We start from the raw sequence: 55,848 nt of genomic DNA on the forward strand, positions 1-55,848 counted from the left end.
GCCGCCGCGGGCACGTAGGCCGTCCAGTGCTCGGCCTCGAGGACCACGCGCGTGCCCGCCCGCTTCTCCGCGGCGAGGACGTCGGCGAGGAGGTTGCCGCCCGTGCGCTCGCGGTGGGCGCGGGCCCGGCGCAGCAGCGCCTGCGTGCGGGGCGGCACGAACGGGTAGGCGTAGACCTGCCCGTGCGGGTGGCGCAGGGTGACGCCGATCTCCTCGCCCCGGTTCTCGAAGCAGAAGACCTGCGCCACGTCCGGCAGCGCGGACAGCTCCTCCGTGCGGTGCGCCAGCGCCCGCACGACCGTCCGGAGGCGGTCGACGCCCAGGTCGCCGAAGGACGCGTCGTGGTCGTCGGAGAAGCAGACGACCTCGGTGCGCCCGACGGCGCGGCCGACCGGCCACAGCTCCTCCCCGTCGAGGAGCGTGCCGTCGTCGGGGCCCGTGGCGACCTCGGCGAAGGAGGGGAACCGGTTGTCGAGGACGGCGACGTCGTAGGCCCGCGCGGGCACCTCCGACGGCTGCCCCGAGGAGCCCTCGCTGCCGCTGGGGCACAGGGGGCACTGCCCGGCCGGGGGCAGGAAGGTCCGCGTCATGCGGTGCGCGGCCACGGCGACCCAGTCGCCGGTCAGCGGGTCCTGCCGCACCTCGCCGGCGCGGCCGCGGTCGGCCTCCGTCATCGGCCGCTCGTCGGGGCGCGGGCGGTCGGCGCCGGAGCCGCCGTCGTCGTCGTAGTAGCGCAGGGTGCGGCCGTCGGCGAGGCGCTGCTCGGTGCCGGGGCCGCGCACGGCGGACGTCCGGGCGGTGGGTCGGTCGGGCGGGGTCACGAGGGGTCCTCCTGGCGGGGGCGGGGTCCGGTGGGGGCGAGGACGAGCCGGCCCGCGCGGGCGGCGGCCTCCTCGCGGGCGGCGGGCGGGAGGCCGTCGTCGGTGACGAGGACGTCGACGTCCTCGAGCGGCAGCGCGGCGGCCAGGCCGACGACGCGCCACTTCGAGGAGTCGGCGAGGACGACGACGCGGCGCGCGGCGCGGGCCAGCGCCCGGTCGGTCTCGGCCTCCTCCAGCGTCGGCGTCGTCAGCCCGCGGGCGGGGTCGACGCCGTGGGCGCCGAGCAGCAGGACGTCGACGTTGACCGCCTCGAGCGCGCGGACGGCGACCGGGCCGACGAGGGCGCGCGACGGCGTCGGCCGACCCCCGACGAGGAGCACCTCCGCCCCGCCGGGCGCGCCGGCGAGCAGGTCGGCCACGGGCAGCGAGTTCGTCACCACGGTGAGGCCGGGCACCTCGCGGAGCAGTCCTGCGGCGAGGTGGGTCGTCGTCCCGGCCGAGAGCGCCACCGACGAACCGGGCGGCACGAGCGCGGCGGCCTCGCGGGCCACCGCCGTCTTCGCCGCGACGTGCAGCCCCGACTTGGCGGCGAAGCCGGGCTCCTCGGTGCTCGGCGCCCGCAGGGCCATGGCGCCGCCGTGCACGCGGTCGAGCAGGCCGCGCCCGGCGAGCTCCGCGACGTCGCGGCGCGCCGTCATCTCCGAGACGCCCAGCTCCTCGGCCAGCTCGGCGAGGCGGACGGCGCCGCGGGCGCGCACGAGGTCGGCGACGGCCTGGCGGCGCTCCTCGGCGAGCACGGCACCTCCCGGTCGGGCGGGGCGACGCCCGGAGATCGCCGGCCCGCGTGGTGTTCGACCGTGTCAGGTGCTGTTCGAGGCTGTCAAGCCCCGCCTGGGTCAGGCGGGGGAGGGCCCGAGGCGGAGGTGCGGACGGCGACATCGAGGTCGCGGTCATCACGGCGGCCGTCCGTGGCAGCGACCTCGATGTCATCGCCGAGATGGATCTGTCGTGTGGGGTGTGGCTGCGCGATCGACCGCGACCTCCGTGTCACGTCGTGGGGAGCGGCGCCGAGCTGCGTGGACGTCATCCGGTCACGGGCGGCGCGTGCTCGCCTCTCCTCGTCGTCGGGCGGCCGCGCCACTGATGTGAGCGACCGCGGCAGGACCCACCCCAGCGAGACGACGAGGCCGAGCACCACGAACTACGCCTCCGCGTCATCGCCGAGGCGGTCCGGCAGGAGGGCCGCGATCCAAGCCGCATCGACGGCGGAGCAGGAGACCGCGAAGGCCGCAGAGCGATCAGCTGTCGACGGTCGCTCCTGCCGCCACGGGAGGGCACGTCGCTGGTCGCTCGACCCGCCACCATCACGGACCCGACGCCATCGCAGGCAGGTCCATGTCGTGAGCGACCGTTGCGCAGTCGATCGGCGACTGGGAGGTCCGATGAGCGGCGGCACCAGCGAGTCATCGAGGGCCGGCCCAGATCGCCCTGTTCGTGTCATAGCGGCCGGTCCTGCACGGTGCAGGGGCGCCGTCCAGTCGTCGACCGCAAGGAAGTGGTCCCGTGTCGCCCGTCGAAGCCGTCCGCACCGTCTTCAGCAAGTACGCCGTCTTCTCCGGACGGGCCCGCCGCTCCGAGTACTGGTGGTTCTGGCTCTTCGCCATCATCGCGACCACCATCACCGCGTCGCTGGATGCATGGATCTTCGACGTCGAGTGGGGGCAGTACCGGCTCTTCAGCATCGTCCTCATCCTGGCCATCGCCCTGCCGAGCATCGCCGTGGCCGTCCGCCGCCTGCACGACACCGACCGCAGCGGCTGGTGGTACCTCATCGGCCTGGTGCCCCTCATCGGGGGCATCGTGCTCCTGGTCTTCTACGTGCAGGACTCCCGCGAGCCGAACCGCTTCGGGGCACCTCCGAAGGAGGCCGTCACGGCACCCTGACCGGACCCCGTCCCTCACGACGCGAGACGCTGGCCGTTCCGCGAGCGGTCGCTGGCCGGACAGCGTCCCGCTGTCGATCGCCTCGCGGTGACGGACTCCTCGTCCGTTCCCGCCAAGCCGGACGCGATCGCAGGAGCACTTGACAGACACGGACGGGTGAGAGACGAGGAGCGCCGACAAGGACGTCGCGGGCACCCGTGGTGGCAACACCGCCTGTCGACTCCCCGGCGGTCGCTGCTGGCTGCTGTGTGGTTCTGCCTGCTCGGCGTGCTGTGGATCGCTCTCTGGCCGGCGCGGCTGCTCGCCGACGACCCAGCCGGCTGGGTGGTTGCGTCGGTCGTCGCAGCAGCGGTCGGTTGGGTCGTCCTGGCAGGCGCACAGGTGGCAGGAGCCATCGCGCACCGTCGTGATGAGGTCAGCGCACGTGGTTGACCGGAGAGCGATCGCTGGCCGGACAGCGTCCCGCTGTCGATCCTCGACCGGACAGGCCGTGCTGAGGGGTGGCGCCGGGGACGGCTCGCCGCCGCTCCTCCACTCCCGCGCTCAGCGCGAGATGGAGGTCGCGGTCACTCGTCGAGCGGATCCGTGACCACGACCTCCATCTCGGCGACGACGTCGAGGTCGCAGTCACGGAGGGCCGCCGCGGTGGCTGCAGCCTCGATGTCGCGACCGGCCGGGACACGGTCTGGCCGCCGTCCCAGCAGGCGACCCTCGACCGGGGACGACGCAGGCCACGCCGCCGCAGGCGCAGTGGTCAGCGGGCTGCGTCCCGCTGAACCGCCCGGAGACCGGTCCCGGCCAACGTCCGGCATGTGGAGCAGTGCGAGCCTGGCCTGCGGGAGACGAGAGGTGAGGAGCCCGCTCGCCAGCCTGGTGGTGGCTCGAGCGTGCAGGCCCTGCCGCCGGCTCCGTCCCTGACGCCGCGCACCCATGGCGCCGGTCGATCCGGGGTGCGGAGCCGTCACCGTCTGGTGACGCACGCGCGGTACCGGCGCCACCGTCAGGACCGCGCAGAGAAGAGGCACGCGGGCGTCCGGTCTGCGCCGTATCGTCCGATCGGCGCCGTCCGGTGCCCTCGTGGTCGACACCCCGCCGAGGTCCCCGTGCACCCCTCTCCTGCCGCCTCCCGACCGACCGTCGTCGTGCGCCGGCGCCGCACGGCCCTCGCGGCGACCGCCGCCCTGGCCGCGAGCGTGCTCGCCGCCGAAGTCGTCGGCGCAGGCCCCGCTGCGGCCGCCGCGCCTCCCTGCGCCGACGTCGAGGTCGTCGTCGCCCGTGGCACGGGGGAGGCCCCGGGGCTCGGCGGCGTCGGCCGCTCCTTCGCGCGGGAGCTCGCGGCCGCCCTGCCCGGCCGCACGACGACGACGCACGCCGTCGCCTACAGCGCGGAGCAGACCCGCGAGAGCGTCGAGCAGGGCGCCGCGGACCTCGCCGCCCACGTCGAGCGCCGGATCGACGAGTGCCCCGGCACGCAGGTCGTCGTCAGCGGCATGTCGCTCGGCGCCGCCGTCGTCAGCCTCGCCGCGGCGCGGGCGTCCGGCCGCGAGGGCGGCCGGGCCGTGCCCGCCGCGGACGCCGACCGCGTCGCCGCGGTGGTCGTCTTCGGCAACCCGCTGGGCAGCCTCGGCCTGTCGCTCGACGAGCTCGTGCCCGAGCTGAGCGGCCGCTCGCGCGACTACTGCGCCACCCTCGACGACGTCTGCGGCCGCTTCGAGCCCACCCTCGTCGGCGGGCACGCGTCGTACGTCTCCGGCGGCGCGACGCGCGAGGGGGCCGCCTTCGCGGCGGCCCTGGTGGGGGAGTCCGCGACGGCCGGGCGGGCGCCCGAGCGCTGACCGCCGGCCGCGCCGCTGCTGCGGACGGGTGGCGCCCGCCGCCCGGGAGCGCTGCGGCGCGAGTGCCGACCCGACCTGCGGAGCGGCTCAGGCCCGGCCGGGTACCGGCCGACAGGAAGGGCATGCCCGAGACCGCTCCCGACCACCGCGCCGGCGTGCTGGGCCTCCCGCGCGGGGGCGCCCTCGACGACAGCGCCTTCGCCGCCCGGCACGCGATGCTGTGGTGGCTGCTCGTCGCGCACGTGCCCGTCCTCGCCGTGCTGGCGGTGTGGCACCTGCGGTCGGCGCACGGGGGAGCCGGGCACCACGGCGGAGCGGCCGGCGGGATGACCGCGGGCGCGGTCGTCGTCGGCGTGCAGCTCGTCGCCGTCCTCGCGCTCGCCGCCCTGGCACGGGCCGACCGGCGCCAGCCCGTCCGCGCCGGCGCCGTCGGGCTCGGCCTCATGGTCTGCGCCGGCGTGCTCGTCCACGTCGGCGGCGGCCTCACCGACCTCCACATCTGGTTCTACGTGCTCCTGGCCGCCGTGGCGCTGTACCAGCAGTGGGTGCCGTTCGTGCTGGCCGTGGTCTTCGTCGCCGTCCACCACGCCGTCATGGGCGTCTGGATGCCCGCGGCCGTCTTCACCACCCCGGCGGCCCTCGAGCACCCCGTGCGCTTCGCGCTGCTCCACGCCGTCTTCGTCCTCGCCGAGGGCGTCTTCCTCGCCTACGGCTGGAAGTACACCGAGGCCGCCGAGGCGGCCCGCCGCGCCGAGGCCGAGCGCGCCGCGGAGCGCCACCGCTCCGAGGCGGCCGTGCACGCCCAGCTCGGTGAGGAGCGCCTGCGCGCGGCCGAGCAGGAGGCCGAGGCCCTGCGGGCCCGCCACGAGCGGGCGGACGCGCTGCGCGGCCGCCTCGTCGCGCTGCAGGAGGGCGGCACGCGCCTCAGCCAGGACGTCGCCGTCGCCGGGACCGTCATGGGCGGGCTCCAGCAGGCCATCGACGAGATCAGCCGGGCCGCGTCGAGCGCCACGACCACCGCGCGCCGCGCGGACGAGGAGGCCCGCGAGAGCGCGGCCGCGGTGGCCCGGCTCACCGCGACCATCGGCCAGATCGACCAGATGGCGACGGCGATCGGCGCCATCGCCGGCCAGACGAACCTGCTCGCCCTCAACGCGACCATCGAGGCCGCCCGCGCCGGGTCCGCCGGTCGCGGCTTCGCCGTCGTCGCCGGCGAGGTGAAGGAGCTGGCGCAGGAGACCTCGCGCGCCACCGAGCGCATCAGCGCGGTGGTGGACACCGTCCGCGGTGACGTGGCGGCGGCCGCCCGGACGCTCGAGGGCATCCAGGACGTCGTCGGCGGCGTGGTGGCCGCGCAGGCGACCATCGCGGCGGCCGTCGACGAGCAGTCCGCCGCGACCGCCCAGGCCCAGCAGGCCGTGGCGGGTGCCACGTCCGAGGCGGCCGCCATGGCCGAGCAGCTGGGGGCCGTCGCGCGTCTCGCCTGAGGCCGCTCCCGCCCGACGTCCGGCCCGCCCGACGTCCGGCCCGCCCGACGTCGGGCCGTGCCGGACGTCGAGCGGCCCGGCCTCAGCCCTTGACCGACCCCGCGTTGAGCCCGGCGATGAGGTAGCGCTGGGCGATGAACGCGAAGACGAACACGGGCAGCGTCAGCAGCAGCGAGGCCGCGCCGGCCTGCTGGAGCAGCGGCAGCGTCTGGCCGAGCTGGGTGGCGATGAAGACGGGCACCGTGGCGCTGTTGACGTCGGTCAGCACGACCGCCGTCAGGTACTCCTGGAAGGCGAAGAGGAACATGAAGAGCGCCGCCGTGATGATGCCCGGGCCCATGAGCGGGATGATCACCCGGCGCAGCAGCGACAGGCGCGTGCAGCCGTCGATCATGGCCGCCTCGTCGATCTCCCGCGGGATGGCCGCGAAGAAGTTGCGCAGCAGCCAGATGGAGAACGGCTGGTTGATGGCGACGAGCGCCAGCGCCAGGGCGATCCGCGTGTCGTAGATGCCGAGCGTCCGCGCGATCTCGTACATCGGCAGCACGACGGCGGTGCGCGGCAGCGCGCGGAAGACGAGCGCCGCCACGAGCAGGGCCACCGAGACCCAGCTCGGGGACCGGGAGAGGGCGTAGGCGGCCGGGAGCCCGATGACGAGGGCGATGGCCGTCGAGATGACGGCGACGAAGGCCGTGTTGATGAGGTACTGGTAGAAGTTCGTCGTCTGCCAGAGGTTGACGAAGGCGTCGAACGTCGGGGTGAAGGTGAACGTCGGCGGGTTGAGGAAGGCCACGCTCGTCGGCTTGATGACCGAGAAGGCCGTCCACAGCACCGGGCTCAGCATGACGACGCACACGACGGCGAGGACGACGCCCGCGACGACGCCGCCGATGCGCGAGGTGCGCGGCCCGCGGGGCCGGCGGTACAGCTCGCCCCGCCCGGCGTCCGCGCCGCGGGTCGTCGTGGGCCGCTCGGCGGCCTCCGGGTCGACGGTGCTCTGGTCGCTCACGCGTTGCGCCCCTCTCGTGCGGTGTCGCGGATGAAGGGCAGCAGCATGATGACGATGAGGACGATGAGGAGGACGTTCATCGCGCTGCCGAGCCCGAGGCGCTGGCCGCCGTCGAGGAAGGCCTGGTTGTAGATGTAGAGCACGAGCGACTCGTTGCCGATCTGCACGGCCTGCGGCGACAGCGGGATGAGCTGGTCGAAGAGGCGGAGCACGTCCATGATGCAGATGAGGGCGACGAAGCCGATGACCCCGCGGATGCTCGGGGCGATGACGCTCCAGTGGGTGCGGAGCGTGCCGGCGCCGTCCATGCGCGCCGACTCGAGCAGCTCCGTCGGCACCCCCTGCAGGCCCGCGAGCATGACGAGCATCGCGAAGGGCAGCAGGAACCAGACCACCGAGGCCCCGACGAGGCCGCGGTTGGCCCACGTCTCGGTGAACCACAGCACCTGCGGCAGGCCCAGAGCGCGGATCAGCTGGTTGACGACGCCGCCGAAGTTGTCGTTGAACAACCAGGAGAACATCGTGCCGCCGACGAGCCCGGGCACGACGTAGGGCACGAGCAGCAGGCCGAGCACGACGGGGCGGGTGCGGCGGCCCAGGCGGTTCACGAGGACGGCGAGCACGTAGCCGCCGAGCACGAGCACCGTCACCGTCGTCAGCGTGATGACGACGGTGAAGGACACGGCGGAGAGGAACCGCGGGTCCGAGAAGGCCTCGCGGTAGTTGTCCAGGCCGACGAAGGTGCCCGGCTGGCCGTAGCGCACCCGCTGGAAGCTCCACTCGACCGTCCGGTACAGCGGGACGACGAGCAGCGCGAACATCACGAGGACGCTCGGGCTCACGAGCAGGGCGTAGTCACGTCTGCGCACAGCGGCTCCTGGGCGACGGAAGGGGCTCGGGGCCGTGACGCCGGCCCGGGAGGGGAGCCCGGGAGGAGAGCCCGGAGGTGCGGCTCGGGAGGGAGGGCGCGGCGCCGGCGGGTGGTGCCGCGACGCGGAGGAGGCGGTGCGGGCACCGCCTCCGGGCTCACCGCGGGGGCCGGACCGGCCGCTGCCGGCCCGGCCCCCGCGGAGGGCTCAGGAGTACTGCGCCAGGACGTCCGTGGCGATCTGCTGCATGCGCGCCGTCGCGTCCTCGACGGAGGTCTGCCCGAGGACGACCTCGGCGATGACGGGCCGCGTCTCGTTGGAGATGGGCGCGGTCCACGGGAAGGGCTCGGCCGGCGGGGCGTTGTCGATGGCCTCGCTGGCCGCCGCGATGATCGGCGAGTCCGAGCTGTCGGCGACGCCGTCGCGGGCCGGGTAGGCCGCCGGCAGCGAGGCCTCGGAGGCGTCCTCGGACACCGACGTGGCGATGACCTGGAAGAGGACGTCGTCGTCGACCGCGGAGTTGGCCGGGATCGACCAGCCGTCGACCGACAGCGCGCTGAACTGCGGGCCGTCCGCCTCCACCGAGGGCGGCGGGGCGAAGCCGAAGTCGGCCGCGTACTGCGTGTTGTCCTCGTCGGCCAGGTCGCTCATGCGGCCCGAGAACATGATGGCGATGGCGGCGTCGCCGTTGTACATCTGCTGCTGCACGGCGGGCTGGTCGAACGTCGTCACCTGCGGGTCCATGAACGGCACCAGCGACTGCATCTCCTCGAGGGCCTGGGCGGCCTCGGGGGTGTCGAAGTTCGGCGTCATGGTCTCGGGGTCGACGTAGTCGACGCCGAGGGAGCCCAGGGCCGCGTCGTAGGCGGTGGTGATGTCGCCGCTGGCCAGCCACGGCAGGGCGAGCGGGTACTCGAAGTCGCCCGCGTCCTGGATGGCCTGCGAGACCTGGCGGAGCTCCTCGAAGGTCGTCGGCGGCTCGAGGCCGAGGTCGTCGAAGACGTCCTGCCGGTAGGCCATGAGGAACATCTGCGCCTGCATGGGGATGGCGTACAGCGAGCCGTCGTAGCTCATCGCCTCGCGCATGCCCTCGTTGAGGGCACCGAGGTCGTACTGCTCGCCGTAGGTGTCGACGAGGTCGTCGAGGGGGACGAGCGACTCGTCCGCGGCGAGCTGCGGGATGATGTAGCCGTAGGTCTCGAGGACGTCGTACGTGCCCTCCTCGCCCGCCAGGGTCGCCGTCGTGCGCTGCGTCTGGCCGGCGAAGTCGATGGGCTCGTGCGCCACGGTGAGGTCGCCCTCGGTGCAGCTGCGGACCATCGCGTTCGTGTACGGGTCGATGGCCGAGGAGTTGTAGGCCAGGACGTTCACGGTGGTCGGCGAGTCGACCTCGACCGGGCAGTCCACCTGGGCGGCGGTCTCGGCCCCGGTGCGCGAGCCGGCGCCGCAGGCGGTGAGGCCGGCGGCGACCACGAGGGCCGAGGCGGCGGCGAGGCCGACGCGGGCGCGTGGGCGGAGGGGGATGCGCATGGCAGCTCCTGTCGAAGGGGGGTGCGAACCCGGTCTTCCGCGGTGAGCGGTGCGGGACATCGGCAGGCGCAGCGGGGTCTTGGGAGCGCCGGATCGCGGCTCACGTTAGTGAGCGCGACCGACGCCGACAACACGGTCGGTGAGGGCTCGGGCGCACCGTGACGGGAGCCGCTGCGGCGCAGCGGCTCCCGTCACGGCGGGCCGGGTTCGGGGTGGCCGGCCGGGAGGTCACCCGCGGACCGCGGGTGACGGCGGGCTGTCCGGCCAGGACGGCGCTCGGGGCTCTCAGCGCCCGGGCGGGGCTGGCGCGGGGGTGGCGAGGGGCTCGGGTCGTGCCCGGCCGGGCGTGCGCGGCCGGGGGGCCGGGGCCGGTGGTGGTCCCAGGAGCGGCAGGGGCGTGTGCAGGGGGTGGGTGGCTTCGGCGTCGATGCGCCGGGCGAGGGACTCGAGCGGTCCCGGGCGGCCGAGGTGGTAGCCCTGCAGGAGGGGGCACCCCAGGGCGGCCAGGACGTGGGCCTGCTCGATGGTCTCGACGCCCTCGGCGACCAGCGTCATGTCCAGGGAGCGGGCCATCGCCGCGGCGGCGCGCACCAGCCGGGCCCTGCGGGGCGACGTGTGCACGGTGGCGGTGAGGCTGGCGTCGAGCTTGAGGTACTGGGCGCCGATGTCGTCCAGGCGGCCGAGCGCGGAGAACCCCGTCCCGAAGTCGTCGACGGCCAGCTCCACCCCCAGGCGGGTGAGCTCGTGCAGCGTGGTCAGGGCTGCCGCGGAGTCGGCCTCCACGGCCGACTCGGTGACCTCGAGGATCAGCAGCTCGGCGGGCCAGCCCGAGTCCTGCAGCACCTGGTGGACCAGGCCCGGGTAGGTGGGGTCCGCCAGCTCGAGCCCGGAGACGTTGACGCCGACGCGCAACCGGCGCGCGGCCGCGTCGGGGAGGGCGGCGAAGTCCTGGCACGCGCGGCGCAGGACGTGCTGGCCGAGCTGGCCGATGAGGCCTGCGCGCTCGGCCAGGGGGACGAAGACGTCCGGGCCGATCGTGCCGTGGACGGGGTGGGTCCAGCGGACGAGGGCCTCGGCGCCCACGAGCGGGACCTGCGCGGCGGTGAAGCCGGTCGTCGCCGGGGTGGCGCGGATGGGTTGGTAGACGACGTCCAGCCCGTCGCTGCGCAGCGCGGACGCCAGGTCCGCGACCAGAGCGGTGCTCCCGCGCGGGTCGGGCAGGTCGCGCCCGACGACCGCGCACCGGCCCCGGCCGGTGGCCTTGACGTGGTACATCGCGGTGTCGGCGCGGCGCAGCGCGTCGGTCCTGGACTCCTCGGGCGTCGTGTCGGCCACACCGGCGGAGGCGGGGCGCCGCGCGTCGGCGCACAGGTCACCGAGCAGGGCGGCGGCGTCGGCGGCGCTGCGGCCGGGCAGCAGGACCGCGAACTCGTCACCGCCCAGGCGGGCCAGAGTGACGTCGGCCGGCAGGGCGGCGCGCCACGCTCGAGCGGTCTCCCGCAGCAGCCGGTCCCCGGCCTCGTGGCCCAGCTCGTCGTTGACCGACCCGAAACCGTCGAGGTCCAGGAGCCCGACCGCCAGCGGGAGCCCGGCGCGCGCAGCAGCGGCCTCGGCGACCTCGAACGCCTCGTCGAGACCGCGTCGGTTGGGCAGCCCGGTCAGGTCGTCCACCCGCGCGTCGGAGGCCTCGCGGGCCAGGACGCCCACCACGGCGGCGGTGGCGAGCAGCGCGACCACCACCACGAGCACCTCACCGAGCGCGACGCCCTGCCGGCTGGACAGGCCGGCGGCGGCGGCCAGCACGCTGCCCAGCACCTGGGGCGTGGAGTAGCGGAGGGAGAAGACCGCGACGCTCTCGATCACGACGAACCCGTAGAGCGCGGCGAGCACCAGCGCTGACCCGGGGCTCGGGGCCGCGAGCACCGCGGTGGTGATGAGGCCTGTCCCGCCGGTGGCCAGCACGTGCGCCCACCGGTGGGTGAGCCGGTCACGCCACGCGGTGACGGCGCCACCCACGCAGACCGCGACGAGCGCCACCGCCAGCAGGAGCCAGCGGCCTGACCCGCTGTCCGCCGACCCCTCGCTCGTCGGCCCACCACCGAGGACGCCCCACGGGGCGCCCAGCAGTGCGACGGCCGCCACCGCCAGACCACCGGCCGAGTAGAAGATGCCCATCGACGCAGCGATCGCCCTGGGGATCGCGACCTCGTGCGTCCGAGCCCACGCCTGCGACCAGCTCCACCTCCGGGCGGCACCGGCGCCGCTCGACCGACCGGTGGCGGTCCGTCGTGCGGCTCGCTCACCCACGGCGGCCGACCCGCCCGCGACGACTCCCCGGTCGGGCCGTGCGACCGGCCCCCCAGGTGCCTGCGCCCGCGTCAGGACCGGTGAGCGCCTCCACCCCACACCTCACCCGGGCGCCATCGGCGTCCCTCGCCGCGTCCTTGAGCTCTGCTCCGTGCTGGGAGGACGGGCGCGCCGAGGTCCCCGCCGGGCGCGCACGCCCTCGCCGGCGTGGTCCGCCCGTCGGCGAGGGCGTAGGTGATCGCGACGACGTCGGTGGTCCCGCTGTCGTGGGCGGCGTGGATGACGGGCGACCTGCGCAGCAGGAGGTCCGCCGTGCTCGCCGCGTGGTGGGCGCTGACCTGGTGGGGGTGGCTCATGCCGTCGAGCCGGGCGCGGTCGACGGCCGGGACGAGCGCGGCGACGAGGTCGCCGAGGTGGCCGCCGGGGGCCGGTGCGCCCTCCAGGACGGCGGTGGCGGCGGCGAGGGCGCCGCAGCCGTGGTGGCCCATGACGACGAGCAGGGGCACGTGGAGCTGGCTGACGGCGTAGTCCAGGGACGCCAGGACGGTCGTGTCGAGCGCGTGCCCGGCGGTGCGGACGACGAAGAGGTCCCCGGGGCCCTGGTCGAGGACGAGCTCGACGGGCACCCGGGAGTCGGAGCAGGCGAGGACGGCGGCCACGGGGGACTGGGCGTGGACCAGCCGCGTCCAGCTGTGCGGCGACCGGGCGGGGCCGGCGTCGCTGCCACCTGCGGCCCAGCGGGCGTTCCCGGCGGCCAGGCGCGCCCAGGTCGCCGTTGCTGCGGCTGCCCGGTCGGAGGGGCCGCGGGGCGCGGGGACCGGTCGGGTCGGACGACCGGGCGTCGGGCCGGCGCCGCCGGCGCCGTCGTCCGAGCCGCTCACCCGAGGATCGCGCGGGTCACGGCGAGCTGCTCGGTCAGGACGCCGCCGATCATGGTCTGGACGTCGTTGATCTCGGCGACCGCGGCGCTGATCTGCGACAGCGAGATCGTGACGTCGTCGACGCGGGCCTGGATGGACTGGACGCGGGCGTCGACCTCGCGCGTGGCCTGCTCGGTCTCCCCGGACAGGCCCTTGACCTCGCCGGCGACGACGGCGAAGCCCCGGCCGGCCTGCCCGGCGCGGGCGGCCTCGATCGTGGCGTTGAGGGCCAGCAGCTTGGTCTGGGCGGCGATCGCGGCGATGGTCGCGACGACGTCGTGGATCTCGGCGCTGGCCCGGCCGAGGGCCTCGACCTGCTCGTTGGCGCTGTCGGTCAGCGCCCCGGAGCGGGAGGCGACGTCGGTCGCCGACAGGACGCCTCGCTCGACCTCGCTGATGGAGGTGAGCAGCTCCTCGCCCGCGGTCTGGAGGCGGTCCTCGGCGGCGAAGCGCTCGAGGGCCTGGCCGACGAGGAAGGCGGTGTTGCGCAGGGCGCTCATGCGGCTGTCGGCCATCAGCAGGGTGCGGGTGGCGAAGAAGTCCATCGTGCCGATGAGGCGCCCGCCGACGGTGATGGGCAGGCAGACCCCGGACTTCACGCCGGCGCGCTGGGCGGCGGGGGCGCGGACGCAGTCGGTGAGGTCGCCGAGGTCCTCGACGAAGACGAGGTCGCCGCGCTCCCAGGCGCGCCCGGACAGGCCGACGCCGCGGGCGAAGGAGGCCTCGAGGGTGACGCGGCGGAACTCGGCGCCGGCGTCGCCGGACTCGGTGGCGAAGCGCAGGACCTGCGCGCTCTCGTCGAGGCGCCAGAAGGAGCCGTACTGCCAGTCGAAGTCGCGGCGGATGGTGTCGAGCGCCACCCGCAGGGCCTGGTCCTCGCTGGTCGCCGTGGTGAGCTCGCGCAGGACGGTGGAGACGGCGTCGACGTCCTGGGCGGCCTTCTCCTGCCGGACGGCCTCGTGCAGGCGGGCCAGGGCTCCGGAGACCAGCAGGGCGACCGAGCGCAGGACGGCGAGGCGGCCCTCGCACGGGGTGAGGACGTGGGTGCTGAAGAAGTCCATCGTGCCGACCACCTCGCCGCCCTCGACGACGGGGAAGCAGATGCCGCTGCGGACCCCGGCCCGTCCGGCCGCGCCGGCGCGCACGCAGTCGCTGAGCTCGGCGAGGTCGGCGACGAACACGAGCTCGCGGCGGCGCCACGCCCTCCCGGACAGGCCCACGCCCTCGGCGAAGGTGGCGTCACGGGTGACCTGGCGGAACTCCGCGCCGGCGTCACCGGACTCCTGGGCGAAGCGCAGGACGCCGCCGGCCCGGTCGAGCGCCCAGTAGGAGGCGTAGGCCCAGCCGAAGCGCTCCCGCACCGCGTCCAGGGCGGCCTGCACGGCCTCGTGCGGGCTCCGGGCCTCGGTGACGGCGCGCACGACGTCGATCAGCGCGGCGACGTCGGCCTGGTAGGCCTCCACCTCCTCGCGGAGGCGGGGGGCGGGGGTGGCGGGCCTGCCGAACACGGGTGCTCCTGTCGTCGAGGATGTCTCGTGCTCCGTCGGCCGTCGGGACGCACCGCCTGACCACCCGCGGCACGCTCCACCCCGCCGGCGCGCCGGCGCCCCCCGAACGGCCTAGTTGAGCGTCGAAACATATCCCCGGGTGGGGACGAGCGCCGCGGCCCCCGTGACGGGACGGGGCCCGCCCGGCGCCCGGGTCGCTAGCGTCGCCGCCGTGAGCGGCGACCAGGTCGGGCGGCGCGCGGACGGGCTCGAGCTCCGCGACATGCACGAGGACGAGCACGAGCAGTGGGTGGCCCTGGGGCGCCGCGGCTTCCTCGAGGCGCGGCGGGCCACGCCCGCGGCGGTCGAGTCGCGACGGCGCGCCATGGCCGGCCACCGGCGCCGTGTGGCGGTGGACGCGGGCCGCGTCGTCGCCACCTTCCGCTCCTACGGCGTCGACCTGCCCGTCCCGGGAGGGGTCGCGCGGGCCGAGGCCGTCAGCTCCGTCGTCGTGGCGGCCACCCACCGGCGCCGGGGGCTCCTGAGCAGCCTCATGGCCACCGACCTGCGCGAGGCGCGCGAGCGGGGCGACGCGCTCGCCGTCCTCATCGCCGCCGAGGCGCCGATCTACGGCCGTTTCGGCTTCGGCGCGGCCACCGAGGCCTGCCGCTGGACCCTCGACGGGCGGGCGGCGCGCTTCCGCGACGACCCGGTGCGCGCGGGGCGGGTCTCGCTCGAGCTGGCGGAGGACGCCGACCTCGTCGACCTCGTCGTCCCGCTGCACGACCGGCTGGCCGCCCGCTCGCCGGGCGCCACGCCGCGCGACCCCCGCTGGTGGCGCCTGGCCCTCGGGCTGGAGGACGACGGCAGCGGCACGGAACCGCACCTGCAGCGCCCGGCCGTCGTCGCCCGCGACGACGCGGGACGCGTCGTGGGGGTGCTGCGCTACCGCGCCGTCGAGCGGGAGGAGGCGCGGCGCCCGGCCACGACCGCCGAGGTGCTGGACCTCCTCGCCGACTCGCCCGACGCGACGACGGCGCTGTGGCGCCACCTCGCGGACCTCGACCTCGTCGTGGGCGCGAGCGCGGCCTTCCGCTCGCCCCACGAGCCGCTGCCGCACCTGCTCGTCGACGAGCGGGTCGCCCGGCAGCACGAGCGCAGCGACTTCCACTGGGTCCGGGTCCTCGACGTCCCGGCGGCGCTCACCGCCCGCCGGTACGCCACCGCCGGCGCCTGCGTGCTCGAGGTCCACGACGACGCGGGCCTCGCCGGCGGCCGCTGGCGCCTCGAGGTGGGCGACGACGGCTCGGCCGCCGTCGAGGCGACGGCGGCCGAGCCCGACGTCGTCCTGCCCGTCGCGGTCTTGGGCTCGGTCGTCCTCGGGCAGGTGCCGCTCGCCGGCCACGTCGCGGCCGGGGACGTCGACGAGCGCACTCCAGGAGCGGCCCGGCGGCTCGGCGCGCTCCTGCACGACCCGTCCGCCGCCGTGCTCGGGCGCACCTGGTTCTGACGCCACCGCGCCGCCGGAGCGGCCCCGCGCCCGCTCAGCCCGCGGGTCGGGGCGGGGGGACGGCGCAGCCCTCGTCGTCCCCGGGCAGCCGCCCCGGGCGCCCGTAGAGGTACCCCTGGGCGTGGCCGACGCCGAGGGCGGCCAGCGCCGCGTGCTCGGACTCCGTCTCGACGCCCTCGGCGACGAGCGCGGCGCCCGCCTCGGCGGCGAAGCCGACCATCGAGCGGGTCATGGCCCGGTGGACGGGGTCGACATCGACGCCGCGCACGACCTCGAGGTCGAGCTTGATGACGTCGGGCCGCAGGCGCAGGACGTGGCGGAGGCTGGCGTACCCGGCTCCCGCGTCGTCGACGACGAGCAGCAGGCGGGCGGCGCGGAGCCGGTCGGTGACCGCGGTGAGCCGGTCGTAGTCCGGGACCTGCGTGTGCTCGGTCAGCTCGACGGCGACCCGCCGGTGCCCCAGGGGCAGCAGCAGCTCCAGCGCCCGCGGGTCGAGGAGCGCCTCGGCCGACAGGTTGACGCCGGTCCAGGCCCCGGGCGGCACCCGGTCGAGGTGGTCGAGCGCCCGGCGCGCCGCGAGCAGCTCCAGCTCGACCCCGACGCCGGCGGCGGTGGCCGCGGCGAAGGCGTGCGCCGGGCCGGGGAAGGCCGGGTCCTCGACCCGCGTGAGGGCCTCGTAGCCGACGGCGCTGCGGTCGGCGACCCGCACGACGGGGTGGAAGACGGTGCGCAGGGCGCCGCGCTCGAGCACGCCGGTGATGCGCGCGTCGCGCCGGGCGCGCTCGCGCCTCGCGACGGCCTCCGGCGAGGCGAGGACGTCGGCGACGAGGTCGGCCGCGAGCGCGGCGACCCGGGCGGCCGCGGCGTCGAGCGAGGGGTCGGGGTGCCGGCTGAGGCAGCACAGCATCCCGACGGGCGTGCCGTCGGCGCCGCGGACGGGCGCCCCGACGTAGGAGCCGATGCCGAGCTCCTCGGTGACGGCGAGGTCGCGCGCCACGGGGTGGCGCCGGGCGTCGGGCACCACGGGCGGCAGGGCGCCCGAGAGCACGCGCACGCAGAAGGAGCCCTCCAGGCTCGTGCCGCCGCCGACCGCGACCCGCATCGACGGCAGGTCGCCGCTGCCGGCGCGCAGCAGCTGGCGGGCGCCCCCCGCCGCGCCCCCGGGACCGCCCCGCGCCCCGTCGCCCTGGCCGCCCGTCGACCCGTCCGCCGAGGCCCCCGTGAACTCGGAGACCCACGCGATCTCGGTGCCGAGGTGGGCGCGCACGCGGTCGAGGACCCGCTGGACGCCCGCGCGCTCGGCAGCGGACCAGCCGTCGGCGTCGTCGTCGTCGCCGAGACCGGTCAGGGGGGCGGTCACAGGGCGGGCCCACGGGGGCGTGGTGGGCGGTCGGGAGGTGCGCTCGGTGGTCATGGCGTCCCCGGATGGTGGAACGGACCCGTCCGCGCGCAGGCGCGGGACGCCCGGGGCCGCTGCTGCTCAACGGGCCGGGACCGGTGCGGGGTGGTCGAGGACCGGGCACCGGCTGGCGGGTCCAGCATCGACCACGGGGGCCCGGGACTGGAGCCCTTCGCGGAGACCGGGCTCGCGCCGACGTCGCCCCGGACCGGCACCCGGAGCCCGCCGAGGGCGCAGCGTGCCGTCAGCGCGGCGGCGCGGTCGCGGCCGCGCAGCCCAGGCACAGGCCGTGCCCGTCGCGCAGCACGGCCGCGCGGCTCACCGACCAGACGCCGGGGCGCACCTCGGCGACGTCGCCCGGCCCGGTGGCCTCGAAGTGCACCTGGTCGGGCCGGTCGCCGTCGCGCTCCGGCGCGGAGGCGTCGCGGACGGCGACGTCGGCGCACCGCACGCAGTAGAGGGTCTGCGGGGGGAGGGTCATGCGCCCCACCGTGCCCGTCCTGTCCATCGATGTCGTGAACGAGCGACTGGTCGTGACCGGATCGTGCTGTCGGTCCCCCGCCCGACCGCGCGGGGAACACGCGCGCCGGGGAGCTGGTTGACCGCACCATGACGACGCGCGAGCTGACGCTGGACCAGCACGACGAGACCGTCAAGGACGGCATCGTCCTCATCGACTTCTGGGCGGAGTGGTGCGGCCCGTGCCGCAGCTTCGCGCCGGTGTACGAGAAGGCCTCCGAGGCCAACGAGGACATCACCTTCGCGAAGGTGGACACCGAGGCCGAGCAGGAGCTGGCGGCGCGGTACGGCATCACGTCGATCCCGACGCTGGTGGCCTACCGCGACGGCATCCCCGTGTTCAGCCAGCCCGGCGCCCTGCCGCAGCCGGCGCTGGAGGACCTCATCGGCCAGCTGCGCGGCCTCGACATGGACGAGGTCAAGCAGCGCTACGCCGAGGCCCTGGCGCAGCACGAGGCCGAGCAGGCCGCGGCGGCCCAGGCCCGCTGACGCGGAGCAGCGCGGCCTGACGGTCGCAGGCACGCACGACCGACGGCGTCGTCCCCCGAGGGGGGCGGGCGCCGTCGTGCATCTCGGTCGAGGACCCCCGGCGGCCGTCGTCAGTGGACGACGGCGACCTCCTCGACGTCGCCGAGCACGACGAGCACCTCGAGGTGCCCCGCCGGCGGCGCCCCCTCGGGGAGCGCGACGACGTGGGTGGTCGGCACGAGGTCGCGGGTGCACGGCTGCCCGGGGTGGGCGTCGTCGAGGACGACGCGCACCCGGTCGCGCCCCCGCACGCCCGCCCCCCTCTGCAGCTCGACGCCGACGGGGTAGGCCGGGCAGGTGCCGCTGCCGAGGGCGGTGACGGCGAGGCCGTCGGCGGTGCGCCGGGCGCCGAGCCCCGACGGCGGCAGGGGCCGGTCCGGCAGGCCGACGCCCCGCGGCAGGCGGGCGGCCAGCCCCACCGACCGCTCCGGTCCGGGCGGACGGCCGCTCACAGCCGCGCCGCCTCGAGGAGCCGGGCCGTCGCGCCGCCGTCGTCGGAGGGGCACCAGCGCTCCACGAAGGCGGCGCGGCGCTGCGCCCAGGCGTCGGTGACGGCCGGCAGCGCGGACAGCGCCTCCTCCAGCGCGTCCTGCGTGCGCAGGACGGGCCCCGGCGACTCCTCGTCCAGGTCGAGGTAGAAGCCGCGCAGCCGGTCGCGGTAGTGCTCGAGGTCGTAGGCGTAGAGGAGCACCGGCAGGCTCGTCGGGGCGACGTCGAAGAGCGACGACGAGTAGTCGGTGACGAAGGCGTCGGCCGCCAGGTAGAGGTCCGCGATGTCGGGGTGGGCGCCCACGTCGAGGACCCGCTCGTGCTCGACGCCCGGGACGCGCTGCACGAAGTAGTGCAGCCGCATGAGGACCCGCCAGCCCTCGCCGAGGTGGTCGGCGAGGCGGGCCGCGTCGAGGCCGAGGGGGACGCCCGGCTCGAGGAGGTCCTCGTCGTCGCGCCACGTGGGGGCGTAGAGCACGGCCTTCTCGCCGTCCGCGAGCCCCAGGCGGGCCCGGACGGCGGCGCGGCGCTCGCCGGCGTCGGGCGCGTGGAGGACGTCGTTGCGCGGGTACCCCGTGCTCAGCACGGGCCCGGAGTAGCGGAAGGCGCTGCGCAGCAGCTCGCTGCCGGCGGCGCCCGGGCCGACGAGGCAGCTCCACCGGTCCACCTCGGCCTGCAGGCGGGCCATGAGGTCGTCGTCGTACTGGGTGTGCGCGTCGCCGTGGATCCGCTTGAGCGGGGTGCCGTGCCAGGTCTGGACGTACGTGCAGCCCGGGGTGGGCTCCCACTCCAGCGGCATGTGCGTGTTGGCGACGACGACGTCGGCCCGCCTCAGCGCCTCCTCCGCCTCCGGCGTGCCGACGCCGACGGTCGTGACGCCCGCGGGGAAGCCGGCTCGGTGCCGCTCGTCGAGGAGCCAGACGTGCTCGGCGTCGTCCCCGCGCGCCACCAGCGCCTCGTGGACGGCCCGGGGGTTGTCGGCGTAGCGCCCGTTGAAGCTGTTGTAGACGACGCGCACGCGCTCGCTCTCCCGTCCTCCGCGGCGGCCCAGCCCGGCGCCGGCCGCCCGCCCGCGAGGCTACCGACCGGCGGCGCGGCCCCCGGACGCCCGCGGGACCGGCCCTCGCGAGCCTCGGGGTGCGGCGCGCACCCTTCCGGAGCAGGGTGGCCCCCAGGTCCAGACCAGGGCCGACGACGTCCACGCCGCGACGTCGCCCGGCACCCGGCCCTGCTCCCCGCCGACGCGCCTCAGCCTCGTCGCGGCCCCTTGCGCACCTTGTGGCTCCCGTCGCAGTACGGGGCGAGCGAGGAGCGCCCGCACCGGCACAGGGCCACCGTGCTCCGCCGGCGCTCCACGGGCTCGCCGTCCGTGCCGACGATGTCGACGTCGCCGCGCACGAGCAGGGGCCCGTCGGGGCAGACCGTGATCGTGGCGCCGCCGTCCCTCCCGGGGCCCTCGGCGTCGCGGGCGGGCGGGGGGAGGGCGTCGTCGTCCTGCGAGGTCGGCGCCCCTGGCCCCGCCCCGGGCTCCCGCGCAGCGGGGACGGGGGCGAGCGGGGGGCGCGAGGAGGAGACCACCGCCCGAGCGTGAGCGACGGCGGCACGCACCGCGAGCCGGGGAGCCGGAGATGACCAGCACGACCAGCACGACCGACCAGAGGGCCGCCGCAGGCCCCTCCGTCGCCTCCACCGGCGTCCCCGTCGGGCTGCCCGCCGGCCGGGGGCCGGTCTCGGACGCCGTCGTCGACGTCCTCGCGGGCGGGCCGACGACGCCCGCCGACCTGCGCCGCACGACCGCCGCCGAGCTGGACCGCCGCGCGCTCGCGGCGGACGAGGTGCTCCGCGACGAGGACCTGCAGCTCGCCCTCTGGACGCTGCAGGAGCTGTCCTTCCGCGGCTTCGGCGGCGCCGGTGACCGCTTCGAGTGGGAGCTCGACGTCGTCGCCGCGCGGCAGCTGCTGGAGGGCGCGCTGGAGGCCGCCCTGCGGGAGGTCGTCCCGGTGCCGACGGGCGTGGCGCCCGCGGAGGTGCCCGAGGCCCTCTTCGCGCTCACGGCCGAGGAGGGGCCCGGCGCGCTGTCGACGCACCTGGCCCGGCGCGCGACGCTCGACCACTTCCGCGAGCTCATGGTCCACCGGTCCGTCTACCACCTCAAGGAGGCGGACCCTCACACCTGGGCCATCCCGCGCCTCGAGGGCTCGGTGAAGGCGGCCATGGTGGAGATCCAGGCCGACGAGTACGGGGGCGGGCGCCCCGAGCGCATGCACGCGGCGCTCTTCGCCCGCACGATGCGCGCCCTCGGGCTGGACGACACCTACGGCGGCTACGTCGACGAGGTGCCGGCGACCACGCTCGTCAGCTCCACGGCCATGGCGCTGTTCGGCCTCAACCGTCGGCTCGTCGGCGCCGTCGTCGGCCACCTCGCGGCCTTCGAGATGACGTCGTCGCTGCCCAACCGCCGCTACGGCGCGGGCATGCGGCGCCTCGGGTTCGACCGCGACGCGACGTGGTTCTTCGACGAGCACGTCGAGGCCGACGCCGTCCACGAGCAGATCGCGGCGCACGACCTGGCCGGCGGCTTCGCCCGCCAGCACCCCGACCGCACCGACGACGTCCTGCTCGGGGCGTCCGTCGTCATGGCGCTCGACGACGTGGCGGGCGACCACCTCCTCGCGTCGTGGGAGGCCGGGCGCTCGTCGCTGCGCGGCGCCCACGCCGTCGAGGACCTGCTGGCCCCGGCCGCCTGACCGGAGCACGACGAGGGCGCCGACCGGTGCCCAGGACGCGAGGAGGACCCGTGAGCGGACCGAGGGACACCATCACGAGCGCCGTGCGCGGCGCCGTCCAGGGCGTGGCGGGGAAGGTGGGGGAGGTCGTCGGACGGCGCTCGTCCGGCGCCCAGCAGACCCTGACCGTCGGGCGGCCCGTCGACGACGTCGCGGCAATGTGGCGCGACCCGGCCGCCGTCCGCCAGGCGCTCGGCGACGCCGGGACGGTCGAGGCCGACGGCGACCGCTGGACGTGGCGCCTGGCGCGCCCGGGCTCGGACGAGCCGGTCGCGTGGCGCACGACGCTCGAGGAGGGCGGCCCGTCGACGGCGTTCCCCGGCTCGTCCGTCGTGCTGCGCTGGAGCGACCCCGACGACGGCTCGGAGGCGGCGAGCGAGCTCGTCGTCGTCCTGCGCGAGGCGCCGCAGGACCTCGGCACCGAGCAGGTCGTGCGCCTCGACCTGCCCGTGCCGGACCTCGCGGCCGGGGCGATGGCCCTGGCCCTCGGCTACCGCGCCCGGGCCCTGGTCATGACGGGCGAGGTTCCGACGATCACGCCCCAGCCCGCCGGCCGGAGCGCCGACCGGTGAGGCGCTCCAGCCCGGCCCGGCCCGCCGCCGCCCCCACCTCGACCTGCAGGAGCTGACATGCGCGCCCTCGTCTGGAACGGCGTCAACGACCTGGCGGTCGAGACCGTCGACGACCCCACGCTGCTCAACCCGCACGACGTCGTCCTGCGGGTCGGCCTGACCGTGACCTGCGGGTCGGACCTCCACCTCATCGACGGCTACCTGCCCGGCATGCGCCCCGGCGACGTCTTCGGCCACGAGTTCATGGGCGAGGTCGTCGAGGTGGGCTCGCAGGTGAGCCGCACGAAGGTGGGCGACCGGGTGACCGTGCCGTCCTTCGTCTCGTGCGGGGAGTGCTGGTACTGCTCGCGCGGCATGCCGTCGCTGTGCGACACGACCAACCCCAACGCCGCCCTCCAGCAGCCGGTCCTCGGCTACCCGGGCGGCGGCATCTACGGGTACACCCACCCCTTCGGCGGCTACCAGGGCTCGCACGCCGAGTACGTGCGGGTGCCGTTCGGCGACGTCAACTGCTTCACGGTGCCCGAGGACGTCACGGACGTGCAGGCGCTCTTCGCCTCCGACGCCCTCGCGACGGGGTACACGGGCGCCGTCTTCTGCGACGTGCAGCCGGGCGACACCGTCGCCGTCTTCGGGGCGGGCGGCGTCGGGCTCATGGCCGCGGCCAGCGCCCGCGCGCTCGGCGCCGGGCGCACGATCGTCGTCGACCGGCTGCCCGAGCGGCTCGACCTCGCCCGCGCGCAGGGGTCGGAGGTCGTCGACTACGCGGCGGTCGACTCCGTGCAGGAGGCGCTGCGCGAGATGACGGGCGGCCGCGGGCCGGACTCGGTCGTCGAGGCCGTCGGGATGGAGGGGCACGGGACGGGCGTCCAGCAGGTCGTCGACCGGGCCAAGCAGGCCGTGCGCGCCTCGACGGACCGGGCGACGCCGCTGCGCGAGGCGATCATGGCGTGCCGGAAGGGCGGGGTCGTCTCCGTCCTCGGCGTCTACGGCCTCACCGACTCCTTCCCCATGGCGATGGTGACGAACAAGGGCCTGACGATCCGCTCGGCGCAGCAGTTCGGCCAGACCCACATGGCCGCGATGCTCGAGCACGTGCAGGCCGGGCGGATCGACCCGACGCCGCTCGCGACCCACACGATGCCGCTCGAGGAGTCGGTCGAGGGCTACCGCCTCTTCAAGGAGAAGGAGGACGGCTGCGTGCGCGCGGTCTTCCGGCCCTGACGTCCCGGCCCTCCCACCTCGCAGGCGCTGAGGTGGGAGCCTCTCGTCGCGGTAGAGCACGACGAGGGGCTGCCACCTGACGTCGGCCGGCCTCGTCAGCCGGCGGCCTCCGGGCCCCGGGTGCCGTAGCGCCGCCGCGGCGGGACGCCGGCGTTCTGGCGCCGCTGGTCCTCGAGGTGGGCCAGGCGCACGCGGCACAGCGGGTCGTGGACCCCCGCGAACGCCCCGGGGTGCACGTCGGGCCAGCGGCGCGCGTACTCCTCGGCGCAGGAGCAGGTCGTGGCGGCGGTCGCCCGGCTCACCGGACCACCGCCGCGGCGCCGGCGCGCCCCTGCGCCCGGGCCACCAGACCGGCGGCGAGGACCCTCAGCTTGGTGTTCGTGCGCTGGCTCTCCGCCGCCAGGAGCGTGAAGGCCTCGTCGGCGTCCACCTCGTGCACCGCCATGAGCACGCCCTTGGCCTGCTCGATGACGGCGCGCGAGCGCATCGCCTCCTGCAGCTGCTCCGCCAGCCGCACGGCCGCGGCGTGGGGGGCGCCCTCCAGCCCCACCGCGGCGTGCGCCGCGAAGGCCCGGCTCCGCGGGACCCGCTCGTCGCGCAGGAGGCCGCCGTCCCGGCCGCACAGCGTGATCGTGCCGACGGGGCGGTCCTCGACCCGCAGCCCGAGGACGGCGAGGGACCGGAGGCCCTGGCGGCGGGCGGTGCGCAGCAGCGCCGGGTAGTGGTCGAGGGCGCCGGGTGCGGGGTCGTCGAGGTCGCGCACAGGACCTCCCCGGAGGCCGAGGCCTCCAGCGCGGGGCCCCAGCCCGGCTCGTACTGCCGTTCGTCGAGGGCCGCGGCCACCGCCGAGGCGGCTGCCGCCGCCGCGAGCCGGCCGTCCTCGACGACGTGGACGGCGACCCCGGCGGTGCCGGGCGCCACCCGGGCGGCGAGGGCGGCCACCTGCTGCGCGTAGCGCCCGAGCGGCTGGCCGGTGCTCGTGCGCGCCAGCGCGCTGAGGTGCGCGCCCAGGTCGGCACCGGCGCCGTGCGCGCGTCCGCCGACGGTGGTGGTGGGCCCGTTCGTGGTGGGCCCGTTGGTGGTGGCGCCGTTCGTGATGGGAGGGGCGCCGGCGGTGCCGGCGCAGGGGTCGATGAGGTGGATGGTCACGGTCGTGCTCCTCGCTCGACCGCCGCGGGTTCAGGGCGGCGGCTGCTCGGCCGCGCGGCCCCCCGGGCCCGCGCGGACCGGTGGCCGCTGCGTCCTCAACACGGGCCCGCCCACCGCCCGGCGCTCACCGGACCGGTGTCGGCCACCCCCACCGATGTCGCCGACGGTAGCGGTGCGGGACGCCCCGTGTCTGTCGGAGCGGCGCTCCGGCGGACTGCGCTCAGCCGTCGACGTCGCCGGTGGCCGTGAGCGCCTGCGCGACGTCGACGAGCTCGCGGTTGGAGTCCTGGGAGGCGCGGACGAGCATCTCGAACGCCTGGTCGGCGGTGACCCGGTGCCGCCCCATGAGGATGCCCTTGGCCTGCCCGATGAGGTCGCGGTTGGCCAGGGCGCGACGGACCCCCTGCAGCTGCAGGGCGTCGGCCACGGCGATGGCGGCGTGGCTCGCGAGGAGCAGCCCGACCTGCTCGGACTCGTCGCCGAAGGCGTGGGGCCGCCGCGAGACGAGGTTGAGCGCCCCGAGGTCGTCGCCCTGGACGAAGAGCTGCAGGCACAGCGCCGAGCGGAGGCCGGCGTCGGCCGCGCGACGGCCCAGCACCGGCCAGCGCTCGTCGGCCGCCAGGTCGTCGACGCGGACGGTGAGGTGGTCGAAGGCGGAGTCCAGGCACGGCCCCTGGTTGGTCTCCATCTGCAGGAGGTCGAAGAGGCGGGGCAGCTCGCTCGAGACGCCCTCGCTCGTGATGCGGCGGCGCCCCTGCACGAGGCTCACCGAGCCCTCCTCCGCGCCGGGGACGAGCGCCAGGGCCGCGCTGACGACCCTCGTCATGACGTCGGGGGGCTCGTGGGCGTCCTGGAGGTCGTGCGCCATCTCGGCCAGCCGCACGGCGAGGTCCTGCTGCCCCGCGACGCTGCCGGTGTTCTGCGGCGACGGCCGCCCGCGGCCGGTCACCGCACGACCTCCCCCTGCTGGACGCGCGCGACGAGCTCCCCCGCCATGTCGCGCAGCTTGCGGTTGGCGTCCTGGCTCGCGCGGGAGAGCCGGGCGAAGGCCTCGTCGGCGTCCACGCGGTGCACGGCCATGAGCACGCCCTTGGCCTGCTCGATGACGGCCCGCGAGCGCATCGCCTCCTGCAGCTGGTCCGCGAGCCGCGCGGTCGAGCCGTAGAGCGACGCGTTGGCCAGCGCGACGGCCGCGTAGGACGCGAAGGTGCGCGCCAGCACGAGGGTCTCCTCGTCGAGGTCGCCGCTCGTGCTGTAGAGGTTGAGGGCCCCGACGACGCGGTGGGGCACGGGCATGCCGACCGAGGCCGCGGAGCGCACCCCGAGGCGAGCGGCCGTGCGCGCGAAGGCGGGGTAGACGCCGTCGGTGGCGACGTCGACGCGCAGGGTGTCCCCGGACTGCGCCGCGTCGAGGCAGGGCCCGAAGCCGGCATCGTACTGGCGCTCGTCGAGCTGCGCGGCGACGGGCGTGGTGAAGGCGGCGGAGCGGGCGCGGCCGTCCTCGACGAGGGTGACCGAGAGGCCGTCGACGCCGGGCAGGGTGCCGGCGGCGAGGTCCGCGACCCGCTGGAGGTACTGGCCCAGGGGCTGGTCCAGCATGAGGCGGCCCAGCTCGGCGAAGGCGCGCTCGACCCCGGGCGGGGGGAGGGGGGCGTCGGCCGGCGTCTCGGCACCGGCGGGTGTCGTGGGCATGGGGTCCTCCTGGAGCCCCACCACCCAGGGGTGGTGGCACGGACCGCCGACCGCGCGAGGGCGACCTGCGGGCCGGGGGGCTGGGTCATCAACCCGACCGCCGGCACGCCGACGGCTGGACCGGCCGTCGCCACCCTAGGGGCGGACGACCCCCGCGGCGACGTCGGCGACCGCCGCCGGGGCGGCGGTCGCCGTCCTCACGGCGCCGCCAGGTCGGCGCTGAGAGGCGTGCGCCGCGGCTCCCCCGTCTCCAGGGACCGCTCGTGCAGCGCCGCGGCCACGACGTCGTGCTCGTGGTCGCCCCGCTCGGCCGTCGTCGCGACCATGGGCCGCAGCAGCGCCGGGGTCACGTCGTCCCCGAGCCCCGTGCACCGCCCCGCGAGCTCCTCGATCGTGAGCCCGCTGCGCGCGAGCCCTTCCGCCAGTGCGTCTCTCGACCGTCGCGCGTCGACCACGCGCACCTCCTGCTCCTCACGGGTCCGCACCCCGGGGGCTGGAGCAGGAGGTGCCAGGCAACCCGACGCGGGCGGTTGGCGCGACCTGAGGAGCGCCGCCGGGGCGTCCGGGCGTCGGCGTCGGCGCTCCTCAGCGCTCGCGGGCCGCCCAGAGCAGGCCGCGCTCGACGATCGTGCGCACGACGGGCTGGCGCAGGACGTCGGGGTCGTGCCCCGGCGTGCAGACGAAGACGCGCCCGTCGCCCCACTGCCGGGTCCACACCGCGGGCGACGTCACGGGCCGGTGCCACTCGTCCCACGGGCGCACGGCCTGCGTCGTCGTCGCGAGGACCTCGCAGTAGTCGTCGGTGAGCACCCAGTACTGCTCGGTGACGAGGTCGAAGTCCTCGACCCCCGCGGTGATCGGGTGGTCGGCGGCCGCCGGGAGCATCTCGACCCGGTAGGGCACGTAGTTGTCCTGCGGGCCGCCCTCCCGCTCCTCCGGGGCCTTGCCCGGGTGGCAGGCGAACTGGCCGCCGACGAGCTGGAGGTAGTCCGAGGACGCGCGGTAGGAGTCGGCGATGCCGCCGTGCCAGCCGGCGAGGCCGGTGCCGCGGGCGACGGCGGCCCGCAGCCCCGCCAGCTCGTCCGCCTCGATGCTCGTCATCGTCATGCACTGGAGGACGAGGTCGACGCCGGCCATGTACTCGGCCTCGGCGTAGACGGCGGTGGAGTCCTCGACCACGCGCACGTCGAAGCCGTGCTCGCGCAGGTGGGGGATGAAGAGGTCCGTGGCCTCGACGGGGTGGTGCCCGTCCCAGCCGCCGCGGACCACGAGGGCGCTGCGCTCAGCCACGGGGGCCTCCCCCCGTCGTGGCACCGGCCAGCTCGACGAGGCCCTCCACGGGCTCCGGGCGCTCGCACGTCGTCGTCATGGCCACCGACGCGCCGGTCGCCGCGGACTCCTCCAGGCGGGCCATGACGTCGACGACGTGCAGCGCCACCTCGGCGCTCGCGCGGTGGGGGTCTCCGGAGCGGCGGGCGAGCGCGAGGTCGGCGAGCCCGTACCCGCGCCCCGCGCCCAGGTAGCCGGCTCGCGGCGGGACCTCGTCCCACACGGCGCCGCGCAGCGGCTGGCGCGCCGCCCGGGCGACCTCGACGACGCCGTCGAAGTGGTTGGGGTCGGGGACGGAGAGCGAGCCCTCGGTGCCGTGGACCTCGATCGGCGGGGTGCGTGACGCCCAGGCGTCGAAGCTCATGACGAGGGTCGTCAGCGCGCCGGAGGCGTGCTCGAGCACGCCGGTGACGTGCGTGTCGGTCGTGACGCCGACGCGCTCGCCCTCGCGCGGGCCGGACCCGATGACGCGCTCGTCGCGGGGGCGCGCGCTCAGGCCGGTGACGCGGACGACGGGGCCGAGCAGGTGCACGAGCGCCGTCAGGTAGTACGGGCCCATGTCCTGCAGCGGGCCGCCGCCCGGCTGGTAGTAGAAGTCCGGGTTGGGGTGCCAGCGCTCGTGGCCGGCCGTCGTCATCGTGGCCGTCGCGGCGTGGGGCACCCCGATCTCCCCGGCGTCGACGAGCGCGCGCGCCGTCTGGACACCGGTGCCGAGCACCGTGTCCGGCGCGCAGCCGACGCGGCGGCCGGCGCCGCGGGCGGCCTCGACGACGGCGAGGGCGTCGGCGGACGTCGTGGCCAGCGGCTTCTCGCCGTAGACGTCCTTGCCGGCGGCCAGCGCCTGCAGGGCGACGTCCGCGTGGCCGGCGGGGAGCGTGAGGCCGAGGACGACGTCGACGTCGTCGGCGGCCAGCAGGCCCGGCACGTCGAGCGCGCGGGCGCCGTCGTGCTCGGCCGCCAGGGCCTCGGCGCGCTCGGGGACGGCGTCCGCGACGGCGGTCACCCGCAGCTGGGGCAGCCGCTGCACGGCGAGGGAGTACTGGGCGCTGATGACGCCGGCGCCGACGACGCCGACGCGGAGCGGCTCGTCGGCCCCGGAGCCGGGGTGGTGGGCGGTGGTGGCGGTCGGGGGGTGCTGGTCGGTCATCCCGGTCCTCTCGCGCGGCGCTCCTGCGCGCCTGCGTGCGGCCGTCGCACGTCGTCGAGGACCCATCCTGGGGGAGCGACGCGGTGCGGCGCTCCCCCAGGGGGTGGTGCGGTCCTCCCGCGGCGGGCGAGACCGCCGCGGACGAGGCCCTCCGGAACCTCAGGCGACCGAGCGGCGGGGCTCCCGCTCGGAGCGGGCCACCCGGAGCCGGACGCGCGGGCGCAGGTCGTCCCGGCCGCCGGCCCGGTGCAGCTCGGCCGCGGCGTCGTCGGACCCGCGCGCCACGGCCCGCAGGTCGGCCCACGGCTCCACGACGGCGCGCACCTCGGCGACGAGCCGGCCCTGCTCCTCGACGACGCTCCCGTGGGCGGAGCGGACGCCGTGCGCCTGCTCGACCCGGGCGGCGAGGGCGTCGGCGAGGGCGCCGCCGTCCAGCCGGTCGCGGCCCGCGGGCCCGCCGGAGGAGGCTCCGCCCGCCCTCCGCAGCGCGAGGGCGCCGGGCGAGCGCGGCGGCACGTGGCGCAGCAGCCACGCCAGCCCGAGGAGCACGAGCACGACGCCCGCCGCGAGGCCGGCCGCGCCCCACCAGGAGGCCTCGAGGACGCCCGCCGCCCCTGCCGTGGACAGGTTCTCCGGCGCACCGGGCAGCACGGCGCCCAGCTGCCCGAGGCCCCACGCCGCGGCCCCGGCGCCCGCGACGAGGAGGACGAGGCCGAGCACTAGCAGCACGGCGCGGTCGCCGGCCGCCGACCGGCGGCTCACGACGCGCTCCCGGCGGTCTCGGTGCGCACCCGCACGCGGGGCGCGGGGCGCAGGACGCCGAGACGGTCCGCGACCGCGGCGCGCACGGCGGCGTCGTCGAGCGGCCCGGTGGCCCGGGCGCTGACCTCGACGCTGCGGCGGCCGGTGCTGGCGCCGGCCTCGAGGACGCCGTCGACGGAGCGGGCGGCGCCGGCGGCGACGCGCGCGACGTCGCGGCGGTGGAGCACCACGCCGCTGCGGGACTCGACGCCGACCCAGCGGCGGCGCCGCCGGGACAGGCCGAGGACGACGAGGAGCAGGCCGACCACCGCGACGCCGACGCCGACCGCCGCCACGGCGGACGAGGGCGCCAGGCCGTCGAGGGCCTGCACCGGGCCGGTGAGCCAGGAGCTCCCGCCGAGGACGCCGAGCGCGACGAGGCCCTCGCGGCCCAGCAGCGCGCCGAGCGCGACGACGACGAGCGCGAGGACGCAGGCCGCGACGGTGACGCCGACGGCGGCCGTGGGGGCCGGCGCGGCGCGCAGCCCGCCCGCACCCGCGGGGGCGGCGCCCGCCGCCCGGCCGGTGTCGTGCTCGGCGTCGGGGGCGAGCGCGTGCACCTCGACGTCGACGGCGTCGACCTGCACGCCGCCGAGGTCGTGGAGCCGCCCGGCGACGCGCTCGCGGACCCGCTGGGCGAGCTCCGGGGCCGGCGTCGGCCACGCGGCGCCGACGCGCACGGCCACGCGGGCGCGGCCGCCCGCGTGGTCGACGTCGACGGACGGCAGGGAGCCTCCTAGCACGCCGCCGAGGCGGCCGTCGTCCCCGCGCGCCGTCGACCTCGAGGACGGCGGTGCGGGCCAGCGCCTCGAGGACGCGGTCGGCGACGACGAGGGAGCCGCGCTCCTCCGCGGCGGAGCCCCCGCTGCCGTTCCCGTCCCGGGCGGGGCGGGGCGCCTCGGAGGGGCGGGGCCTCTCGGAGGAGCGGGGCGCTCCCCGCGCCGGTGCGGTCGCCTCAGCCACGGCGCTGGCCCTGGACGACCTCGCGGACGTCGATGCGCCCGTCGACCTGGGCGCCGACGACCCAGCCCACGGCGCCGAGCACGACGGCGAGGAGGAAGGCCCCGAAGCCGCCGACGGCGGCGGCGAGGGCGAGGAGGAGGCCGACCAGGAGGCCGGTGCTGGCGGTGGACATGGCTGCGTCTCCAGGATTCACGGGATGGGCCAGGAAGAGGGAGGCGGCGCGCGGCGGCGGCGGGTCAGCCCGCGCACCCGCCGGGCGGGGCGACGTCGCCGACGACGACGTGCACGGGGCCCGTCAGGGCCGCCAGCGGCGCGAGGGCCGCGTGGACGGCCGCTGCGGTCTGCGCGAGCGGCGCCGCGGTGGACGCCACGACGTGGACCTCGGTGGGGCGGGAGCCGTCCCCGAGGCGGACGCCGGCCACCCGGCGGCCGGGCAGGTACGTGCCCACCTCGCCGAGCGGCCCGCCGTGGAGGTCGACGACGCCCGGCGCGGCGAGCACCGCGGCGCGGACGCGGTCGGCGCCGGTCGGCTCCTCGACGGGGGCCTCCTCGAGGCGGGTCTCCTCGGCGGGCGCCTGCTGGACGGGCGCCGTCCCGGGGCGCGGCTCGCCGGCGGGGGCCGCCGTCACCGGACGCGGGAGGTCTTCTCCTCCCCGTCCTCGTCGTCGTCCTGGCCCGGGATGTGGATGTCGGTGACCTCGACGTTCACCTCGGTGACCTCGAGGCCCGTCATGCGCTCGACGGCGGAGATGACGTTCCGGCGGACGCCGCGGGCGACGTCGGCGATGCTGGCGCCGTACTCGGCCACGAGGGTCACGTCGACGGCGGCCTGGCGCTCGCCGACCTCGACGGAGACGCCCTGCGCCACGTTGGTCGACGCGCCCGGGATGCGCTCGCGGATCTGGCCGAAGGCGCGCGCCGCCCCGCCGCCGAGGGCGTGGACGCCGGCGACGTCGCGGACGGCGACGCCCGCGATCTTGGAGACGACCTGGTCCGCGACGGACGTCCGGCCCTGCGAGGTCGTCAGCTCCGACCCCGCCCCGGAGGACGACCCGTGCTGGGCGGCCTGGCTGCTGGTCGTGGACGTCGACTGGCTCATCGTCGTTCCCTTCCGGCCCTGGTGGGCCCGGTGTGGCGGCCCGCTCCCGAGCCGCTCGTACGACGTTGGACGACGCCCGGCCGCTGCAGCGCACGCAGCTCCTCGTGTGATCTGCGTCACACCGGAGAGCGGCTGCCGACGAGGGGCGACAGCCCTCGACGGGCGGGTGGTCGCGCCCTCCGCTACGACTCTCCCGGTGGACTCGGACGGCACGGCGCAGGGCGACGCGGCCCTCGTCGCCCTGGCGCGCGAGGGCTACAGCGGCGCCTTCGAGGAGCTGGTGCGGCGCCACCAGACCCGGGCGCACACCCTGGCGGTGCGCATGCTGGGGGACCGGCACGAGGCCGCCGACGTCGTCCAGGAGGCCTTCGTCAAGGCGTGGACGGGCCTGCCCCGCTTCGACGACCGCGCGGCGTTCTCCACGTGGCTGTACCGGGTCGTCGTGCGCGAGAGCATCGACCACCAGCGGCGGCGCGCCCGGCGCCCGCTGCCCCTGGAGCAGGACGTCGACCGGCCCGCGACCGACCGGACGGACGCCCTCGTCGAGCAGCGGGTGCGCGAGGATGCCCTGCGGCGGGCGGTGCGCGCGCTGCCCGAGGAGCAGCGGGCGGCGCTCGTGCTCACGGCCTTCCTGGACCTCGAGCACGCCGAGGCCGCCGAGGTGCTCGAGACCACGCCCGACGCCGTCCGCGGGCGCGCCGCCCGGGCGCGCCGGGCCCTGATGCGCGAGATGGGGGAGTGGGCATGAGCGATCACGACCCCGCGGGGGGCGGCCGCGACGCCGGCGCGACCGACGACCCGGCGGAGGGGCCCGACCTCGACCGCGACGCCCAGCCGTGCGGCACGCCGACCGACGCGCTGCTCGACGTCGCCTCGGGCGAGCCCGCGCCACCGGACCTCGCGGACCACGCCGGGACGTGCGTGCACTGCCGGGCCGTGCTGTCACGGGCGGAGGAGCTGTGGGAGCCGGTGCGGCAGATGGCCCGTCGGGAGGAGCCCCCTCCGCCGGACCTGGTCGCCTCCGTCATGGCCGCGGTGCGCCGGCTCGGCCGCGAGCCGCTCCACCTCGTCCTGCCGGACGAGCGGGGCACCACGCGCGTGGGCGCCGCGGTGATCGCGCGCATCGCCGAGGAGGCCGCTCGCCGTGCCGTCGGGGTCGCCGCCGTGCTGGCGCGGGACACGCGCGCCGAGCTGGTGGACGAGCCGGAGGGCGGCGCGTCGGACGGGGCGCCGGGCGGGGCGGGAGCGGTCGGGGTCGCCGACCGCCTGGTCGTCGTCGCCCTCGCCGTGGTGACCGACCTCAGCCGCCCGATCCCCGCGGTCGCCGACGACGTCCGCGCCCGGGTCGCCCGCGATCTCGTCGGCCTCACCGGCCGCGGGGGCGCGCAGGTCGACATCTACGTGCACGACGTCGTCACGGGCTGACCGTCGGACCGGGGTCCCGGAACGGGCCTCCCGACGGACGGGGGCGGCCACCCGGACGGCCGCACCCGGGCCGGTGAGGGGACGCCGTGGTACAGCCCCGCAGGGGCGTGCCGACGCTCCTGCCATGGACGTGGGGGTGGCGCCGCTCGGCGCCGGAGGTCCGGGGACGAGGGGCGACGCCGTCCCCGCCCGGCGAGCACCGGGGGGCGGCCTGCGGGCCGGAGCCGGCCTGGAGGCCGCCGTCGTGGCGAGCTCGCCGGCGCTCGTCTGCGTCATCGGCGGCGACGGGCGCATCCTGCTCTTCAACCCCGCGCTCGAGCGCTCGACCGGCTGGCGCGCCGAGGAGGTGCTGGGCCGCAGCATCTACGAGGTGCTCGCGGTGCCCTCCGAGGCGGCGCTCACCCGCGAGTTCGTCGAGGACGCGGTCGCGACCGGCGTGGCCCACGGCCAGGAGGGCCAGTGGCTCGACCGCTGGGGCGGCGTGCGGCGCGTGTCGCTGCTGACGAGCGTCGTCCGCGACGAGCAGGGCCGGGCGACGGGCGTGGCCTGCGTCGGCGTCGACGTCACCGAGCAGCGCCGCGAGGAGGCGCGCCTGCGCGAGGCCGCGGCGAGCGACCCGCTGACGCGCCTGCGGAACCGGACGGCGCTGCTCGCGGCGCTCGCCGCCGAGCTGCGGTCCGGAGCCGTGGGCACCGGCGTCCTCTTCTGCGACCTCGACCGCTTCAAGGCGGCCAACGACACCCACGGCCACGACGTCGGCGACCAGCTGCTCGTCGAGGTGGCCGCGCGCCTGCGCGCCGTGACCGACGGCGACGACGTCGTCGCGCGCCTCGGCGGCGACGAGTTCGTCGTCCTCCTGCGGCGCGGCGGCGCCGGACGGCTGTCCGCGCTGCGCGAGGCCGTCGACGCCGCGCTCGCCCGCCCCTTCGAGACGGCGCACGGCTGCGTGCTCCTCGGGGCGAGCGTCGGCGCGGCGCTCGGCGCGCCCGGCGACGACGCCGAGCGGCTGCTCGCCGCGGCGGACCGCCACATGTACGGCATCAAGAGCCGGCGCCGGGAGCGCCGCCCGGTGCCCGACCCGCGCTGACGACCCGCCGACGACCTCGGACGCCGCCCCTGCCCGTGCCCGCGGACTTCGCGGGCCGCGGGACGGCCCTCGGGGTCCGCGCTCGTGCGGCGGTGACGGCGTGCCGGCCCTCGAGGTCCGCGCTCGCGCGGTCGAGGTCGGGCCCGGGCCGGGCTCAGTGCGGGAGCAGCGCGTCGGCGCCACCCCGCGGGGCCGGGGGCCGGACGGCGTCGCCGGTGCGGCCGGCGCGCACGCTGGCGCGGCCCTTCCCGGCGCGCTTGGCGTCGTACATGGCGGCGTCGGCGTCGCGGAGCAGGGCCTCGGCGCTCGCGCCGTCCCCGGCGGGGCGGACGCCGACGCTGGCGCCGACGACGACCTCGACGCCCGCGCCCTCGAGGTGCACCGGCCGCGCCAGCTCCTCGACGACGCGCCGGGCGAGCTCCTCGAGGTCGCGCGCGGGTCCGGCGGCGGAGCAGAGCGCGGCGAACTCGTCGCCGCCGAGCCGGGCGACGACGTCCTCCGGGCGCAGGCAGCCGCGCAGCCGGCGGGCGACGTGCTGGAGCAGCTCGTCGCCCGCGGGGTGGCCGTGGGCGTCGTTGACGGCCTTGAAGCCGTCGAGGTCGAGGTAGAGCAGGCCGAGCGCGCGCGCCGCCCCGCCTCCCGCGACGGCCTCGAGCCGCTCGCGCAGCAGCAGGCGGTTGGGCAGACCGGTGAGGGCGTCGTGCCGCGCCTGGTGGGAGAGCCGCTCCTCGGCCTCGCGCTGCGCCGTGACGTCCTCGACGAGGCAGACCACGTAGGGGTCGCTCGCGACGGGGCGCACGACGGCGGCCGACACCGATCCCCAGCGGCTCGAGGAGTCGGCCCGGAGCACCCTCCGCTCGCACCGCACGCGCTCCTCCGTGCCGGCGAGGAGGTCCCGGAGCGGGCCCTCCCGGTCGTCCGGGTGCAGGAGCTCGAGGAGGCTGCGGCCGAGGAGGTCCTCCTCGTGGCGGCCGGTGAGCGCGCACGCCGAGCGGTTGACCCGCAGGAGGCGCCCGGGCGCGGCGGGGTCGAGGGAGGCCAGGAGCATCGCGGAGGGCGCCACCTCGAACCCGAGGCGGAACAGCTGCTCGGAGTCGGCGAGCCGGCGCTCGGCCTCCAGGCGTCCCGTGACGTCGGTGGCGACGCAGATGAAGCCCGTGGGCGCGCCGGCGTCGTCGCGCACGGCGGTGGTCGTGAGCTGGACCTGCAGGGTCGAGGCGTCGGCGCGGCGGTAGGTCCAGCGCCGCGTCTCGTGCCGCCGGCTCCGGGCCACGGACACGAGCGCGTCGAGCGCGGGGGCGCCGTCGGGCAGCGCGAGGGCCCGGGCGCGCCGGGCGAGCTCGTCGGCGTCGTGCAGCTCGACGAGGGAGCGCCCGAGCAGCTGGTCGCGCCCGCACCCGAGCATCCGCTCGGCGCCCGCGTTGACGACGGTGACGACGCCCGCGGCGTCCGCGCCGATGATCGACTGCTCGGTCGCCCCGTCGAGGACGCCGGCGAGGAGGTCGCGAGCACGGGCGAGGTCCGCGGCGGCCTCGCGCGCGGCCGACACGTCGACGTACGCCGCGACCGCGCCCGAGGGCGTGCCGTCCGCCTCCGGCGGCAGGGGGCGAGCCGCCACGGAGAGGACGGCGGTCCCCCGGCCGGGGCGCTCCACCCGCACGTCGACGCCGTCGACGCTCTCCCCGGCGAGCGCCCGCGCGACCGGGAGGTCGGCGGCGTCCAGGGGGCTGCCGTCGAGCCGGGAGAAGCGGTAGTGCTCCGACCAGCGGGCCATGGGCAGCTCGCCGGACACCGACCCGACGAGAGCCTCGGAGGCCGGGTTGCGCCGGAGCGCCCGGCCCGCCGCGTCGTAGACGTCGAGGCCCGTGCCGGTGGCGGCGAAGACCGCCTCGAGCAGGGCGTGCTCGCGGCGGTGCGCGGCGAGGGCGTCCTCGCGCTCGTCGCGGTGCAGGGCGAGGACGAGGCTCAGCAGCGCCACGACGGCGATGAAGCACTGCGCCTGGACGACGGCCTCGGGCGTCGGGAGGTCGGCGAAGGGCCCCGAGCGCACGAGCGTCGCGGCGATCACCACCGTGGCGGAGGTGATGACGTGGCCGGCGACGGCCGTGGTCGAGCGGCGCAGGGCGTGCCACACGCTCACGGGCAGCAGGGCGAAGGGGAGCAGGTCGCCCGCGGCGAACCAGAAGACGTCGGCGTAGCTCGCCGCGAAGGCCAGGACCATGAGGGCGCGCTCGCGCCGTCCGGCGGCGCCGTGCTCGCGCGGCCGCGGGCGCGCCAGCAGGCGCAGGGCCAGCGGCACGACGACGACCAGGCTCACGAGGTGGCGCACCCAGTACGCGGCGGCGGTGGTCGCGGCGCCGGCGACGTCGTCGGCGGCGCCCAGCACGACGGCGGCCAGGGCGAGCAGCGCCCCGGCGGCGCCGGCCGCGAGGGCGGCGGCCGCCGTGAACCACCAGAGGTCCCGCGTCCCCCGGAGGCCGGTGGCGCCGTCGGCTCCGGGACGGCGCGCGTAGACCTCGACGACGGCGAGCGCCTGCGCGGCGTTGAGCACGCCGAGGACGAGCGACAGGTCTGTCCGCATGCCGGTGGCGGCGATGACGGCGCCGACGACGCCCGCGACGACGATCGCGCCGGGGAGGTAGCACCGCGTGCCGCGCAGGACGGCGAGGGCGACGACGGCGACGCCCGCCGCGGGCCAGACGAGCGAGAGCTCGCTGTCCGCGGGGCGGGTCAGGCGGCCCAGGACGGACGCGGCGACGAGCGCCGCGAGGAGGAGCACGAGGGTGGCGGGCCGAGCGACGGCGCGGTCCTCCGCCCCGTCGCTCGCCGCGGTGGTCTCCACGGTGCCCATGGGTGCTCCTCGGCAGGAGGGCGCGGCGGCTTGAGCCCGGGGTCCTGGCTGGTGTCCTGGCCGGGGCCCGGCCAGGGTCCGGCCGGCGACCGGGGTGGTCGACCGGGACCGTCGACCGGGGTGCCGGTGCGGTCGCCCGCGCGGTGGACCGGGATGCTGGGGCGATGGACCCGTTGGAGCCCGACGCCGCCCGCGCGCAGCGGCGGGTGCTCGGGCGGGCCGTGCGGGAGGCGCGGGCGGCGCTGGTGCGCCTTCCCCTGCCCGACGCCGCTCGCCTGCCCGGCACGGTCGTGCTCCCGGGCGGTCGGCCCGTCCGGCTCCCGCTCACCCGGCGCGCGCGGCGGCGGGCGCTCGTGCGGAGGGTGGCCGCCGCAGCCTTCCCGCTGGCGTCGCTGGCGGCGTCCTACCTCGTCGTCGTCCGCCGCCCCTCCGGCGGGGACGTCGTCGCGCGGATGACGCACCGCGAGGTGTCGCCGACGGCGGGCGCCGGGTCGGGCACCGACGTCCCCCGGCTCCCGTCGTCGAGCGGGACGCCGGCCGGGTCGCTGCCCCCCGTGGTGCTCGTGCACGGCCTCGGCATGTCCTCGCGCTCGATGGAGGGCCTGGTGCGCGGGCTGGGGCGCTCGACGCGCGCGCTCGCGCCCGACCTGCCCGGCTACGGCCGCAGCCCGCAGCCGCGGTTCGGGATGCTCGACGTCGAGCAGCTCGGCGACGCCGTCGCCACGTGGATGCGGGCCCACGACGTCGGCCCCGCGGTGCTCGTCGGCCACTCGCTCGGCGCCCAGGTGGCCGGGGAGGTGGCCCTGCGCGCCCCCGACCTCGTGCTGCGGCTCGTCGCCGTCGCCCCGACGGGCGACCCGGCGCGCCCGCGCGTGCGCGAGCTCGCCGGCCGGCTGGCGCAGGACGCCCTGCGCGAAAGCCCCGGCCTGTGGCTCGTCGCGACCCTCGACTACGTGCGGGCCGGCCCGGGCCAGATGGTCGCCCTCATGCGCCGCGCGCTGCAGCGGGCCCGGCAGGAGCTCGACGACCGGCTCGAAGTGCCGCTCCTCGTCGTCCGCGGCGACCGGGACCCGGTGTGCCGGGCCGGGTGGTGCGAGGACCTGGCCTCCTCGGTGCCGGACGGGCGCTGCGCCGTCGTCCCCGGGGCGCACGGCGTCACCTACGACGCCCCGCCGGAGCTCGTCGACCTCGTCCTGGCCGAGGTGCGCGCCGCGGCGCGCTGACGCCGGGCGCGGACGGCCCGCCACGACCTGTTCGTCGGAGGTGACCGTGCACGGTCACCTCCGACGAACAGGTCGTGGCGGGCCGTCCGCGCCCGGCGTCAGCGNGCGCGTGGTCACGGCGGCCATGGTCGTGCACGCCTGCGGACCTGTTCGACGGAGGTGACCGTGCACGGTCACCTCCGACGAACAGGTCCTCCGGGGCGTCGGTCTCGTCAGCCCGCGAGCACCGCCCAGCCGTGCGGCGGCAGGACGACGCGGTCGCCGTCGAGCCGCGCGCCGTCCCCGGCGAGGACCTCGCGGGCGCCGGGGGCCTCGAGCGCGACCTCCTCGTCCTCCAGCGAGAGGGCCAGCAGCAGGCGCTCGCCGCCGGACGGGTCCTCCGAGGCGACGACGAGGCGCCGGTTCTCCACCGCGACCACCGCCGGGCGGGCGGTGTGCAGCCACCGGTGGCGACGGCGCAGCGCGACGAGCTCCTGGTGGCGGTGGAAGACGGGCAGCCCGACCGGCGAGAGCTCCTCCGGCGCCGCGGGGAAGGACGGGCGGACGTCGTCGTCGCCGCCCTCGCGGTCCTCCTTGACCCCGCGGTAGGCGTGCTCGTCGCCGTAGTAGACCGACGGCGTCCCGCCCACCCCGAGGAGGACGACGAGGGCGTGCGCGAGGTGGCGCTCGTCGGACAGGCGGCTGGCGATGCGGGTGACGTCGTGGTTGCCGACGAAGGTCTGCGGCGTGAAGGCGTCGAGGAACTCGGCGTGCCGGCCGAGGGCGTGGCTCAGCTCCCAGAGGTTGCCCTCCTCGAGGCTCGACCACACCGCCTTCCACAGCTCGTACTGGGTGACGGCGTCGAGGTGGCCCTCGCGGACGACGCCCGCGTAGTCGCCGTGGATGACCTCGCCGAGCAGGTACGCGTCGGGGTGGCGCTCGCGCACCCGGTCGGCCACCTGCGCCCAGAACGCCGTCGGGACGGCGTAGGCGGCGTCGAGGCGCCAGCCGTCCACGCCGCGGTCGAGCCAGTGGGACATGACCTCGGCGACGTGGTCGACGACGGCGGGCGAGGAGTGGTCGAGCGCGACGAGGTGGTGGTGGCCCTCGAAGTCGTCGTAGTCGGGCTCGACGCCCGGCTGCCACCCGCCCTCGGGCCAGCGCAGGCGGAACCACGACGCCGTCGACGCCGAGGGGCCCTGCTCGAGCACCTGCCGGAAGGCCCAGTGGTCGCGGCCCACGTGGTTGAAGACGCCGTCGAGCAGCACCCGCACGCCCTTCTCCCGGGCCGCGGCGAGCAGCGCGTCGAGGTCGGCGTCGTCCCCGAGGCGGGGGTCGACGCGACGGTGGTCGACGGTGTCGTACCCGTGCGTCTGCGAGGCGAAGACGGGGCCGAGCAGCAGGCCGTTGGCGCCGAGCGCGAGGAGGTGGTCGAGCCAGCCGACGAGGTGCGGCAGCCGGTGGACGACGGGTCCCTGCGGGTCGCCCGCCTTCTCGGCCCCGACGAAGCCGAGGGGGTAGACGTGCCAGAAGACGGCGTCCCGCACCCAGGCGGGACCCTCGACGCGCGCGGTGCTCATGGCCCCACCCTCCCGCACGGCGGGGGCGCCCCGCGCGCTCGCGGGATGCGCCCGCACGAGGGCGAGTCGTCGCCTGTTCGCCCTCCGGGGGTGCGCGGGCGGGGCGAGTCGTCGCCTGTTCGCCCTCGGGCGTCAGCCGGTGGTGTCCTGGTCGGCGTGCTCGTACGACGTCGGCGCCGAGGAGAGCAGGTGGCGCGCGGCCGCCCCGATGACGGCGCTGTACGTCGGGTAGGCGTACTCGACCCGGGCGAGGGTGGCGACGTCGACGCCCGCGGCCATCGCCGTCGTCACCGCCTGCACCACCTCGACCGCGCTCTCGCCGACGGCGTGCGCCCCCAGCAGCTGCTCGCGCCGGCTGTCGGCGACGAGCTTGAGGAAGCCGCGGGTGCGGTCGTCGATGACGGGGCGCTCCATCTGCGCGAAGGGCACGAGCGCGACGACGCAGCCCGGGTCGCGCTCGCGGGCCTGCGCCTCGGTGAGGCCGACGTCGGCGTAGTCGGGGTCGGTGAAGCCGCCCGCGGGCAGCAGCTCGTGGCGGCGGCTGCGGCGCGGCCCGAGGACGGCGTTGACGGCGGCGTCCTCGGCCTCGCGGTGCGCCGCCTGCACGAGCATCGACTCCTGGTTGGCGTCGCCGACGGCGTAGACGTGCTCGACGTTCGTCCGCAGGTGCTCGTCCACGGGGATGCCCCGGCCGCTGTGCTCGACACCGGCGGCCTCGAGGCCGAGCCCGTCGAGGGACGCGGGCCAGCCGGTGCTCATGAGCACGGCGTCGAAGACCTCGGAGCGCTCCCCCCCGCCGTCGTGCTCGCCGTCGGTCCAGGTGAGCCGCACCCCGTCGCCGTCGCGCTCGAGCGAGGAGACGCCCGCGAGGCCCGTGCGCACCCGCACGCCCTGCTCGACGAAGGCGCGGTGGACGGCGGCGGAGACGTCCTCGTCGGTCTGCGCGAGGATCCGCGGCGCCACCTCGAGGAGCGTCACCTCGCTGCCGAGGGCGTCGAAGACGGTGACGAGCTGCGCGCCGGTGTTGCCCGCGCCGATGACGGCGAGGCGCCGGGGCACCTCCGGCAGGTCGAGCACCTCCTCGGGCAGGACGGCCAGCTCGGCGCCCGGGACCGGCAGGCGCCGCGACCGCCCGCCGACGGCGACGACCACCGACCGGGCGCGCAGACGGCGTCCCGACCCCTCGAGCTCGACCTCGTGCGGCCCGGTGAAGCGGGCGCGGCCCTCGAGGACGAGGTCGACGCCGGCGGCGGCGAGCTTCTCCGGCTCGGCCTTGGCCTCCTGCACCCGCTCGATCGTGGCCCGCACCCGCGCGACGGTCCGCGCCCAGTCGACGGGCTGCTCGGTGACGGCGAGGCCGTAGTCGCCGGCCTGGCGCACCTCGCGGACGAGCCGCGCCGTCTTCGCGAGCACGCGCGTCGGCACGCAGCCGGTGTTGACGCACGTGCCGCCGGTGCGGCGCGCCTCGACGAGCGCCGTCCGCGCGCCCAGTCCCGCGGCGCGCAGCGCGGCGGCGGTGCCGGCGGGGCCGCCGCCGATGACGAGGACGTCGTACTCGGGCGTCTGCTCGGGCTGCGGGCTCTGCTCGCTCACGCCGCCATCGTCGGGCGGCCGACGGCGGCGCGCTCGACGAGCGTCGACCTCAGCCGCGCCCGTCGTCCTCGACGACCACCCAGGCGCCCGCGTCCCCCGGCAGGTCGCCGTCCTCGACCGGCGCTGAGGCCACGAGCACCCGCGCGCCCGCCGGCAGCGCGACCGGCGCGGCGCCGAGGTTGACCCACGCCTGCACGTCCGTGCCCTCGCGGGCCAGCGCCAGGACGTCGGGCGACGGCGTCTCCAGCCACCGCATCGGCCCGGCGGGGGCGAGGTGCTCGCGCCGCAGGGCGAGGAGCCGCCGGTAGAGGGAGAGGGTGGACGTCGGGTCGCCGTCCTGGGCCGCCGCCGTCAGCGCCGCCCACCCGGCGGGCTGCGGCAGGTGCGGCTCCGCGGCGGGCGACCCGTCGGCGCGGGTCGGCGGGGAGAAGCCGAAGGGCGGTGCGTCGCCCGACCACGGCAGGGGCACCCGCGAGCCGTCGCGGCCCGGGTCGGTGCCGCCGGAGCGCCAGTAGATCGGGTCGGAGCGGCGCTCGGCGGGGATGTCCTCGACCTCCTCGAGGCCCAGCTCCTCGCCGAGGTAGAGGTAGAGGACGCCGGGCAGCGCCGCCGTCAGCACGACGGCGGCGCGGGCGCGGCGCCGTCCGAGGTCCAGGTCGGGCACCTCGGTGGGCCAGCGGGCCCGCTCGGTCTCGTTCGTGCCCTTCTCGGGGAACTGGGTGCGGGCGTAGCGCGTGGCCTGGCGGACGACGTCGTGGTTCGTCAGCACCCAGGCGCACGGCGCGCCCGTCAGCTCGGCCATGGCCAGCGAGCGGTCGACGACGTCGCGCCACGGCCGGGCCCGGAACGCCACGTGCAGGGGCTCGAACTCGAAGGCGGTGTGCAGCTCGTCGGGGCGCAGGTAGAGCGGCAGGCGCTCGGCGCGGCGGGCCGGCCACGCCTCGGCGACGAAGACCCGCGGCGGGTCGTAGGAGTCGGCGAGCGCCCGCCACTCGCGCCAGACGTCGTGGACCTCGTCCTGGTCCCAGCCCGGGTGCTCCTCGGTGCGCCGGTCGCGGCCCGCGGCGTCGGGCAGGCCGGGCGCCTTGACGAGGCCGTGCGCCACGTCGACGCGGAACCCGTCGACCCCGCGGTCGAACCAGAAGCGCAGGACGTCGAGCATCTCGTCGGCGACCTCGCGGTTCGACCAGTCGAGGTCGGGCTGCTCGGGCGCGAACATGTGGAGGTACCAGTCGCCGGGCTCGCCGGTGGCCGGGTCCGTCGTCCGGGTCCACGCCGGGCCCCGGAAGCAGCTCTCCCAGTCGTTGGGCGGCTCGGCGCCGTCCGCCCCGCGCCCGGGCCGGAAGAGGTAGCGCGCGCGGGCGGCCTCGTCGCCGGCGAGGGCCGCGCGGAACCACGCGTGCTGGTCGCTCGTGTGGTTGGGGACGACGTCGAGCAGCACCCGCATGCCCAGCGCGTGCGCCTCGCGGACCAGCGCCTCGGCGTCCTCGAGCGAGCCGTACCGCGGGTCGAGGCTCCGGTAGTCGGCGACGTCGTACCCGGCGTCGACCATCGGCGAGGCGTACCAGGGGTTCACCCACACCGCGTCGACGCCGAGGTCGCGCAGGTGCGGCAGGCGGGCGCGCAGCCCGGCCACGTCGCCGACGCCGTCGCCGTCTCCGTCCGCGAAGGACCGTAGGACCACCTGGTAGACGACGGCCGTCCGCCACCACGCGCGGCCGGCGTCGGCCGGCACGTCGAGGGGCGCGACGCCGTCGAGGGCCGGGTCGGCGGGGTCCGGCTCGGGGGTGCGCGTGGTCACGGCGGCCATGGTCGTGCACGCCTGCGGACCTGTTCGACGGAGGTGACCGTGCACGGTCACCTCCGACGAACAGGTCCCGTCGTCCACAGGGGCACCGACGCCCGGCACCTGGCCTGGGCGAGTCTTCGCCCGTGCGCAGGGGCGTGGTGCCGGACGAGGTGGGCAGGGCGGCGCGAGCGCAGGCCGGGTGCGTCTCCCACGCCCAGCTGCGCGAGCACGGCGTCGGCCCGGACGTCGTCCGACGGCGGGTGGCGGCGGGGCTGTGGCAGGTGCGCGGCCCGCAGGTCGTCCTGCACGGCGGCCCGCTGGACGTCGGGGCCCGGCGGGCCGCGGTCGTCCTGGACGCGGGCGAGGGGGCGGCCCTCGGGGCGTGGACGGCGCTGGCCGTGCACGGCCTCGAGGGCTGGGAGCGGGACGTCGTCCACGTCGTCCTCCCGCCCGGACGGCGTCGCGCGCCCCTGCCCGGCTCGGTGCACCACGTCTCCCGGCGGTGCCGCGACGAGGACGTCGTCGTGCGCGACGCCCTGGCCGTCCACCGCGTCGAGCGTGCCGCCGTGGACGCCGCGGCGTGGTCGCCCGCCGACCGGACGGCCGGCGGGCTGCTCGCCGCCGTCGTCCAGCAGGGCCTCAGCACGCCCGCGCGGCTCGGTGCCGCGCTCGACGTCGCCGGGCAGGTGCGGCGCGGCGCCGAGATGAGGGCCGTGCTCGCGGACCTGGCCGGCGGCTCGCAGGCGATGTCCGAGGTCGACCTCGTGCGGCTGTGCCGGCGGAACGGCCTGCCGGTGCCCGTCCGCCAGGCCGTGCGGCTCGACGCCACGGGCCGACGGCGCTACCTCGACGCCGAGTGGCGCCTGCCGGACGGGCGCCGCGTGCTCCTCGAGGTCGACGGCGTCGGGCACCTCGACCCCGCGCGCTGGTACGACGACCTCCTGCGCGCCCATCTCGGGCTCGCCGTCGCGGGACCTGTTCGCCGCACGTGACCGTGCACGGTCACGTCCGGCGAACAGGTCGGACGGGCGCACCGTCGTCGCCCGGGTGACGATCAGCCGGTGCCCCTCCTGCCCGCTCCGCCGACCGACCGGGACGGCGTCGTCGCCTACGTCGCCGAGCACCTGTCCCACCTCACGTGCGACGAGCCGGCCGCCTACGGGACGTCGAGCATCCGCGGCGGGCAGGCCGCGGCGGACGCGGCGCTCGCCGCGCTCGACCTCACCGGGTACGCGCGGCGGCGCAGCGTCGTCGCCCCCGAGAGCGGTCGCGGCGCCACGCGGCTGAGCCCGTACATCCGGCACGGGCTCCTCCCGCTGCCCGAGGTCTGGGACGCCGCGGCGGACGCCCCGGCGAAGGACCGCCAGCGCTTCCGCGACGAGCTGCAGTGGCAGGAGTACAGCCGCCACCTCTACGCCCGGGTGGGCCGCGACCTGCGCGAGCCTCTGCGCGCCGGCTCGCCCGTCCCCGCGCCGGGCGCCCCGCCCGCCGACCCGGGCCTGCAGCGGGACCCGTGGCCCGAGCGGATGGCGTGCATGGCCGCGACGACGGGCGAGCTCCACGAGCAGGGCTGGCTCGTCAACCAGACCCGCATGTGGATGGCGTCGCAGTGGGCCGTGCGCGCCGGCGCGGACTGGCGCGAGGGCCGCGACGAGATGTACCGCCACCTGCTCGACGGCTCGCCCTTCGCCAACGGGCTCGGCTGGCAGTGGACCGCCGGCACGGCCACGGGCAAGGTCTACGGCTTCAGCCGGTGGCAGGTGGAGAAGCGGGCGCCGCAGCTGTGCCGCTCGTGCGCGCTGCGCGACGCGTGCCCGGTGCAGGACTGGCCGGAGGCGCAGTCGGGGGCGCGCGTCGAGGGCCCGCCGGGCCTGTCCGGCGGCCCGACCGACGCCGGCCCGCGGCGCCCCGAGGTCACCGGCGAGCCCGAGGCGGTGTGGCTCACGGCCGAGTCGCTCGGCGACGCCGACCCCGCGCTCGCCGCCCACCCCGACCTGCCGGCCGTCTTCGTCCTCGACGAGCCCCTGCTCGCCCGCCTGCGGCTGTCGGGCAAGCGGCTGGTCTTCCTCGTCGAGACCCTCGCCGAGCTCGGGGCGCAGGTGCACCTCGGGGACCCCGTCGAGGAGCTGGCGGGGCGCCCGCTCGCGACGACGTGGACCTTCGCGCCCGGCTGGAAGCGCCGCTCGGTGCGGCTCGACGTCGTCGCGCTCCACCCGTGGCCGTGGCTGCGCCGCCCCGGCTCGGGATCCCTGCGCTCCTTCTCGGCCTGGGTGCGGTCCGCACCCGGCCGCGGGTGAGGCGCCCGGTGGCGCCGTGAGCCGCAGCACCAGCCGCAGCGGGCGGGGGTCGGCGCGCGACGCCCTGCCCACGAAGCCCTGCGCGGCGTGCGGGCGCACCATCACCTGGCGCAAGGCGTGGGAGCGCGACTGGGACGACGTCCGCTACTGCTCCCAGCGCTGCCGCCGCGCGGGCGCCGACCCGGTGGGGAGCGACCTCGAGGCGGCCGTCCTGCGCCTGCTCGACGCGCGGGCGCCGGGGGCGACGATCTGCCCCTCGGAGGCCGCGCGCGCCGTCGGCGGCGAGGACTGGCGCCCGCTCATGGAGCCCGCGCGCGCCGCCGCCCGCCGCCTGGCCGCCGCGGGCGAGGTGGAGGTCACCCAGCGCGGCAGCGTCGTCGATCCCTCGACGGCGCGGGGGCCGGTGCGGCTGCGCCGCGCGGCCCGTCCCTGAGGGCCTCCGCGGCCGGCTGGTGGTCCCGCCCTCCGCCGCCGGCCCGCCGCGGAGGGCTCAGCCGTCGGCGCCCGGCGCCGCGCCGGCCGCGGTGTCGTCGGCGGGCGAGAGGCCGTGGTGGCGGTAGACGGCGAGCACGTCGTCGGGCCCCACGTGCTCGACGTCGCCCGCGACGGGGGAGGCCTCGACGGCCGCGGTCGTGACGGCGAGGTGCAGGCGCGCGCCCTCGGTGCGGGCGCCGACCAGCGGCACGAGGCGCTCGCCGTCGGGCACCGCCACGAGCGCCAGCTCGGCGCGGCCGGTGTGGTCGTCCTCGAAGACCGCGAGGACCGGACCGACCTCGTGGCCGTCGACGTCGACAGCCGTCGTGGCCCGGTCGGTGTCCTCGTCGGTGTCCTCGTCGGGGGCCGCGTCGGCGGGCTCGTCGGCCGCGGGGGCGGCGGCCTCGTCACGGCCCTCGGTGCTCGGTGGCGCCACGGTGCCTCCTCGTCCGGCGTCTGCTCGTCTGCGGCGCTGCCCCCGTCCGGACGTCGTCCGGCCCCGCCGATCATCACCGCCGACGGGCGGGGGCGCGCGCGGGGGAGGACGATCGGCGCCCGGAGCACGCAGCCACCCCGGCGCGGTCGGGCGACGGCGCGCGGGCCGAGGTCCTCAGGGGCCGTCAGCACCAGCAGCAGCACCCGGAGGAGGAGCGGTGGTCGACGGCGAGCCGACGGCGGAGCGCGCGGGGGCCACCCGGCGCCGCCCCGGGCTCTCGCGCGCCGCCGTCCTCGACGCCGCGCTCGAGCTGGTCGACCGCGGCGGCCTCGCCCAGCTCTCCATGCGCCGGCTCGGCGCGTCGCTGCGCGTCGAGGCGATGGCGGTCTACCGGTACGTGCGCAGCCGGGAAGCCCTCCTCGACGGCCTCGTGGACCGGGTCATGGACCAGCTCTACGCCGACCCGGCCGTCCTGCTCCAGGAGGGCGACGACTGGGCGGACTTCCTGCGTCGCGTCGCCGACGGCGTCCGGCGGGTCGCCCGCCAGCACCCGCAGCTCTTCCCGCTCATCGCCACGCGACCGCCCGCGGCGCCGTGGATCCGCCCGCCGCTGCGGAGCCTGCGCTGGGTCGAGGGCTTCCTCACGGGCCTGCAGTCCCGCGGCTTCTCCGAGGACGGCGCCATCTACGCCTACCGGGCCTTCGCGTCCTTCCTCGTCGGCCACCTGCTCCTCGAGGTGTCGGCGCGGGGCGTGGACCCGGTGCCGGCGGAGCCGACGGGCCCGCCGCCGCCCGACGTCGACCTGTCGGCCTACCCCGAGCTGCAGCGGCTCGCGCCCCGCCTGGCCGTCGAGGACCTCGACGAGGAGTTCGCGCACGGGCTCGAGGACCTCCTCGAGCGCATCGGGGAGCGGGCTCGGCTCGCGCGCCCCTGAGGGCCGGTCTAGCGTCGTCGGCGCAGGGTCCATACGGTGTAAACACGTCCGCGGTCGCCGCGGGGAGCAGGAGCCCGACATGAGCGAGAAGTCGCCCGAGCGCAGCACGTCGTCGACGAGCGCCACCACCTCCGCGCAGGGCGCGGCGTCGCCCAGCGCCCTCGTCACGAGCCAGGGCCGCACGTCGATCGCCGACGGCGTCGTCGCGAAGATCGCCGGCCTGGCCGCCAAGGAGGTCACGGGGGTGCACGCGCTCGGCGGTGGCGCGGCCCGCGCCATCGGCAGCATCCGGGAGCGCATCCCGGGCGGCCGCACGAACCACAGCCAGGGCGTGGCCGTCGAGGTCGGCGAGCGCGAGGCCGCCGTCGACATCGACCTCATCGCCGAGTACGGCGTCGCCATCGCCGACCTCGCCGCCGGCGTGCGCCGCAACGTCATCGGCTCGGTCGAGCGCATGACGGGGCTGAAGGTGACCGAGGTCAACATCGACGTCAACGACGTCCACCTCCCCCAGGAGGACGACGCCGACGACGACGCCGAGCCCGCCCCCTCGCGGGTCCAGTGAGCACCGCCCCGGGCGCCGCCCCCGGCCCCGAGCCCGACCTCGCCGAGGTCGTGCGCGACGCCGTCCTGGCGGCGCCCGGGGTCGTCGCCCTGCACCCCGGGCCCTTCGGCGAGGTCGGCACCTACCTGCCGGGCCGCCGGGTGGCCGGCGTGCGCATCACCGAGGACGAGGTGGAGGTGCACGTCGTCGCGGCGCTCGACCGGCCCGTCGCCCACACCTCGGCCGCCGTCATCGCCGCGCTCGCCGACCTCCCGCCCTCGACGGGCCTGGCCGACCGGCCCGCCCACGTCGTCGTCGGCGACGTCGCCGACCCGGCCGAGGCGGCGGCGCAGCCCGCCCTCCCCGCGGGCTCGGGCGGCTGACCGGCGCCCGCGCCGCCCGCGCCCCCGCCCGCACTGCTGATCGATCCCCACCCGGACCGGCCTCCCGCCGGGTCCCTCCCCTCCCGGAGATGCCATGTCCCCCGCCGTGACCGGCCTGCTCGTCGGCCTGCTGCTCGCCCTCGTCGCCGCCCTCGGCGGCTTCGGCTACTTCCTCCTCGCCGTCGTGCTCGGCGCCGTCGGCTGGGTCGTCGGCGCCGCCGTCGACGGCCGCCTCGACCTGGGCGCGCTGGTGCGCGGCCGCGGTCGTGGCTGAGGCCGGCGCCGCGCGGGACGCCGGAGGATGGGGCGCCACGACGGGCGCCCCCGGCGGGGCCGAGGGCCGGACCGACGACGGGGCCGCGGACCGCGGCGGCCTCGTCATCGCCGACCGGGTGCTCCAGCGGATCGCCGTCGTGGCCGCGCGCGAGGTCGACGGCGTCGCGCCCGACGACGGCGGGTCCGGCCCCCTCGGTCGGCTCTTCAGCTCCGGCTACCCCGCGGTGGAGGTCGACCAGGCCGGCTCGCGCGTCCGGGTCCAGGTCGACGTGGCCACGCTGTGGCCGCGCCCGGCCGCCCAGGTCGCCGGTGGCGTCCGCGACGCCGTGGCGCGCCGGCTCGGCGAGCTCGCGGGCGTGCGCGTCGACGCCGTCACCGTCACCGTCCGCGACGTCGTCCGTCGGCGTCCCCGGCAGCAGCAGGAGGCGAGGGTCCGATGAGCGGCACGACGCAGCAGACGCGCCCCCAGCAGCCCCGTCAGCAGTCTTCCCAGCAGCAGGGCGGAGCCGGCGGCGGGCGCGAGCCCATGCGCGCCGCGCCCGAGCGGACCGGCTCGGGGGCGGTGCCGGTCGTCGGCGTCCTGCTCGCCCTGTGCCTGCTCGCCCTCGCGGTCGCCCTGGTGCAGCACGCGCTCGTGGCGCTCGGCGTCATCGGCGGGCCGGCCTGGCCCCAGGTGCTCGTCGAGGGCGTCCGCGGCACGGCTCCCGCCACGTGGATGGTGCCGGTCGGCGTCGTCCTCGCCCTCCTGGGGCTGTGGCTCGCGCTCCGCGTGGCCCTCGGGCGCCGCACGCGCTCGGAGGTCCGCCTCCGCTCCCGCACCGCGGTGTCGGTGGAGCCGCGCGACCTCGCGCGCCTGGCCTCCAGCGCGGCCCGCGACGTCGACGGCGTCCTCGGCGCCCGCTCGTCGGCCGACCGCCGCAAGGTCGTCGTCCGCGTGCAGACGACGGGTGAGGCGTCGACGCCCGGCGCCGTCCAGCAGGCGGTCGCGAGCCGGCTGCGGGCGGTCGAGCGCCAGCCGTCCGTCCGGGTCCGGGTCGAGGGGGGTGACCGGTGATCAAGCGCAGCGTCCTCGGCGTCGACCGCCTCGCCGCCTTCGTCGCGGGGCTCCTGCTCCTCGTCCTCGGCGTCGGCATGGTGCTCTGGTGGGGCGGCTGGCTCTCCTCGCTGTGGCCGCGCGCCCCCCAGGAGCTGACGCTCCAGACGGCGACCGACGCCTTCGAGGCGTCGTGGTGGTCGGGCGCCGCCCTCGGCGCGGGCGTCGTCCTGGGGCTCCTCGCCCTGTGGTGGCTCCTCGCGCACCGCACGCACCGCGGCGTGGGCCCGGTCAGGCTCGAGGGCTCCGGCTCCTCCGGCGAGCTGCTCCTCGACGGGTCGGCGGCGGCGTCCGCGGCCTCGGGCGCCCTCGAGGACGTGCCGGGGGTGCGGGCGGCCCGCGGCAAGCTCGTCCGCGACCGCGGGAAGCTCGTCGTCGAGCTGACGGCCGTCGTCGAGCCCACCGCCGACCTCGAGCGGGTGGTCGAGGGCTCGGAGGCGGCGCTCGCCGACCTCGGCGCCGTCCTCGGGCGGCCCGACGTGCTCGCCCGGGTGCGCCTCGACGTCGCCCGTGACGCGCGCGGCAGCGAGCCGCGCGTCCACTAGCGCACCGCTCCTCCCGCCCCGCGGCCCGCTCGCGCCCCGTGCGCCGGCGGGCCGCGGGGCGTCCGGGTGTGGTGGGGTGGCGCCCGCCGGTGCGACCGCACCGGCAGCGCCGACGCCGGCGCGGGCGGCGCCCGTCCGGCTCTGGAGGGGGACGCCCGTGGAGACCATCGACGACTGGACGCAGACGTTGACGGCAGGTCCGCTGCTCGCCATCGCGGCGGCGGCGATCGCCGTCCTGCTCGTCCTCATCATCGTGTTCCGGGTCCACGCCTTCCTGGCGCTGATCCTCGTCAGCCTGGCGACGGCGTTCGCCACCGGCATCCCGCCGCAGTTCCTCATCTCGTCCTTGACGGCGGCCTTCGGCTCCACGCTCGCGAGCGTGGCGCTCCTCGTCGGGCTCGGGGCGATGCTCGGGCGCCTCGTCGAGGTGAGCGGCGGCGCCCAGTCGCTGGCCGACAGCCTCATCGGCCGCTTCGGCGAGCAGCGCGCACCGCTGGCGCTCGGCATCACCTCGCTCGTCTTCGGCTTCCCGATCTTCTTCGACGCCGGCCTCGTCGTGCTGCTGCCCATCGTCTTCACGGTGGCGCGCCGCCTCGGCGGCGGCGTGCTGCGCTACGCGCTCCCGGCGGCCGGCGCCTTCTCGGCCATGCACGTCCTCGTGCCGCCGCACCCCGGGCCCGTGGCCGCCACCGCGCTCATCGGGGCCAACGTCGGCCTCGTGCTGCTCATCGGCCTCGTCGTCGCCATCCCGACGTGGTTCCTGTCGAGCTACGTCTTCGGCCTGTGGGTCGGCAAGCGCTTCGTCCTGCCGGTGCCGAGCATCCTCGGTGAGGCGAGCGACGAGGCGGAGGCGAACCCCCCGTCGCCCGGCACCGTGGTCGGGCTCCTGCTGCTGCCGCTCGTGCTCATCTTCCTCGAGACGGGCCTCAACACCCTGGCCACCTCGGGCGTCGTCGACAGCGACGCCACGTGGGTCGCGGTGCTGCGCGTCTTCGGCTCGACGCCCGTGGCGCTGCTGCTCACCGTCCTGCTCGCGAGCCTCGTCCTCGGCACCCGCCGCGGTCGCGCGAAGGAGGACGTCGAGAGCCTCCTCAACTCGGCCCTCGGCCCCGTCTGCGCGATCATCCTCATCACCGGCGCCGGCGGGATGTTCGGCGGCGTCCTGCGCACCTCGGGCATCGGCGACGCGCTCTCGGACACCCTCGCCGACGTCGGCCTGCCCGTCGTCGTGGCGGCCTTCGTCATCGCGACGCTGCTGCGCGTCGCCCAGGGCTCGGCCACCGTGGCGCTGACGACGGCCGCGGCCCTGGTGCAGCCGGCCGTCGCCGCCGGCGACTACAGCGCCGTGCAGCTCGTCGGCGTCGTCATCGCCCTCGCGGCCGGCTCGGTCGTCCTCAGCCACGTCAACGACTCGGGGTTCTGGCTCGTGGGCCGCTTCCTCGAGATGGACGTCAAGACGACGCTGAAGACGTGGACGGTGCTCGAGACGCTGCTCGGCCTCGTCGCCTTCGCGCTCGCGGCAGTCGTCTTCGTCATCGGCTAGCGCCACCGGCAGTCCCCGGGACGGGGCGCTCAGGACTCGAGCGCGGCGTCCAGGGAGATCTCGACGCCGGTGAGCGCCTTGCTGACCGGGCAGCCCTGCTTGGCCTTCTCGGCGGCCGTGGCGAAGCCGTCGGCGTCGAGGCCGTCGACCTCGCCGCGGACGCGCAGGACGATGCCCGTGAGGCGGAAGCCGCCCGCGGTCTCGTCCGGGCCGAGCGAGACGTCGGCCGTGACCTCGAGGCTCTGCGGGGTGCCGCCGGCCTCGGCGACGAAGGCGGACAGCTGCATCGCGTAGCAGGCCGAGTGGGCCGCGGCGATGAGCTCCTCGGGGCTCGTCGTGCCGCCGGCGTCGTCCGCCGCGCGCTTCGGGAACGAGACGTCGTAGGTGCCGACCTTCGAGCTGGAGAGCTCGACCTGGCCGGAGCCGTCCTGCAGGCCGCCGTTCCAGGCGGTGCGAGCGGTGCGCGTGGGCATGGGACCTCCGAGGGGGGCGGGCGCCGGGCTGCTCCGGCGCCGGTCGCGGTGACGTGCACGAGCGGCAACACCCTCGTCGCCCCCGGCGCTTCCCGCGCGCCGGAGGCCCACCCGACCGGGTGCGCGCGTCTCCGGCGCTCCAGGACGGGCCGCGGCGCCTACTGCAGCGCCGAGGTGAGCCGGGCGAGGTCCTCCAGGACGCGCCGACGCCGGGGCCGGGCCGCCCACTCCTCCTGGGTCAGCAGGTGGCTCACCTCGCGACGGCCCCCCTCGGACGCCCGGACGGCCGCCGCCGGGCCCTCGCCCCGGACGACCAGGGAGATCTCGAGGTCCAGCTCGAAGGACCGGATGTCCATGTTGGCCGAGCCGAGCATGACGACGTCGTCGTCCACGGTGATGTGCTTGGCGTGCAGCACCGTCGGGGCCGGGTAGAGCCAGATCTTCACCCCCGCGGAGAGCAGCGCGTCGTAGTACGAGCGCTGGGCGCGCGTGACGAGGGCCTTGTCGGCGATCTCGCCGGTGAAGAGCTCGACCTCGACCCCGCTCAAGGCCGCCGACGTCACGGCGTGCAGGAGCGACTCGTCGGGCACGAAGTACGGCGTCGTGATGCCCACGCGCCGCTGGGCGCCGCTGACGAGCGCCGTCGTCATCCGCAGGGCGCTCTGGCGGTCCAGCCCGGGGCCGCTCGGCACGACCTGGACGAGGTCGTCACCCGCGGGAGCGGGCGGCCGGTCGGCGAGCGGCGGCGGCTCGCCCGCCTCGCTGCGCCAGTCGGCGGCGAAGACGGCCTCGACCGCGGCGACCGCCGGACCCTCGAGGCGCACGAGGGCGTCCTGCCACCGCAGGCCCTTCCGCTGGTTCGAGCGCTTCTCGTAGCCCGGGTCGATGAGGTTCAAGGACCCGACGAGCGCCACCTCGTGGTCCACGACGACGGACTTGCGGTGGTTGCGCAGGTCGGGCCGCTGGTACCGGCCGTGCAGCGGCTGGACGGGCAGGCTGTAGCGCCACTCGACGCCGGCCTCGTCGAGCGCGCGCCGGGCCTCCTTCCACCCGGGGTAGGGGACGCTCCCGAGGTGGTCGGCGAGGACGAGCACGCGCACTCCGCGCCGGTGGGCCCGCACCACCGCGTCGACCACCGGCCTCGTCGTCTCGTCGAGGGCTAGCGTGTAGAACTGCACGTGGAGGGTCTCCCGGGCGCCGTCGACCGCCTCGGTGAGCGCCCGCACCTGGTCCTCGATGCCGAGGACGACGTCGACCCGGCCCCCGCGCAGCACCGGGGACGCGCCCAGCGTCGCCATGAGGCGCGTGAGGCTGCTGAGCCACGGCGGCCCGGGGTCGCGGACCACGAGGTCCTCGGACTCCGACGCCCCCCGGGCGAAGCGCTCGCTCGCCCGCCTCTGGTGCTCGCGGCGCTCGGCGGGGAGCTTCGCGCGCCCGATGACGAGGTAGACGAGACCGCCCACCACCGGCAGGAAGAGGATGGCCATCAGCCACGCCAGCCCGGAGCTCGGCAGGCGGCCCCGGGGCACGGTGAGGAGCGCGACCACGCGGATGACGAGGTCGACGGCGAAGACCACCGCCGCGACCTGCGCGGGCAGCGAGAACAGCTCGACGAGCACGGGACCCCCTCGCGCGGGCGGCGAGGTGCCGCCCGGAGGGGGCCACGCTGCCGCACGCCGGTGGTCGTCGCCCGTCCGCGCCCCGGACGGGCGCTGGGCGTCCCGGTCGCCCGGGTCGGGGCTGCGGGGTGCCGGTGCCGGCGCCCCCGGGGGAGGATGCGGCCCGCGCCCGGAGGAGCCCGGAGCCGCCACCGGCCGGCCGAGGGGCAGGTCCCGGGCAGGGCGGTCCGCCGTCGCCGCGCGCCGCGTCGTCGCCCGTCCCGCCGACCCCCGGAGCCGTCCGTGCACCTGCCCGAGCCCGTGGTGCCCGAGTCGCTGGTGCCCGCCGCCCTGCGCGTCCTCCGCGCCGCGGCGCCCTACGCGAGCGCCGAGGCGGCGCGGGCGGAGGTGCGCGCCCTCGACGTGCGGCCGCACGCCTACGGGCCGCCGCGGCGGCTGCCTCGCGGCGTCACGGTCACGGCGTCGCGCGCCGGCGGCGTCCCCGTCCACACCGTGGCGCCCGCGGACGGGCCGCCCCGCGTGCGGGTGCTCTACGCGCACGGCGGCGGCTGGGTGCACGAGATCAGCCGGTGGCACTGGTCGCTCGTCGCCCAGCTGGCCGTCGAGGCGCGCGCGGCCGTCACCGTCCCGATCTACCGGCTGCTGCCCCACGGCAGCGCGCGGGAGGCCGTCGACCTCGCCGCGGGGCTGGTCGAGCGCCTGTCCGCCGCGGGGGACGGGGTCGTCCTGGCCGGCGACTCCGCGGGCGGCCAGATCGCCCTGTCGACGGCCCTGCACCTGCGCGACCGGGGGGTCCGCGACCTGCGGACGGTGCTCGTGTCCCCGGCGCTCGACCTCACCGTCGCGAACCCGCGGATCCCCGACGTCGCGCCGTCCGACCCCTGGCTCGCCGTGGAGGGCGTGCGCTGGCTGGCCCAGGCCTGGGCGGGCGACCTGCGGCTGCGCGACCCGCGCGTCAGCCCGCTGGAGGGCGACCTGGCCGGGCTCGGGCCGATGCTCCTGCTCACGGGGACCCGCGACATCCTCAACCCCGACGCCCACCTGCTGGCGGAGAGGGCCCGCGCGGCGGGCGTCGACGTCACCCTCCTCGAGCACGAGGGCGGGCTGCACGTCTTCCCGCTCCTGCCGACCCGCAGCGGCGCGCGGGCCCGCCGGAGGATCGTCGAGGCCCTGCGCGGCTGAGACGTCGACGGGGCGTCAGCCGGCGGCGACGTCGAGGCTGCAGCCACCACGGACCTCTCGTCCGACGGCAACCTCGATGTCGCGGTCGTCGAGATGGAGGCTGTGGTCACGATCAGGGCCTCCCGGTGACCACAGGCTCCATCTCGCCGGGTGCGGGAGGTGCCCGACCGGTCACGGCGCCTCCGGCTCGGGCCAGTCCGCGAGGTGGCCGAGCCACGCCAGCGCCAGCCACGGCCCGGTGACGGTCGCCGTCGCGCCGGGGCCGACGACGTCGAGGGACCAGCGCGCGCTCGCGCGGCGGCGTCGCCTGTAGCGGTCGTGGCACGTCGCCGAGGTCACGACGAGCTCCGCGAGGGGGAGCGCGCGACCGGTCGGGTCGTCGAGCGGGGCGAGGGACGCCGAGCGGCCGTCCACGCGGAGGGTCTGCGGCCCGAGCGCGGGCCGTGGCAGCCACGGCGCGGACCCGTGGACGGTCAGGGCGCCACCGAGGTGCAGCTGCTCCCGCGGGTCCTCCGGAACGCGGGGCCCGGCGCTGGGGGGCTCGACGTCGACGCTGCTCGCGGACGCCAGGGCGACGGCGAGGCCGAGCGCCGTGAGGGCCCACCCACCGAGGACGAGCTCGACGGGCGTGCGGTCGACGTGCCAGGGGACGACGTCGACGACGAGGGGCGGGCGTCGCCGCCGCCGTCCCGCCGTCACGGCTGTGCGGCACCGCCCCGCGACGGCCGGTCGCGGCGCCTCACCCCGCCTCGCCCGCGCCCGTCGTCCGGATGTGCGGCGTCGTCAGACCCGACGCCTCGGCGGCCCTGCGCCGGGGCGGCTGCGCCCGCTGGTGGCCGGCCAGGAGGTCCTCGAGCCGGCGCAGGGCCAGGTAGGCGCCCGTCGCCAGGGCCACCGGGGCCGCGAGCCCGGCGAGCTGGGTCAGGCCGAAGACCCAGGGCGCGACGCCGACGCTGCTGACGAGCCACACCACCTCACTGACGGCGCCGAGGGAGGCGCCGGCGACGACGAGGACGGCAGCGGGGGACCGCAGCCACTCCCGGCGCACCCTTGTGGGCGCCGGCGCCGCGGCAGGGACGGGTCCGGGACGCAGCAGGTGGGCCTCG

The 55,848-nt window shown here is 77.3% G+C and carries 58 protein-coding genes (2 of these 58 cut by a window edge); 24 read left to right on the top strand and 34 right to left on the bottom strand.

All coding sequences use genetic code 11. The features are described 5' to 3' along the window. Positions 1-821, bottom strand: the 5' portion of a protein-coding gene (gene galT / locus WDV85_RS11580) for a galactose-1-phosphate uridylyltransferase (protein ID WP_339570751.1). Its footprint begins 346 nt before the window's first position; the window shows 821 of its 1,167 coding nt (coding positions 1-821); its start codon is at positions 819-821; its stop codon lies beyond the left edge, outside the window. Then, positions 818-1,618: a DeoR/GlpR family DNA-binding transcription regulator gene (locus tag WDV85_RS11585; protein WP_339570752.1), complete on the bottom strand. Its 801-nt coding sequence runs from the start codon at positions 1,616-1,618 to the stop codon at positions 818-820. The genes galT and WDV85_RS11585 overlap by 4 nt, the downstream gene beginning before the upstream one ends. A 766-nt stretch (positions 1,619-2,384) precedes the next feature. Here WDV85_RS11585 and WDV85_RS11590 point away from each other — a divergent pair. From WDV85_RS11590 to WDV85_RS11600, 3 genes are all read left to right on the top strand, one after another. Next, positions 2,385-2,765 (top strand): DUF805 domain-containing protein, encoded by a 381-nt coding sequence (locus WDV85_RS11590; RefSeq protein WP_339570753.1) that lies wholly within the window; start codon positions 2,385-2,387, stop codon positions 2,763-2,765. Positions 2,766-3,868: 1,103 nt separating this feature from the next. Next, complete coding sequence (locus WDV85_RS11595; protein WP_339570754.1) at positions 3,869-4,600, top strand: cutinase family protein; 732 nt, start codon at positions 3,869-3,871, stop codon at positions 4,598-4,600. A gap of 122 nt (positions 4,601-4,722) precedes the next feature. Next, entirely contained in the window at positions 4,723-6,087 is a 1,365-nt protein-coding gene (locus tag WDV85_RS11600; protein WP_339570755.1) for a methyl-accepting chemotaxis protein, read from the top strand. Positions 6,088-6,169: 82 nt separating this feature from the next. On the opposite strand, the gene WDV85_RS11605 is transcribed toward WDV85_RS11600, so the two are convergent. The 6 genes from WDV85_RS11605 to WDV85_RS11630 all read right to left on the bottom strand — a co-directional run bounded on the left by WDV85_RS11605 (position 6,170) and on the right by WDV85_RS11630 (position 14,230). After that, positions 6,170-7,096 carry a carbohydrate ABC transporter permease gene (locus tag WDV85_RS11605; RefSeq protein WP_339570756.1) on the bottom strand — a complete coding sequence of 309 codons (927 nt, stop codon included), beginning with the start codon at positions 7,094-7,096 and terminating at the stop codon, positions 6,170-6,172. Continuing rightward, complete coding sequence (locus WDV85_RS11610; RefSeq protein WP_339570757.1) at positions 7,093-7,965, bottom strand: carbohydrate ABC transporter permease; 873 nt, start codon at positions 7,963-7,965, stop codon at positions 7,093-7,095. Before WDV85_RS11610 ends, WDV85_RS11605 begins: the two co-directional genes overlap by 4 nt. Positions 7,966-8,172: 207 nt before the next feature. Then, on the bottom strand, positions 8,173-9,495 hold the full coding sequence (locus WDV85_RS11615) for an ABC transporter substrate-binding protein (RefSeq protein WP_339570758.1): 1,323 nt from the start codon (positions 9,493-9,495) through the stop codon (positions 8,173-8,175). Positions 9,496-9,780: 285 nt separating this feature from the next. Continuing rightward, positions 9,781-11,670 (bottom strand): putative bifunctional diguanylate cyclase/phosphodiesterase, encoded by a 1,890-nt coding sequence (locus WDV85_RS11620; RefSeq protein ID WP_339570759.1) that lies wholly within the window; start codon positions 11,668-11,670, stop codon positions 9,781-9,783. Positions 11,671-11,873: 203 nt separating this feature from the next. Continuing rightward, the gene (locus WDV85_RS11625; RefSeq protein ID WP_339570760.1) at positions 11,874-12,683 is read right to left on the bottom strand and encodes a carbonic anhydrase; all 810 of its coding nucleotides are present in this window, start codon (positions 12,681-12,683) and stop codon (positions 11,874-11,876) included. Beyond that, positions 12,680-14,230 (bottom strand): GAF domain-containing protein, encoded by a 1,551-nt coding sequence (locus WDV85_RS11630; protein WP_339570761.1) that lies wholly within the window; start codon positions 14,228-14,230, stop codon positions 12,680-12,682. Before WDV85_RS11630 ends, WDV85_RS11625 begins: the two co-directional genes overlap by 4 nt. 211 nt (positions 14,231-14,441) lie before the next feature. Here WDV85_RS11630 and WDV85_RS11635 point away from each other — a divergent pair, with 211 nt between their 5' ends. Then, positions 14,442-15,719 carry a GNAT family N-acetyltransferase gene (locus WDV85_RS11635; protein ID WP_339570762.1) on the top strand — a complete coding sequence of 426 codons (1,278 nt, stop codon included), beginning with the start codon at positions 14,442-14,444 and terminating at the stop codon, positions 15,717-15,719. Between the two features lie 34 nt (positions 15,720-15,753). On the opposite strand, the gene WDV85_RS11640 is transcribed toward WDV85_RS11635, so the two are convergent. Then, positions 15,754-17,079: an EAL domain-containing protein gene (locus tag WDV85_RS11640; protein WP_339570763.1), complete on the bottom strand. Its 1,326-nt coding sequence runs from the start codon at positions 17,077-17,079 to the stop codon at positions 15,754-15,756. A 283-nt stretch (positions 17,080-17,362) separates the two neighbouring features. Continuing rightward, positions 17,363-17,599 carry a hypothetical protein gene (locus tag WDV85_RS11645; RefSeq protein ID WP_339570764.1) on the bottom strand — a complete coding sequence of 79 codons (237 nt, stop codon included), beginning with the start codon at positions 17,597-17,599 and terminating at the stop codon, positions 17,363-17,365. 128 nt (positions 17,600-17,727) lie between these two features. Here WDV85_RS11645 and trxA point away from each other — a divergent pair, with 128 nt between their 5' ends. Further along, positions 17,728-18,126 (top strand): thioredoxin, encoded by a 399-nt coding sequence (gene trxA / locus WDV85_RS11650; protein ID WP_339570765.1) that lies wholly within the window; start codon positions 17,728-17,730, stop codon positions 18,124-18,126. Between the two features lie 110 nt (positions 18,127-18,236). Here the strand turns inward: trxA and WDV85_RS11655 are convergent, their stop codons facing one another. The 3 genes from WDV85_RS11655 to WDV85_RS17160 form a co-directional block, all read right to left on the bottom strand. Then, a complete protein-coding gene (locus tag WDV85_RS11655; protein WP_339570766.1) occupies positions 18,237-18,617 on the bottom strand; it encodes a hypothetical protein in 381 nt (126 codons plus the stop codon). After that, positions 18,614-19,672: a CDP-glycerol glycerophosphotransferase family protein gene (locus WDV85_RS11660; protein WP_339570767.1), complete on the bottom strand. Its 1,059-nt coding sequence runs from the start codon at positions 19,670-19,672 to the stop codon at positions 18,614-18,616. The genes WDV85_RS11655 and WDV85_RS11660 overlap by 4 nt, the downstream gene beginning before the upstream one ends. Positions 19,673-19,902: 230 nt before the next feature. Continuing rightward, a complete protein-coding gene (locus WDV85_RS17160; RefSeq protein ID WP_363326093.1) occupies positions 19,903-20,082 on the bottom strand; it encodes a CDGSH iron-sulfur domain-containing protein in 180 nt (59 codons plus the stop codon). 200 nt (positions 20,083-20,282) lie between these two features. On the opposite strand from WDV85_RS17160, the gene WDV85_RS11670 reads away from it, so the two are divergent. The 3 genes from WDV85_RS11670 to WDV85_RS11680 are packed head-to-tail and all read left to right on the top strand — an operon-like array spanning position 20,283 to position 23,236. Then, the gene (locus WDV85_RS11670; protein ID WP_339570769.1) at positions 20,283-21,401 is read left to right on the top strand and encodes an iron-containing redox enzyme family protein; all 1,119 of its coding nucleotides are present in this window, start codon (positions 20,283-20,285) and stop codon (positions 21,399-21,401) included. Positions 21,402-21,451: 50 nt separating this feature from the next. After that, the gene (locus WDV85_RS11675; RefSeq protein ID WP_339570770.1) at positions 21,452-22,012 is read left to right on the top strand and encodes a hypothetical protein; all 561 of its coding nucleotides are present in this window, start codon (positions 21,452-21,454) and stop codon (positions 22,010-22,012) included. Between the two features lie 57 nt (positions 22,013-22,069). Then, on the top strand, positions 22,070-23,236 hold the full coding sequence (locus tag WDV85_RS11680; RefSeq protein WP_339570771.1) for a zinc-dependent alcohol dehydrogenase: 1,167 nt from the start codon (positions 22,070-22,072) through the stop codon (positions 23,234-23,236). 95 nt (positions 23,237-23,331) lie between these two features. On the opposite strand, the gene WDV85_RS11685 is transcribed toward WDV85_RS11680, so the two are convergent. The 12 genes from WDV85_RS11685 to WDV85_RS11740 form a co-directional block, all read right to left on the bottom strand. Next, entirely contained in the window at positions 23,332-23,538 is a 207-nt protein-coding gene (locus WDV85_RS11685) for a hypothetical protein (protein WP_339570772.1), read from the bottom strand. Next, positions 23,535-23,999: an ANTAR domain-containing protein gene (locus WDV85_RS11690; RefSeq protein ID WP_339570773.1), complete on the bottom strand. Its 465-nt coding sequence runs from the start codon at positions 23,997-23,999 to the stop codon at positions 23,535-23,537. Before WDV85_RS11690 ends, WDV85_RS11685 begins: the two co-directional genes overlap by 4 nt. Positions 24,000-24,605: 606 nt before the next feature. Then, positions 24,606-25,334, bottom strand: coding sequence for a GAF and ANTAR domain-containing protein (locus WDV85_RS11695; RefSeq protein WP_339570774.1), 729 nt, complete (start codon positions 25,332-25,334; stop codon positions 24,606-24,608). Continuing rightward, on the bottom strand, positions 25,331-26,077 hold the full coding sequence (locus tag WDV85_RS11700) for a GAF and ANTAR domain-containing protein (RefSeq protein ID WP_339570775.1): 747 nt from the start codon (positions 26,075-26,077) through the stop codon (positions 25,331-25,333). The genes WDV85_RS11695 and WDV85_RS11700 overlap by 4 nt, the downstream gene beginning before the upstream one ends. A gap of 197 nt (positions 26,078-26,274) precedes the next feature. Next, positions 26,275-26,532 (bottom strand): hypothetical protein, encoded by a 258-nt coding sequence (locus tag WDV85_RS11705; RefSeq protein WP_339570776.1) that lies wholly within the window; start codon positions 26,530-26,532, stop codon positions 26,275-26,277. 130 nt (positions 26,533-26,662) lie between these two features. Beyond that, a complete protein-coding gene (locus tag WDV85_RS11710; protein WP_339570777.1) occupies positions 26,663-27,367 on the bottom strand; it encodes a ThuA domain-containing protein in 705 nt (234 codons plus the stop codon). Next, positions 27,360-28,553, bottom strand: a complete 1,194-nt coding sequence (locus WDV85_RS11715) for a Gfo/Idh/MocA family protein (protein WP_339570778.1) — start codon at positions 28,551-28,553, stop codon at positions 27,360-27,362. The genes WDV85_RS11710 and WDV85_RS11715 overlap by 8 nt, the downstream gene beginning before the upstream one ends. Before the next feature lie 159 nt (positions 28,554-28,712). After that, positions 28,713-29,315 (bottom strand): hypothetical protein, encoded by a 603-nt coding sequence (locus WDV85_RS11720; RefSeq protein WP_339570779.1) that lies wholly within the window; start codon positions 29,313-29,315, stop codon positions 28,713-28,715. Next, positions 29,312-30,097, bottom strand: coding sequence for a DUF6286 domain-containing protein (locus WDV85_RS11725; RefSeq protein WP_339570780.1), 786 nt, complete (start codon positions 30,095-30,097; stop codon positions 29,312-29,314). The genes WDV85_RS11720 and WDV85_RS11725 overlap by 4 nt, the downstream gene beginning before the upstream one ends. 212 nt (positions 30,098-30,309) lie before the next feature. Continuing rightward, the gene (locus WDV85_RS11730; protein ID WP_339570781.1) at positions 30,310-30,489 is read right to left on the bottom strand and encodes a hypothetical protein; all 180 of its coding nucleotides are present in this window, start codon (positions 30,487-30,489) and stop codon (positions 30,310-30,312) included. A 64-nt stretch (positions 30,490-30,553) separates the two neighbouring features. After that, entirely contained in the window at positions 30,554-30,946 is a 393-nt protein-coding gene (locus tag WDV85_RS11735) for a hypothetical protein (RefSeq protein ID WP_339570782.1), read from the bottom strand. Beyond that, positions 30,943-31,416, bottom strand: a complete 474-nt coding sequence (locus WDV85_RS11740) for an Asp23/Gls24 family envelope stress response protein (RefSeq protein ID WP_339570783.1) — start codon at positions 31,414-31,416, stop codon at positions 30,943-30,945. Before WDV85_RS11740 ends, WDV85_RS11735 begins: the two co-directional genes overlap by 4 nt. Positions 31,417-31,612: 196 nt before the next feature. On the opposite strand from WDV85_RS11740, the gene WDV85_RS11745 reads away from it, so the two are divergent. From WDV85_RS11745 to WDV85_RS11755, 3 genes are all read left to right on the top strand, one after another. Further along, positions 31,613-32,164 carry an RNA polymerase sigma factor gene (locus WDV85_RS11745; protein ID WP_339570784.1) on the top strand — a complete coding sequence of 184 codons (552 nt, stop codon included), beginning with the start codon at positions 31,613-31,615 and terminating at the stop codon, positions 32,162-32,164. Further along, positions 32,161-32,841, top strand: coding sequence for an Asp23/Gls24 family envelope stress response protein (locus WDV85_RS11750; RefSeq protein ID WP_339570785.1), 681 nt, complete (start codon positions 32,161-32,163; stop codon positions 32,839-32,841). Before WDV85_RS11745 ends, WDV85_RS11750 begins: the two co-directional genes overlap by 4 nt. A 124-nt stretch (positions 32,842-32,965) precedes the next feature. Then, the gene (locus WDV85_RS11755) at positions 32,966-33,928 is read left to right on the top strand and encodes a diguanylate cyclase domain-containing protein (protein ID WP_339570786.1); all 963 of its coding nucleotides are present in this window, start codon (positions 32,966-32,968) and stop codon (positions 33,926-33,928) included. A 154-nt stretch (positions 33,929-34,082) separates the two neighbouring features. Here WDV85_RS11755 and WDV85_RS11760 read toward each other — a convergent pair whose 3' ends face one another. Next, positions 34,083-36,779: a sensor domain-containing protein gene (locus WDV85_RS11760; RefSeq protein ID WP_339570787.1), complete on the bottom strand. Its 2,697-nt coding sequence runs from the start codon at positions 36,777-36,779 to the stop codon at positions 34,083-34,085. A 164-nt stretch (positions 36,780-36,943) separates the two neighbouring features. Between WDV85_RS11760 and WDV85_RS11765 the strand changes: the two genes are divergently transcribed. Continuing rightward, positions 36,944-38,002, top strand: a complete 1,059-nt coding sequence (locus WDV85_RS11765) for an alpha/beta fold hydrolase (protein ID WP_339570788.1) — start codon at positions 36,944-36,946, stop codon at positions 38,000-38,002. 212 nt (positions 38,003-38,214) lie between these two features. Here WDV85_RS11765 and WDV85_RS11770 read toward each other — a convergent pair whose 3' ends face one another. From WDV85_RS11770 to WDV85_RS11780, 3 genes are all read right to left on the bottom strand, one after another. Beyond that, positions 38,215-39,561 (bottom strand): alpha-amylase family glycosyl hydrolase, encoded by a 1,347-nt coding sequence (locus WDV85_RS11770; protein WP_339570789.1) that lies wholly within the window; start codon positions 39,559-39,561, stop codon positions 38,215-38,217. A 132-nt stretch (positions 39,562-39,693) separates the two neighbouring features. After that, complete coding sequence (locus WDV85_RS11775; RefSeq protein WP_339570790.1) at positions 39,694-41,154, bottom strand: dihydrolipoyl dehydrogenase family protein; 1,461 nt, start codon at positions 41,152-41,154, stop codon at positions 39,694-39,696. Positions 41,155-41,203: 49 nt separating this feature from the next. Then, positions 41,204-42,889 (bottom strand): alpha-amylase family glycosyl hydrolase, encoded by a 1,686-nt coding sequence (locus WDV85_RS11780; protein WP_445263311.1) that lies wholly within the window; start codon positions 42,887-42,889, stop codon positions 41,204-41,206. A gap of 197 nt (positions 42,890-43,086) precedes the next feature. Between WDV85_RS11780 and WDV85_RS11785 the strand changes: the two genes are divergently transcribed. The 3 genes from WDV85_RS11785 (at position 43,087) to WDV85_RS11795 (ending at position 45,673) form a co-directional block, all read left to right on the top strand. Further along, entirely contained in the window at positions 43,087-43,935 is an 849-nt protein-coding gene (locus WDV85_RS11785) for a hypothetical protein (RefSeq protein ID WP_339570792.1), read from the top strand. Between the two features lie 69 nt (positions 43,936-44,004). Beyond that, positions 44,005-45,240: an FAD-binding domain-containing protein gene (locus WDV85_RS11790; protein ID WP_339570793.1), complete on the top strand. Its 1,236-nt coding sequence runs from the start codon at positions 44,005-44,007 to the stop codon at positions 45,238-45,240. A gap of 16 nt (positions 45,241-45,256) precedes the next feature. Next, positions 45,257-45,673 carry a DUF2256 and DUF3253 domain-containing protein gene (locus WDV85_RS11795; protein ID WP_339570794.1) on the top strand — a complete coding sequence of 139 codons (417 nt, stop codon included), beginning with the start codon at positions 45,257-45,259 and terminating at the stop codon, positions 45,671-45,673. Positions 45,674-45,730: 57 nt separating this feature from the next. Here WDV85_RS11795 and WDV85_RS11800 read toward each other — a convergent pair whose 3' ends face one another. Next, positions 45,731-46,150 (bottom strand): hypothetical protein, encoded by a 420-nt coding sequence (locus tag WDV85_RS11800; RefSeq protein WP_339570795.1) that lies wholly within the window; start codon positions 46,148-46,150, stop codon positions 45,731-45,733. A 217-nt stretch (positions 46,151-46,367) separates the two neighbouring features. Here WDV85_RS11800 and WDV85_RS11805 point away from each other — a divergent pair, with 217 nt between their 5' ends. The 8 genes from WDV85_RS11805 (at position 46,368) to WDV85_RS11840 (ending at position 51,468) form a co-directional block, all read left to right on the top strand. Further along, on the top strand, positions 46,368-47,084 hold the full coding sequence (locus tag WDV85_RS11805) for a TetR/AcrR family transcriptional regulator (RefSeq protein WP_339570796.1): 717 nt from the start codon (positions 46,368-46,370) through the stop codon (positions 47,082-47,084). Between the two features lie 79 nt (positions 47,085-47,163). Next, positions 47,164-47,649, top strand: a complete 486-nt coding sequence (locus tag WDV85_RS11810; protein ID WP_339570797.1) for an Asp23/Gls24 family envelope stress response protein — start codon at positions 47,164-47,166, stop codon at positions 47,647-47,649. Next, positions 47,646-48,011: a hypothetical protein gene (locus WDV85_RS11815; protein WP_339570798.1), complete on the top strand. Its 366-nt coding sequence runs from the start codon at positions 47,646-47,648 to the stop codon at positions 48,009-48,011. The genes WDV85_RS11810 and WDV85_RS11815 overlap by 4 nt, the downstream gene beginning before the upstream one ends. Positions 48,012-48,105: 94 nt before the next feature. Beyond that, on the top strand, positions 48,106-48,285 hold the full coding sequence (locus tag WDV85_RS11820) for a DUF2273 domain-containing protein (RefSeq protein WP_339570799.1): 180 nt from the start codon (positions 48,106-48,108) through the stop codon (positions 48,283-48,285). Continuing rightward, on the top strand, positions 48,278-48,727 hold the full coding sequence (locus WDV85_RS11825) for an Asp23/Gls24 family envelope stress response protein (protein WP_339570800.1): 450 nt from the start codon (positions 48,278-48,280) through the stop codon (positions 48,725-48,727). The genes WDV85_RS11820 and WDV85_RS11825 overlap by 8 nt, the downstream gene beginning before the upstream one ends. Continuing rightward, complete coding sequence (locus tag WDV85_RS11830) at positions 48,724-49,341, top strand: DUF6286 domain-containing protein (protein WP_339570801.1); 618 nt, start codon at positions 48,724-48,726, stop codon at positions 49,339-49,341. Before WDV85_RS11825 ends, WDV85_RS11830 begins: the two co-directional genes overlap by 4 nt. Next, entirely contained in the window at positions 49,338-49,925 is a 588-nt protein-coding gene (locus tag WDV85_RS11835; RefSeq protein WP_339570802.1) for a hypothetical protein, read from the top strand. The genes WDV85_RS11830 and WDV85_RS11835 overlap by 4 nt, the downstream gene beginning before the upstream one ends. A 157-nt stretch (positions 49,926-50,082) precedes the next feature. Further along, positions 50,083-51,468, top strand: a complete 1,386-nt coding sequence (locus WDV85_RS11840) for a GntP family permease (protein WP_339570803.1) — start codon at positions 50,083-50,085, stop codon at positions 51,466-51,468. 29 nt (positions 51,469-51,497) lie between these two features. On the opposite strand, the gene WDV85_RS11845 is transcribed toward WDV85_RS11840, so the two are convergent. Both WDV85_RS11845 and WDV85_RS11850 read right to left on the bottom strand, forming a co-directional pair. Continuing rightward, the gene (locus WDV85_RS11845; RefSeq protein ID WP_339570804.1) at positions 51,498-51,941 is read right to left on the bottom strand and encodes an OsmC family protein; all 444 of its coding nucleotides are present in this window, start codon (positions 51,939-51,941) and stop codon (positions 51,498-51,500) included. Between the two features lie 158 nt (positions 51,942-52,099). Beyond that, positions 52,100-53,560 carry a phospholipase D-like domain-containing protein gene (locus tag WDV85_RS11850; RefSeq protein ID WP_339570805.1) on the bottom strand — a complete coding sequence of 487 codons (1,461 nt, stop codon included), beginning with the start codon at positions 53,558-53,560 and terminating at the stop codon, positions 52,100-52,102. Between the two features lie 282 nt (positions 53,561-53,842). On the opposite strand from WDV85_RS11850, the gene WDV85_RS11855 reads away from it, so the two are divergent. Next, positions 53,843-54,742: an alpha/beta hydrolase gene (locus tag WDV85_RS11855; protein WP_339570806.1), complete on the top strand. Its 900-nt coding sequence runs from the start codon at positions 53,843-53,845 to the stop codon at positions 54,740-54,742. Between the two features lie 171 nt (positions 54,743-54,913). Here WDV85_RS11855 and WDV85_RS11860 read toward each other — a convergent pair whose 3' ends face one another. Next, positions 54,914-55,441, bottom strand: a complete 528-nt coding sequence (locus WDV85_RS11860; protein WP_339570807.1) for a hypothetical protein — start codon at positions 55,439-55,441, stop codon at positions 54,914-54,916. Between the two features lie 40 nt (positions 55,442-55,481). Then, positions 55,482-55,848, bottom strand: partial view of a hypothetical protein gene (locus tag WDV85_RS11865; RefSeq protein ID WP_339570808.1) — the 3' portion only. Its footprint extends 224 nt past the window's final position; the window shows 367 of its 591 coding nt (coding positions 225-591); its start codon lies off the right edge, out of view — the gene reads right to left on this strand; its stop codon occupies positions 55,482-55,484.

Origin of the sequence: Pseudokineococcus sp. 5B2Z-1, from assembly GCF_037482305.1 — a bacterium.
Lineage (GTDB): Bacteria > Actinomycetota > Actinomycetes > Actinomycetales > Quadrisphaeraceae > Pseudokineococcus.

Excerpts from the sequence above, each read along its gene's own strand:
- WDV85_RS11830 (WP_339570801.1), top strand. The coding sequence starts at position 48,724 with ATGAGCGGCACGACGCAGCAGACGCGCCCCCAGCAGCCCCGTCAGCAG.
- WDV85_RS11765 (WP_339570788.1), top strand. The coding sequence starts at position 36,944 with ATGGACCCGTTGGAGCCCGACGCCGCCCGCGCGCAGCGGCGGGTGCTC.
- WDV85_RS11730 (WP_339570781.1), bottom strand. The coding sequence starts at position 30,489 with ATGTCCACCGCCAGCACCGGCCTCCTGGTCGGCCTCCTCCTCGCCCTC.
- WDV85_RS11770 (WP_339570789.1), bottom strand. The coding sequence starts at position 39,561 with ATGAGCACCGCGCGCGTCGAGGGTCCCGCCTGGGTGCGGGACGCCGTC.
- WDV85_RS11680 (WP_339570771.1), top strand. The coding sequence starts at position 22,070 with ATGCGCGCCCTCGTCTGGAACGGCGTCAACGACCTGGCGGTCGAGACC.
- WDV85_RS11620 (WP_339570759.1), bottom strand. The coding sequence starts at position 11,670 with ATGGGCATCTTCTACTCGGCCGGTGGTCTGGCGGTGGCGGCCGTCGCA.
- WDV85_RS11750 (WP_339570785.1), top strand. The coding sequence starts at position 32,161 with ATGAGCGATCACGACCCCGCGGGGGGCGGCCGCGACGCCGGCGCGACC.
- WDV85_RS11810 (WP_339570797.1), top strand. The coding sequence starts at position 47,164 with ATGAGCGAGAAGTCGCCCGAGCGCAGCACGTCGTCGACGAGCGCCACC.
- WDV85_RS11820 (WP_339570799.1), top strand. The coding sequence starts at position 48,106 with ATGTCCCCCGCCGTGACCGGCCTGCTCGTCGGCCTGCTGCTCGCCCTC.
- WDV85_RS11760 (WP_339570787.1), bottom strand. The coding sequence starts at position 36,779 with ATGGGCACCGTGGAGACCACCGCGGCGAGCGACGGGGCGGAGGACCGC.
- WDV85_RS11700 (WP_339570775.1), bottom strand. The coding sequence starts at position 26,077 with ATGCCCACGACACCCGCCGGTGCCGAGACGCCGGCCGACGCCCCCCTC.
- WDV85_RS11645 (WP_339570764.1), bottom strand. The coding sequence starts at position 17,599 with ATGACCCTCCCCCCGCAGACCCTCTACTGCGTGCGGTGCGCCGACGTC.
- WDV85_RS11670 (WP_339570769.1), top strand. The coding sequence starts at position 20,283 with ATGACCAGCACGACCAGCACGACCGACCAGAGGGCCGCCGCAGGCCCC.
- WDV85_RS11600 (WP_339570755.1), top strand. The coding sequence starts at position 4,723 with ATGCCCGAGACCGCTCCCGACCACCGCGCCGGCGTGCTGGGCCTCCCG.
- trxA (WP_339570765.1), top strand. The coding sequence starts at position 17,728 with ATGACGACGCGCGAGCTGACGCTGGACCAGCACGACGAGACCGTCAAG.
- WDV85_RS11845 (WP_339570804.1), bottom strand. The coding sequence starts at position 51,941 with ATGCCCACGCGCACCGCTCGCACCGCCTGGAACGGCGGCCTGCAGGAC.
- WDV85_RS11740 (WP_339570783.1), bottom strand. The coding sequence starts at position 31,416 with ATGAGCCAGTCGACGTCCACGACCAGCAGCCAGGCCGCCCAGCACGGG.
- WDV85_RS11715 (WP_339570778.1), bottom strand. The coding sequence starts at position 28,553 with ATGACCGACCAGCACCCCCCGACCGCCACCACCGCCCACCACCCCGGC.
- WDV85_RS11755 (WP_339570786.1), top strand. The coding sequence starts at position 32,966 with ATGGACGTGGGGGTGGCGCCGCTCGGCGCCGGAGGTCCGGGGACGAGG.
- WDV85_RS11615 (WP_339570758.1), bottom strand. The coding sequence starts at position 9,495 with ATGCGCATCCCCCTCCGCCCACGCGCCCGCGTCGGCCTCGCCGCCGCC.